Source organism: Pseudomonas sp. LJDD11, assembly GCF_024584215.1.
Classification (GTDB): Bacteria; Pseudomonadota; Gammaproteobacteria; order Pseudomonadales; family Pseudomonadaceae; genus Aquipseudomonas.
The window spans coordinates 110,692-153,318 of record NZ_JANJFL010000005.1; the positions used below are offsets into that span (position 1 = coordinate 110,692).

General features: G+C 61.4%; 45 protein-coding genes and 2 pseudogenes (1 of these 47 only partly in view). 28 read left to right on the top strand and 19 right to left on the bottom strand.

Annotated elements, in window-relative coordinates; translation table 11 throughout:
* On the bottom strand, positions 1 to 224 hold the start of the coding sequence (locus tag NRB16_RS08705) for a PA0069 family radical SAM protein (protein WP_257105976.1). The gene continues 835 nt to the left of window position 1, outside the view; 224 of the gene's 1,059 nt are visible here — the first part of the coding sequence; it begins with the start codon at positions 222 to 224; its stop codon lies beyond the left edge, outside the window.
* A 197-nt stretch (positions 225 to 421) separates the two neighbouring features.
* On the opposite strand from NRB16_RS08705, the gene NRB16_RS08710 reads away from it, so the two are divergent.
* Positions 422 to 682, top strand: coding sequence for a hypothetical protein (locus tag NRB16_RS08710; protein WP_253140988.1), 261 nt, complete (start codon positions 422 to 424; stop codon positions 680 to 682).
* A gap of 49 nt (positions 683 to 731) precedes the next feature.
* Here NRB16_RS08710 and NRB16_RS08715 read toward each other — a convergent pair whose 3' ends face one another.
* Positions 732 to 1,016 carry a YheV family putative zinc ribbon protein gene (locus tag NRB16_RS08715; protein WP_045485205.1) on the bottom strand — a complete coding sequence of 95 codons (285 nt, stop codon included), beginning with the start codon at positions 1,014 to 1,016 and terminating at the stop codon, positions 732 to 734.
* Positions 1,013 to 3,097, bottom strand: coding sequence for an oligopeptidase A (prlC, locus tag NRB16_RS08720; protein ID WP_257105977.1), 2,085 nt, complete (start codon positions 3,095 to 3,097; stop codon positions 1,013 to 1,015). Before prlC ends, NRB16_RS08715 begins: the two co-directional genes overlap by 4 nt.
* Positions 3,098 to 3,173: 76 nt before the next feature.
* Between prlC and NRB16_RS08725 the strand changes: the two genes are divergently transcribed.
* Positions 3,174 to 3,719 carry a gamma carbonic anhydrase family protein gene (locus NRB16_RS08725; protein WP_045485209.1) on the top strand — a complete coding sequence of 182 codons (546 nt, stop codon included), beginning with the start codon at positions 3,174 to 3,176 and terminating at the stop codon, positions 3,717 to 3,719.
* A 30-nt stretch (positions 3,720 to 3,749) separates the two neighbouring features.
* Positions 3,750 to 4,406 (top strand): HAD family hydrolase, encoded by a 657-nt coding sequence (locus tag NRB16_RS08730; protein WP_045485211.1) that lies wholly within the window; start codon positions 3,750 to 3,752, stop codon positions 4,404 to 4,406.
* A 56-nt stretch (positions 4,407 to 4,462) separates the two neighbouring features.
* Here NRB16_RS08730 and NRB16_RS08735 read toward each other — a convergent pair whose 3' ends face one another.
* Positions 4,463 to 5,545 carry an aminopeptidase gene (locus tag NRB16_RS08735; RefSeq protein WP_257105978.1) on the bottom strand — a complete coding sequence of 361 codons (1,083 nt, stop codon included), beginning with the start codon at positions 5,543 to 5,545 and terminating at the stop codon, positions 4,463 to 4,465.
* 89 nt (positions 5,546 to 5,634) lie between these two features.
* Between NRB16_RS08735 and NRB16_RS08740 the strand changes: the two genes are divergently transcribed.
* Positions 5,635 to 6,051: a lipoprotein gene (locus NRB16_RS08740; protein ID WP_045485215.1), complete on the top strand. Its 417-nt coding sequence runs from the start codon at positions 5,635 to 5,637 to the stop codon at positions 6,049 to 6,051.
* On the opposite strand, the gene NRB16_RS08745 is transcribed toward NRB16_RS08740, so the two are convergent.
* The gene (locus NRB16_RS08745) at positions 6,052 to 6,285 is read right to left on the bottom strand and encodes a DUF1161 domain-containing protein (protein ID WP_045485217.1); all 234 of its coding nucleotides are present in this window, start codon (positions 6,283 to 6,285) and stop codon (positions 6,052 to 6,054) included.
* Between the two features lie 113 nt (positions 6,286 to 6,398).
* Entirely contained in the window at positions 6,399 to 6,830 is a 432-nt protein-coding gene (locus NRB16_RS08750) for an OsmC family protein (protein ID WP_045485219.1), read from the bottom strand.
* A 205-nt stretch (positions 6,831 to 7,035) separates the two neighbouring features.
* Here NRB16_RS08750 and NRB16_RS08755 point away from each other — a divergent pair, with 205 nt between their 5' ends.
* The gene (locus NRB16_RS08755; protein ID WP_045485221.1) at positions 7,036 to 8,037 is read left to right on the top strand and encodes an LLM class flavin-dependent oxidoreductase; all 1,002 of its coding nucleotides are present in this window, start codon (positions 7,036 to 7,038) and stop codon (positions 8,035 to 8,037) included.
* Positions 8,038 to 8,135: 98 nt separating this feature from the next.
* Here the strand turns inward: NRB16_RS08755 and NRB16_RS08760 are convergent, their stop codons facing one another.
* Both NRB16_RS08760 and NRB16_RS08765 read right to left on the bottom strand, forming a co-directional pair.
* Positions 8,136 to 8,360 carry a DUF1161 domain-containing protein gene (locus NRB16_RS08760; protein ID WP_253140985.1) on the bottom strand — a complete coding sequence of 75 codons (225 nt, stop codon included), beginning with the start codon at positions 8,358 to 8,360 and terminating at the stop codon, positions 8,136 to 8,138.
* A gap of 123 nt (positions 8,361 to 8,483) precedes the next feature.
* A complete protein-coding gene (locus NRB16_RS08765; protein ID WP_045485225.1) occupies positions 8,484 to 8,699 on the bottom strand; it encodes a dodecin in 216 nt (71 codons plus the stop codon).
* A gap of 175 nt (positions 8,700 to 8,874) precedes the next feature.
* On the opposite strand from NRB16_RS08765, the gene NRB16_RS08770 reads away from it, so the two are divergent.
* Positions 8,875 to 9,201, top strand: coding sequence for a YqjD family protein (locus NRB16_RS08770; RefSeq protein ID WP_045485227.1), 327 nt, complete (start codon positions 8,875 to 8,877; stop codon positions 9,199 to 9,201).
* Here NRB16_RS08770 and NRB16_RS08775 read toward each other — a convergent pair whose 3' ends face one another.
* A complete protein-coding gene (locus tag NRB16_RS08775; protein ID WP_045485230.1) occupies positions 9,202 to 10,143 on the bottom strand; it encodes a LysR family transcriptional regulator in 942 nt (313 codons plus the stop codon). It lies immediately after the preceding gene.
* A gap of 77 nt (positions 10,144 to 10,220) precedes the next feature.
* On the opposite strand from NRB16_RS08775, the gene trpB reads away from it, so the two are divergent.
* From trpB to NRB16_RS08790, 3 genes are all read left to right on the top strand, one after another.
* Positions 10,221 to 11,450 carry a tryptophan synthase subunit beta gene (trpB, locus tag NRB16_RS08780; protein WP_045485233.1) on the top strand — a complete coding sequence of 410 codons (1,230 nt, stop codon included), beginning with the start codon at positions 10,221 to 10,223 and terminating at the stop codon, positions 11,448 to 11,450.
* Positions 11,447 to 12,256 (top strand): tryptophan synthase subunit alpha, encoded by an 810-nt coding sequence (trpA, locus tag NRB16_RS08785; protein WP_253140983.1) that lies wholly within the window; start codon positions 11,447 to 11,449, stop codon positions 12,254 to 12,256. Before trpB ends, trpA begins: the two co-directional genes overlap by 4 nt.
* A gap of 214 nt (positions 12,257 to 12,470) precedes the next feature.
* Positions 12,471 to 12,911 (top strand): anti-virulence regulator CigR family protein, encoded by a 441-nt coding sequence (locus NRB16_RS08790; RefSeq protein ID WP_045485239.1) that lies wholly within the window; start codon positions 12,471 to 12,473, stop codon positions 12,909 to 12,911.
* Between the two features lie 185 nt (positions 12,912 to 13,096).
* Here NRB16_RS08790 and NRB16_RS08795 read toward each other — a convergent pair whose 3' ends face one another.
* Both NRB16_RS08795 and NRB16_RS08800 read right to left on the bottom strand, forming a co-directional pair.
* Positions 13,097 to 13,429 (bottom strand): DOPA 4,5-dioxygenase family protein, encoded by a 333-nt coding sequence (locus tag NRB16_RS08795; protein WP_045485242.1) that lies wholly within the window; start codon positions 13,427 to 13,429, stop codon positions 13,097 to 13,099.
* 54 nt (positions 13,430 to 13,483) lie between these two features.
* Positions 13,484 to 14,431 carry a LysR family transcriptional regulator gene (locus NRB16_RS08800; RefSeq protein WP_045485244.1) on the bottom strand — a complete coding sequence of 316 codons (948 nt, stop codon included), beginning with the start codon at positions 14,429 to 14,431 and terminating at the stop codon, positions 13,484 to 13,486.
* A 111-nt stretch (positions 14,432 to 14,542) separates the two neighbouring features.
* Here NRB16_RS08800 and betC point away from each other — a divergent pair, with 111 nt between their 5' ends.
* From betC to NRB16_RS08815, 3 genes are all read left to right on the top strand, one after another.
* On the top strand, positions 14,543 to 16,048 hold the full coding sequence (gene betC / locus NRB16_RS08805; protein WP_257105979.1) for a choline-sulfatase: 1,506 nt from the start codon (positions 14,543 to 14,545) through the stop codon (positions 16,046 to 16,048).
* 50 nt (positions 16,049 to 16,098) lie between these two features.
* Positions 16,099 to 17,025: a choline ABC transporter substrate-binding protein gene (choX, locus tag NRB16_RS08810; protein WP_253140978.1), complete on the top strand. Its 927-nt coding sequence runs from the start codon at positions 16,099 to 16,101 to the stop codon at positions 17,023 to 17,025.
* 211 nt (positions 17,026 to 17,236) lie between these two features.
* Positions 17,237 to 18,811, top strand: coding sequence for a SulP family inorganic anion transporter (locus NRB16_RS08815; RefSeq protein ID WP_253140977.1), 1,575 nt, complete (start codon positions 17,237 to 17,239; stop codon positions 18,809 to 18,811).
* Between the two features lie 8 nt (positions 18,812 to 18,819).
* On the opposite strand, the gene aroE is transcribed toward NRB16_RS08815, so the two are convergent.
* Positions 18,820 to 19,644 carry a shikimate dehydrogenase gene (aroE, locus tag NRB16_RS08820; protein ID WP_045485256.1) on the bottom strand — a complete coding sequence of 275 codons (825 nt, stop codon included), beginning with the start codon at positions 19,642 to 19,644 and terminating at the stop codon, positions 18,820 to 18,822.
* A gap of 15 nt (positions 19,645 to 19,659) precedes the next feature.
* Complete coding sequence (hemF, locus tag NRB16_RS08825; RefSeq protein ID WP_253113787.1) at positions 19,660 to 20,592, bottom strand: oxygen-dependent coproporphyrinogen oxidase; 933 nt, start codon at positions 20,590 to 20,592, stop codon at positions 19,660 to 19,662.
* 313 nt (positions 20,593 to 20,905) lie between these two features.
* On the opposite strand from hemF, the gene NRB16_RS08830 reads away from it, so the two are divergent.
* On the top strand, positions 20,906 to 21,880 hold the full coding sequence (locus NRB16_RS08830; protein ID WP_045485262.1) for an NADPH:quinone reductase: 975 nt from the start codon (positions 20,906 to 20,908) through the stop codon (positions 21,878 to 21,880).
* Between the two features lie 260 nt (positions 21,881 to 22,140).
* On the opposite strand, the gene NRB16_RS08835 is transcribed toward NRB16_RS08830, so the two are convergent.
* The 3 genes from NRB16_RS08835 to NRB16_RS08845 form a co-directional block, all read right to left on the bottom strand.
* The gene (locus tag NRB16_RS08835) at positions 22,141 to 22,698 is read right to left on the bottom strand and encodes an L-threonylcarbamoyladenylate synthase (protein WP_045485265.1); all 558 of its coding nucleotides are present in this window, start codon (positions 22,696 to 22,698) and stop codon (positions 22,141 to 22,143) included.
* Positions 22,699 to 22,734: 36 nt separating this feature from the next.
* On the bottom strand, positions 22,735 to 23,844 hold the full coding sequence (dprA, locus tag NRB16_RS08840) for a DNA-processing protein DprA (RefSeq protein WP_257105980.1): 1,110 nt from the start codon (positions 23,842 to 23,844) through the stop codon (positions 22,735 to 22,737).
* 113 nt (positions 23,845 to 23,957) lie between these two features.
* Complete coding sequence (locus NRB16_RS08845; protein WP_257105981.1) at positions 23,958 to 24,983, bottom strand: LysM peptidoglycan-binding domain-containing protein; 1,026 nt, start codon at positions 24,981 to 24,983, stop codon at positions 23,958 to 23,960.
* A 171-nt stretch (positions 24,984 to 25,154) separates the two neighbouring features.
* On the opposite strand from NRB16_RS08845, the gene def reads away from it, so the two are divergent.
* The 4 genes from def to trkA all read left to right on the top strand — a co-directional run bounded on the left by def (position 25,155) and on the right by trkA (position 29,439).
* Positions 25,155 to 25,661, top strand: a complete 507-nt coding sequence (def, locus tag NRB16_RS08850) for a peptide deformylase (protein ID WP_045485271.1) — start codon at positions 25,155 to 25,157, stop codon at positions 25,659 to 25,661.
* 64 nt (positions 25,662 to 25,725) lie between these two features.
* Complete coding sequence (gene fmt / locus NRB16_RS08855; protein WP_045485274.1) at positions 25,726 to 26,670, top strand: methionyl-tRNA formyltransferase; 945 nt, start codon at positions 25,726 to 25,728, stop codon at positions 26,668 to 26,670.
* Complete coding sequence (gene rsmB / locus NRB16_RS08860; RefSeq protein WP_045485277.1) at positions 26,667 to 28,004, top strand: 16S rRNA (cytosine(967)-C(5))-methyltransferase RsmB; 1,338 nt, start codon at positions 26,667 to 26,669, stop codon at positions 28,002 to 28,004. Before fmt ends, rsmB begins: the two co-directional genes overlap by 4 nt.
* Positions 28,005 to 28,065: 61 nt before the next feature.
* Entirely contained in the window at positions 28,066 to 29,439 is a 1,374-nt protein-coding gene (trkA, locus tag NRB16_RS08865) for a Trk system potassium transporter TrkA (protein ID WP_045485280.1), read from the top strand.
* A 325-nt stretch (positions 29,440 to 29,764) separates the two neighbouring features.
* Here trkA and NRB16_RS08870 read toward each other — a convergent pair whose 3' ends face one another.
* Both NRB16_RS08870 and NRB16_RS08875 read right to left on the bottom strand, forming a co-directional pair.
* Positions 29,765 to 30,652, bottom strand: coding sequence for a lysophospholipid acyltransferase (locus NRB16_RS08870; RefSeq protein ID WP_257105982.1), 888 nt, complete (start codon positions 30,650 to 30,652; stop codon positions 29,765 to 29,767).
* A 17-nt stretch (positions 30,653 to 30,669) separates the two neighbouring features.
* Complete coding sequence (locus NRB16_RS08875; RefSeq protein WP_253113774.1) at positions 30,670 to 31,233, bottom strand: DNA-3-methyladenine glycosylase I; 564 nt, start codon at positions 31,231 to 31,233, stop codon at positions 30,670 to 30,672.
* Positions 31,234 to 31,313: 80 nt separating this feature from the next.
* Here NRB16_RS08875 and glyQ point away from each other — a divergent pair, with 80 nt between their 5' ends.
* The 11 genes and pseudogenes from glyQ (at position 31,314) to NRB16_RS08925 (ending at position 40,134) form a co-directional block, all read left to right on the top strand.
* Positions 31,314 to 32,261 (top strand): glycine--tRNA ligase subunit alpha, encoded by a 948-nt coding sequence (gene glyQ / locus NRB16_RS08880; protein WP_045485286.1) that lies wholly within the window; start codon positions 31,314 to 31,316, stop codon positions 32,259 to 32,261.
* Positions 32,258 to 34,312 carry a glycine--tRNA ligase subunit beta gene (gene glyS / locus NRB16_RS08885; RefSeq protein WP_045485288.1) on the top strand — a complete coding sequence of 685 codons (2,055 nt, stop codon included), beginning with the start codon at positions 32,258 to 32,260 and terminating at the stop codon, positions 34,310 to 34,312. Before glyQ ends, glyS begins: the two co-directional genes overlap by 4 nt.
* 10 nt (positions 34,313 to 34,322) lie before the next feature.
* Positions 34,323 to 34,865: a D-glycero-beta-D-manno-heptose 1,7-bisphosphate 7-phosphatase gene (gene gmhB / locus NRB16_RS08890; RefSeq protein WP_045485290.1), complete on the top strand. Its 543-nt coding sequence runs from the start codon at positions 34,323 to 34,325 to the stop codon at positions 34,863 to 34,865.
* A 68-nt stretch (positions 34,866 to 34,933) separates the two neighbouring features.
* A complete protein-coding gene (locus NRB16_RS08895) occupies positions 34,934 to 35,704 on the top strand; it encodes a 1-acyl-sn-glycerol-3-phosphate acyltransferase (protein ID WP_045485291.1) in 771 nt (256 codons plus the stop codon).
* A 263-nt stretch (positions 35,705 to 35,967) separates the two neighbouring features.
* Positions 35,968 to 36,462: a sigma-70 family RNA polymerase sigma factor gene (locus NRB16_RS08900; RefSeq protein ID WP_253113768.1), complete on the top strand. Its 495-nt coding sequence runs from the start codon at positions 35,968 to 35,970 to the stop codon at positions 36,460 to 36,462.
* A pseudogene (locus NRB16_RS08905) lies at positions 36,459 to 37,107 on the top strand (DUF4880 domain-containing protein). Before NRB16_RS08900 ends, NRB16_RS08905 begins: the two are co-directional and overlap by 4 nt.
* A 123-nt stretch (positions 37,108 to 37,230) precedes the next feature.
* A complete protein-coding gene (locus NRB16_RS08910) occupies positions 37,231 to 37,461 on the top strand; it encodes a hypothetical protein (RefSeq protein WP_257105983.1) in 231 nt (76 codons plus the stop codon).
* A pseudogene (locus NRB16_RS29615) lies at positions 37,437 to 37,523 on the top strand (hypothetical protein); the annotation flags it as partial. The gene NRB16_RS08910 and the pseudogene NRB16_RS29615, both read left to right, overlap by 25 nt.
* A gap of 3 nt (positions 37,524 to 37,526) precedes the next feature.
* Complete coding sequence (locus NRB16_RS08915; RefSeq protein ID WP_257105984.1) at positions 37,527 to 38,024, top strand: TonB-dependent receptor plug domain-containing protein; 498 nt, start codon at positions 37,527 to 37,529, stop codon at positions 38,022 to 38,024.
* Between the two features lie 285 nt (positions 38,025 to 38,309).
* The gene (locus tag NRB16_RS08920) at positions 38,310 to 38,675 is read left to right on the top strand and encodes a TonB-dependent receptor domain-containing protein (protein WP_257105985.1); all 366 of its coding nucleotides are present in this window, start codon (positions 38,310 to 38,312) and stop codon (positions 38,673 to 38,675) included.
* A 214-nt stretch (positions 38,676 to 38,889) separates the two neighbouring features.
* The gene (locus NRB16_RS08925; protein ID WP_045485300.1) at positions 38,890 to 40,134 is read left to right on the top strand and encodes a sensor histidine kinase; all 1,245 of its coding nucleotides are present in this window, start codon (positions 38,890 to 38,892) and stop codon (positions 40,132 to 40,134) included.
* On the opposite strand, the gene NRB16_RS08930 is transcribed toward NRB16_RS08925, so the two are convergent.
* Entirely contained in the window at positions 40,121 to 42,364 is a 2,244-nt protein-coding gene (locus NRB16_RS08930) for a bifunctional diguanylate cyclase/phosphodiesterase (protein ID WP_257105986.1), read from the bottom strand. The genes NRB16_RS08925 and NRB16_RS08930 overlap by 14 nt on opposite strands.
* Positions 42,365 to 42,627: the final 263 nt, after the last annotated feature.

Here is a 42,627-nt window from a genome sequence, read left to right on the forward strand (position 1 = left end):
TGCTCGCAGCCGCGATAAGGATTGATCGAGCGGTCGAAAGGGATATCCGGCGAGGTATTGCGGGTAATGATGCTCTTGGCGGTTTCATGGATCACCTCAGTGCCCTGAGTCAGCGGCGCCTCCTGATACCAGCCGTCGTCTTCGGCCACCGAACGCTGAGGCGCGAACCGGTTGTGCGGATTACTGGCCGTGCCGCGGCCACGGATTGCCGGTGTCAGAGTCATGCGGGCTGCCCAGATACTGTTTTTATATACAGTACAACAATATCGGCCTGATGCCATAACCGTCGGCAAGAACACTGGCTGCCAGATTCGCTGTCATTTCTGTCAGTAGACCCGGCCTGAAACGAGGGCTACCGTGCTCCGGCAGCTATTGCTCGGTTCCCGAGTCATCGCAATCCTTTATTGATGCGAGGTGGATGATGGCCACTAATTACGAAATACACCTGACTGCCTACACCGTCCAAAGGGGCAGGGCCATTGAAATTCAGATCGAGTTTTTCGAAGACGCCGAGGCAGAACCGGTCAGCGTGGCGCGTGTTTTATCGCCGGACGGCGAGGACGAATTTGAAAAGCCTGCCTGGGATGAAGACTTGAATGGCTCCCAGGATGATTACGACATGCCGCCAGACGAGGTTCTTTACGACCTGGCCAGAGCCTTTCTGAAGTGCAGGGGCTACTGAGGCAACGGTTCCGGAGCCTGGTTGCAGGCTACGGAACCGTTCAGCGATATCAGCCCGGATCAACCGGCTTCTTGAGCTTCGGATTAGGGAAGAACTGCACGCCCTGCACCTTGGGGTTGGCCGGTTTGACTTCGACCCGGTTGACCCGGGTGCCCAGCTCTTTGGGCACCGACAGGCCCTGCTCGTTGAGGGTGTCGCTGTAGCCGCAGTTCACGCACTCACGGTGCGGAACCCCGTCTTCGCTCCACATCTTGAGCTTGTCGGGCTCGCTGCACGCCGGGCACACCGCCCCGGCGATAAAGCGTTTTGGAGTGACCACGGGGCCATCGCTCATGCCGCTTCCTCACTCAGGCCGCAATGGCGCAAGAGTGCGTCAATCGATGGCTCGCGTCCGCGGAAATCGACGAACAGCACCATCGGTGCCTGGGAGCCGCCACGGGCCAGAATCGCCTCGCGGAAAGCCCGGCCGGTCTCGGCATTGAGCACGCCGTCTTCTTCGAATTTCGAGAACGCATCGGCCGACAGCACTTCAGCCCATTTGTAGCTGTAGTAACCAGCCGCGTAGCCGCCGGCAAAGATATGCGCAAAGCCGTTGGCAAAGCGGTTGTAGGCGGGCGGACGCATCACCGAGACTTCGTCACGCACCCCTTCAATAACCTGCAGCACGCTACGGCCGTCGCCATGGGTGGCGTGCAGCTCGAAGTCGAACAACGAGAACTCCAGCTGACGGACCATCATCAGCCCGGACTGGAAATTCTTCGCCGCGAGCATTTTTTCCAGCAGGTCCTGCGGCAGCGGCTCGCCGGTTTCATAGTGACCGGAGATCAGCGCCAGCCCTTCAGGCTCCCAGCACCAGTTCTCCATGAACTGGCTCGGCAGCTCCACCGCGTCCCAGGCCACACCGTTGATGCCCGACACACCGGCATGCTCGATGCGGGTCAGCAGGTGATGCAGGCCGTGACCGAACTCGTGGAACAGCGTGGTGACTTCATCGTGGGTCAGCAGCGCCGGCTTGCCGGGCGAGGCCGGGGTGAAGTTGCACACCAGGTTGGCCACCGGGCTCTGCAACTGGCCGCCAGCGGTGCGCCGACGGTCACGGGCGCCATCCATCCAGGCACCGCCGCGCTTGTTGGCACGGGCGTAGAGGTCGAAGAAGAAGCGCCCGACGTGCTGGCCGTTTTCCTTGATTTCGAACAGGCGCACATCCGGATGCCAAGTGTCGAAGCCGCTCAGCTCGTTGATTTCGATGCCGTACAAGCGCTGCACGATGCTGAACAGGCCGCCCAGCACCTTGTCGATCGGGAACCAGGCGCGCACGGTTTCCTGCGACACGCTGTAGCGCTGCTCACGGAGTTTTTCACCGTAGTAACCGGTGTCCCAGCTTTGCAGGTCCGGGCAACCCTGCTCGGCAGCGAAGGCCTTGAGCTGTTGCAGGTCCTGGGCGGCGAACGGCTTGCTGCGCACCGCCAGGTCACGCAGGAAGCTCAGCACCTGATCGCTGGACTCGGCCATCTTGGTCGCCAGGCTCAGTTCGGCAAAGTTGGCAAACCCCAGCAGCGCGGCCAGTTCCTGGCGCAGATCGAGGATCTGCTCCATCAACGGGCCGTTGTCATTCTGCCCGGCGTTCGGGCCTTGATCCGAGGCGCGAGTGCAGTAGGCGGTGTACAGCTCCTGGCGCAGCGCACGGTCGTTGGCGTAGGTCATCACCGCGTAATAGCTAGGGAATTCCAGAGTGATCAGCCAGCCTTGCAGATCCTTGGCCTGCGCGGCGGCAGCCATCTGCTGCTTGGCCGATTCGGTCAGGCCATCGAGCGCTGCCTCGTCAGTGATCAGTTTGGTCCAGGCCTGGGTCGCGTCGAGCAACTGGTTGGAGAACTGGCTGCCCAGCTCCGACAGCTTGCTCTGCACCTCGGCATAGCGCTTCTGCTGCTCGGGCGGCAGATCGATGCCCGACAAACGGAAGTCGCGCAACGCATGTTCAACAATGGTCTTCTGGGCAACATCGAAACCGGCCGCCGCCGGGCTGGCCGCCAGGGCCTCATAGGCCTGGAACAGCGTACGGTTCTGGCCCATCTCGGTGGAATAGGCGCTCAGCGCGGGCAGGCACGACTCATAGGCTTCACGCAGCTCGGCGCTGTTGCACACTGCATTGAGGTGGCTGACCGGGCTCCAGGCCGCGCCCAGCCGATCATTGACTTCATCCAGCGCCAGGATCAGCCCGGCCCAGTCCGGCTGCTCGCCCTGTTGGGCAAGAATGCTCGCAATGGCCGCGCGGTTGTCGGCCAGAATCTGGTCAATGGCCGGTTTTACGTGCTCGGCACGGATCGCCGAGAAAGGAGGCAGGTCGTACGGTTGCAGAAGAGGGTTGTTCGCGCTCACGGTTTTGCACCTTGGCTGGAAGAAACACTCGGCCATCTTAATTACAATCGACGCCATAAGCAGCCCTGAAACCTTGATTCCCGCTCTATCACGAATAAAGAAGGAGGCTATCGTGGCCATTCGCAAGTTCCAGCAGCACACCCCGGCCCTCGGCGAGCGGGCCTTCGTCGACAGTTCGGCAGTGGTGATCGGCGATGTGCAGATCGGTGCCGACAGTTCGGTGTGGCCGCTGACCGTGGTGCGCGGCGACATGCACCGGATCCGTATCGGCAGCCGCACCAGCGTGCAGGACGGCAGCGTGCTGCACATCACTCACGCCGGCCCCTTCAACCCCGACGGTTTCCCGCTGTTGATCGGTGATGAGGTCACCATCGGCCATAAATGCATGTTGCATGGCTGCCGGATCGGTAATCGAATCCTGATCGGCATGGGCAGCACCCTCATGGATGGCGCGGTGGTCGAGGACCAAGTGATCATCGGCGCCGGCAGCCTGGTGCCGCCAGGCAAGGTGCTGGAAAGCGGTTTTCTGTATGTCGGCAGACCCGTGAAACAGGTACGCCCCTTGACCGAGAAAGAGATCGCGTTCTTTCCCTACAGCGCCAGCAATTATGTGAAGCTCAAGGACCAGCATCTGGCTGAAGGCTTCGATCAGCTTTGAATTTCAGGCCCCATTGACCCGCGAGCATCCATGTACCAACAAAACATCCTGTTCGACCTCGACGGCACCCTGACCGACCCGCGTCTGGGCATCACCCGCTCAATCCAGTTTGCCCTGGGCAAGCTGGGCATCGACGAACCCGACATCACCCGGCTGGAACACTTCATCGGCCCACCGCTGTTGCAGCAGTTCATGCAGTCCTATGCCATGGACGAGGCCAAGGCCTGGGAGGCGGTGAATTTCTACCGTGAGCGCTTCAAGGTCACCGGGCTGTACGAGAACCTGGTGTTCGACGGTATCCCGCAGTTGCTGGAAACCTTGAGCGGTCAGGGTCGCACCTTGTATGTCGCCACCTCCAAACCGTCGGTATTCGCCCGGGAGATCGCCCGGCATTTCGACTTTGCCCGGCACTTCAAAGTGATCTACGGCAGCGAGCTGGACGGCACCCGCACCGACAAGGTCGAACTGATCGCCCACCTGCTGGCCGAAGAGCGACTCGACCCGGCCCAGACCCTGATGATCGGCGACCGCAAACACGACCTGATCGGTGGACGGCGCAACGGCTTGCAGGTCGCGGCAGTGGGTTATGGGTTCGGCAGCGCCGAAGAACTGCTGGCCGAAGCGCCGGAGTATCACTACCCGAGCGTGGCTGAACTGCATCGGGGATTTATGGCGATCCAATCGTAGGAGCCGCCGGGCGGCGATCCGCTTTAGCCGGGAAGCCTTCGCGGCTAAAGCCGCTCCTACGGGGTAATCGGGGTTACCGGGGCGATCGGCATCAGCGCTTGCAATGCGGCCTGGCGCTCGGCTGGCGCCAGCTTGCCCAGTTGTTCAACCCGCATGTAGAACGCCGGCCAGTCGCGGTTGACCTGCGCAAACAACGCGGCAAAAGCCGGCACCCATTGCTCATAAAGGCCAAAGGGCAGCAGTTTGGCGTTGTTCAGCGGCGCATTGATCCAGGCATCGAAGCGCTTGTCGCCCGGCCATTGCTGATCGCGCAGTGCACGATATTCCTGGCGCAGCCGCTCGAACTCGGCGGCCTTGCGCTCACGCATCAGCGCAGGACCCAGCGGCTGGGCATACAAGGCACGCAGGCGCTGGCGGGTATCGAGCACCAACCGGGTCAGCGCCTCGCGCTGACCGGCGCGGCGCTCATGCACAGCCGCTAACCCACGCGCAGCGCGCCACTGGCGGGTGCCTTCCTGCTCGACGAAGCTGGCATATGACTCGTTGAATGCGGTGTCATCTTTGACATAGAAACGCTGATGGGCCAGTTCATGGAAGATCAGCGTTGCCAGACGCTCGTCACCCCAGCCCAGCATGGTGTTAAGGATCGGATCACTGAACCAGCCCAGGGTCGAATAGGCTTCGATACCGGCCACGAACACATCCTTGCCAGCCTGCCGTTGCAGCGCCGCCTCTCCCCGCGCACCGCCCAGGCTGTAATAGCCGCGATAAGCCACACAACCGGCAATCGGGAAGCAGTGGCTCAACGGGTCCAGCGAAAATTCGTCGGTGGCAAACACATTCCAGACCACGAACGGTCGGCCAATGTCGGCATACAGCCGATAGCTGCGGTTATCCGGCAGGTGCAGTGTTTCGCTGGCAAACCGCCGGGCCTGCTGGGCCAGGGCCAGATGCTTGCGCAATGCCGGGTCGCGGCCTGGGTCGGCGATTACATCGGCCACCGGCTCGCGGGCCTGCAATAACTGCCATTGCCCGGTCGCCAACTGGCCGTAGTAGGAAAGACTGGAACAACCGCCGAGCAGCGTTGCCAACAGTATGAGCAGACCACAACGAAGACGCGAAACATCAAGTCCTGGCATACGACGCCCTGAAATACCAATCCTGAAGAGGGTGAGGACAGCGACAGTCGCGGCCACTATCATCGCCACTCGTCTATCTGGAGCCTGTCATGCGTCGCATACTACCTGTTCTGGCCTTCGGCATCCTGAGCGGATGTGCAGGTCCCTTGCCAATCCATGATCCGGCCCTGGCCTGGGTCGATCTCAACACCATGACCGGCAGGCTGGTGATGGCTGATAAGCTCGACGGTGAGAACACCTACGACGGGCGCTATTTCCAGGTGACGCCTGGCCGCCACCAACTGGTGGTGCGCTACGACTATGAGTATCGCTCAGGTGCGGCAATGGGCATGTTCAGTGACGACTACACCGACATCACCTGTTTTATCCATGTCGATTACGATGGTTTCAAGGCCGGGCAGCGTTATCGCCTGCAAGTACGCTCGCTCGCCAATGACATCGAAGCGCGGCTGTATGACGCGCAGCGGCAGGAGGTTGCTCGCGACTCGGACATGCATTGCATCTAATTAGCGGTCGTTATTCTGATAGATGATTTTATGCGTGCCATTGGCGCAACTGCCGACCACCATACTCGGGTCATGAACCTCGTCATTGCTGACGATTTCCAGAGTGTAGGAGGTGACATTATTGGCCTGAATCCGCGCTTCGATTTCATCCTTGAGCTCGTCACAGGATTTCGGCGCGGCCATGGCGCCGGTGGCCAGGAGGGTGCAGGTCAAAGCAGCGAGCAGACGTTTCATGGTCGATCCCTTCGTACAAGGCACACACTGCTGTGCCGATACTGGTTGGACCTGACTACCGCTCATCGAGTTCGCCCACGGCAGTCTGGCGTGATACCAGACTGCCGTATTCATCAATTGACCAGGGTCGCCTGCAGAGTGATCGATGCGTTGAGCACTTTGGAAACCGGGCAACCTTCCTTGGCCTTGGTGGCCAATTCACGGAACTGATCTTCCGTGGCACCGGGGATGTTTGCCTTGAGAATCAGGTTGATTTCAGTGATCGCAAAACCACCTTCCTGCTTCTCCAGTGTCACTTCGGCCTGGGTGTCGATGCTTTTGGCCTTCAGCCCGGCGTCGCCGAGAATCATCGAAAAAGCCATAGAGAAGCAGCCGGCATGCGCAGCGCCGATCAGTTCTTCCGGGTTAGTGCCTTTGCCGCCCTCGAAACGTGCCTTGAAGCCATACGGGGCTTCACGCAACACGCCGGTTTCCGTGGAAATGTGGCCAATCCCTTCTTTCAGGTCGCCTTCCCAATGAGCAGATGCTTTCTTGACGATGGACATGGTCTCTCCTTGTGAACGGGTCATTTTTCGTACAGCAACAAGAGTTCTGAGGCTGGGCCACAGGGGAAGTTCAAAGAGCTAATTCCTACTAACAAGGTAGGAAATTTCATCAGCTGCCATTGAAAACCCATCGCTTGGCCCTCATTGCTTGAGTTATTACGGGCCTTGAGTCCGCTCACGTCACTCAAAGGAGCATGCGCGGCTTATGAAACGCCTGTCCGATATCAAGATTTCCACCCTCGACCTGGTGCCCGTGCGTGAAGACAAAGGCCCGGCCGATGCCTTGCACCGCTCGCTGGACCTGGCCCGACATGTCGAGAAACTCGGTTTCAACCGCTTCTGGGTGGCCGAGCACCACAACATGGACGGCATTGCCAGCTCCGCCACCTCGGTGCTGCTCGGCTATCTGGCCGGCGGTACGTCGACGATTCGCGTGGGGGCCGGTGGGGTGATGCTGCCCAACCATGCACCGCTGGTGATCGCCGAGCAGTTCGGCACCCTGGCCAGCCTGTATCCGGGCCGCATTGATCTGGGGCTGGGCCGGGCGCCGGGCTCGGACCAGATGACCGCGCGTGCGCTGCGTCGGGAGCGCTCGGGCAGTGCCGATGATTTTCCGGATGATGTTGCCGAACTGGTGAAGTATCTGGGGCCGCGTACGCCTGAGCAAAAAGTGATCGCAGTGCCAGGTTATGGCACCGAGGTGCCGATCTGGCTGCTCGGTTCAAGCCTGTTCAGCGCGCAACTGGCCGGAATGCGCGGCCTGCCGTATGCCTTCGCCTCACACTTCGCGCCGCGCTACATGCACGAGGCGATTCGCGTCTATCGCAACCACTTCCAGCCTTCTGAAGTGCTCGATAAACCCTATGTGATGCTGGGTGTGCCACTGGTGGCGGCTGACAGCGATGAGCAGGCCGAGTACCTGGCGACCTCGGTGTACCGGCGCATTCTGGCACTGATGCGCGGCCATAGCCTGGTGCAACGCCCACCGGTACCGGACATGGACGGGTTGTGGCTGCCCCATGAGCGCGAAGCGGTGATGAGCTTTCTGGGCCTGGCCGTGATTGGCGGCCCGGAGAAGATCCGCGCCAAACTGGACGTGCTGCTGGAACAGACCGAGGCCGATGAACTGATCTTCACCTGCGACCTGTTCGAGCACACCGACCGTCTGCGCTCGTTCGAGATCCTGGCGCAGGTGGCCAAGGGCTGATCTGCGGTCCCGTAGGAGCGGCCGGGCGGCGATCCGTTTATCCGCGAAAGCTTCGCTGCTAAAGCAGCTCCTACAAAGCCCGCCTCTGAGCCGGCACCTCAGCCACGCTTGTAGACGATTTCCTTGGTGCCGCCATCGCAGCTGCCGACCACCTGCTGGTCGGCGGCGCTGCCTTTTTCAACCACTTCCAGGCTATAGGACGTAACGCCTTTGGCCTGCAGTTTGGCGTCGATTTCCGACTTCAGTTCTTCACAAGGTTTACCCGCCGCAGCGGCTGTACCTGCCAGAGTCAACAAACCTACCGCCAGCATGAGTCGCTTCATGAGCACATCTCCGTTTTTGACTGCAAAAAGGTGCCCGTGAACGGGCTGAGAAGGTGTCGCGCAAAATAGGGCAGTGAGCCAGTCTGAAGGTTCAGTGGCCGACTCACTCAAATGTGACGTGCTTCAGCTATTGGCAATCCGGAAGCCGACTTTGATGGTGACCTGGAAGTGCGCCACCTTGCCGTTCTCGATATGACCGCGGGTTTCGGTCACTTCGAACCACTCCAGATGGGTCAGGCTTTTGCTGGCTTCGGCCAGGGCGTTGTTGATGGCGTCTTCAATCGAGGTGGTAGACGAGCCGATCAACTCGATCTTCTTGTAGGTGCGATGGTCGCTCATGGCAATTCTCCTTGATGGTCATAACGAGCGTAGCAGGCGTGCCGCTCCCTGTTTCTGTGTGCCCAAGCGCTGCAAAAGTTCAGCCGGTAAAAAGCCGGAGGATTTTCGACTGCACTTTTCAAAAGGGCCGTAGTCGGAATCAACACACGCCACTCATCACTGCAGGAGAAATACCATGGCTAGTTCTTCCCTTCGCAAGGCTTCGCTGCAAAGCGTTGAAGCAGAGATCGAAAGTCTGCTCAAGTCGCTGGAAAGCCTGAAGGCCGATGCATCCGAGGAGTCGCACAAGACCCTCAAGAGCCTCAAGGCCAGTGCCGAACGCGCTCTGGGTCATTCCCGCGGGCTGCTCAGCGATGTCTACGAAGACGTCAAGGTCAAGACCCGGGAAAACGCCATCGCCACCCGCGATTACGCTCAGGACCATCCATGGACCACCGCCGGTGTAGCGGTCGGCGCACTGGGCCTGCTGGCCGCCTACCTGCTGTGCAAACGCGGCGACTGATCAGCGCGCGCTGTTCAACTCCTCGCGTAGCCACTGGGCCAGTTGCCGGGCACGCCCGTCAGCGGCCCGGCGCGGCACCCACAGCGCGAGCTGCGCCGGGGTTTCACTGAACCCCCACGGCGCTGCCAGACGCCCGGCCCGCAGGTCGTCCGCGACCAGCGGCTGTGGCGCAATGGCGACCCCCAGGCCGGCAGCCGCCGCCTCCAGCAAGTAATACAGATGCTCGAAACCTTGCCCGAACCGCAGCGCCTGCGGGTCGATGCCATTGTGTTGCGCCCAGCTTGGCCAGGCCTGTGGCCGTGACGTGGTGTGCAACAACGACTCACTCAGCAACGCCTGGGCCGGCGCCTGGCGCAGTTGCTCAAAACGGGCGAAATGCGGACTGAGTACCGGGCCGATCCGCTCGCGGGCCAGCTCCAGCACCTGCATGTCAGCCGGCCAGGGTGGCTCGGCGAACACCAGCAGGGCATCAAGCCCCGGACGCCGGGGGTCCAGATCGCCTTCACCGGCAGACAAGTGCAAGCGCAGGTCGGGCAACTCGGCATTCAAACGCCCCAGACGCGGAATGAACCAGCGCGCCAACAGGCTGCCGGAACAGCCGAGCACGAACGGTGCGTCGGCGCTGCCCTGGCTCAACTCGGCCGACACGGCACGCAATTTATCGAACACTTCGGCGCTGACATCGCGCAGCCGGATACCGGCATCTGTGAGTTTAAGGCCACGCCCATCCTTGCGCAGCAGGCTGACCCCCCAATGCTCTTCCAGCAGCTTGAGTTGGCGGCTTACCGCGCCATGGGTCACATGCAGCTGTTCAGCGGCCTGGCTGACGCTGCCCAGGCGGGCAACGGCCTCGAAGGCACGCAAGGCATTGAGCGGGGGCAAGTCACGGCTCATAACAGTTGAGTTTTCCTGACAGGTTGCGGCGATCTTATCGGTTTTCAGCGCGCCATGCGCTGGTTAAAGTGTACCCATTGCCCATACGGCTCAACTCATTTGCCCCAGTGCACCCGGAGTAGCTCATGACCCAGACCACTTTGCGTAACGGCCCCGATGCCAACGGCCTGTTCGGCTCGTTCGGCGGCCGCTACGTCGCTGAAACCCTGATGCCGCTGATTCTCGACCTGAACCGCGAGTACGAAGCCGCCAAACAGGATCCGACCTTCGCCGAGCAACTGGCTTACTTTCAGCGCGATTACGTCGGCCGTCCCAACCCGCTGTACTACGCCGAGCGCCTGAGTGATGACTTGGGCGGCGCGAAAATTTTCTTCAAGCGTGAAGAGCTGAACCACACTGGCGCGCACAAGATCAACAACTGCATCGGCCAGGTGTTGCTGGCCAAGCGCATGGGCAAGACCCGCCTGATCGCCGAGACCGGCGCCGGCATGCACGGCGTGGCCACCGCCACTGTTGCAGCACGCTTCGGCATCCCTTGCGTGATCTACATGGGCGCGACCGACATCGAGCGTCAGCAGGCCAACGTGTTCCGCATGAAGCTGCTGGGCGCCGAAATCGTGCCGGTCACCTCCGGCACCGGCACCCTCAAGGATGCGATGAACGAAGCCCTGCGCGACTGGGTGACCAACGTCGACAACACCTTCTACCTGATCGGCACCGTGGCCGGCCCACACCCGTACCCGGCGATGGTTCGTGACTTCCAGTCGGTGATCGGCAAAGAAGCCAAAGAACAGATGCTGGAGAAGCAAGGTCGGCTGCCCGACAGCCTGGTCGCCTGCGTCGGTGGCGGCTCCAACGCCATGGGCCTGTTCCACCCGTTCCTGGATGACAGCGGGGTACAGATCATCGGCGTTGAAGCCGGTGGCCATGGCGTCGACACCGACAAGCACGCGGCCAGCCTCAATGGCGGCGTACCCGGCGTGCTGCACGGCAACCGTACCTATCTGCTGCAGAACGAAGACGGTCAGATCGACGACGCCCACTCGATTTCCGCCGGCCTGGACTATCCGGGTATCGGCCCGGAACACGCCTGGTTGCATGAGATTAAGCGCGTCGAATACGTCAGCATCACCGATAACGAAGCCCTCGACGCCTTCCATAAGTGCTGCCGCCTGGAAGGCATCATTCCGGCGCTGGAAACGTCCCACGCCCTGGCCGAAGCCATTCGCCGGGCGCCGACGCTGCCCAAGGATCACCTGATGGTGGTGTGCTTCTCGGGCCGTGGCGACAAAGACATGCAAACCGTGATGAACCACATGGCTGCGGCCGAACAGAACCAGGAGAAGCAGGCATGAGCCGTCTCGAACACCGTTTTGCCCAGCTCAAGGCCGAAGGCCGCTCCGCCCTGGTGACCTTTATCACCGCAGGCGATCCTGGCTACGACACCTCGCTGAAAATCCTCAAGGGCCTGCCGGCCGCAGGCGCCGACGTGATCGAACTGGGCATGCCGTTCACCGACCCGATGGCCGATGGCGTGGCGATCCAGCTGGCGACCCTGCGCGCTCTGGATGCCGGCCAGACCCTGACAAAAACCCTGCAGATGGTCCGCGAGTTCCGTGCCGACGACGACAGCACACCGATCGTGCTGATGGGTTACTACAACCCGATCCACCGCTTTGGCGTCGAAGCCTTCGTGGCCCAGGCCAAACAAGCCGGGGTCGACGGCCTGATTATCGTTGACCTGCCGCCAGAGCACGACGCCGAGCTGGCGACCCCGGCCCAGGCGTCGGGCATCGACTTCATCCGCCTGACCACTCCGACCACCGACGACGCACGCCTGCCCAAAGTGCTGGAGCGCAGCTCCGGCTTCGTCTACTACGTATCGGTAGCCGGCGTGACCGGCGCCGGTTCTGCGACCACCGACCAGGTGACTGAAGCCATCGAACGTCTGCGCCGCCATACCACGCTGCCCATCAGTGTCGGCTTCGGCATCCGCACCCCGGAACAGGCAGCGGCCATCGCCAGGCTGGCGGACGGAGTGGTGGTCGGTTCGGCACTGGTCGACCAGATCGCCAAGGCTCAATCGCCAGACAAAGCGATCGATGGCGTGTTGAGTCTGTGCGCCGCGCTGGCCGAAGGTGTGCGAAGCGCTCGGACCTAGGTCGAATTCTTCGCGGCTGAAGCCGCTCCTACGTATACGGTCCGTAGGAGCGGCTTTAGCCGCGAAGGACGTGGTAACGGCTTTGTAAGCCTGGGTAAAGTTCCTGATACAGAGGAATTGCGGGGCTTTGCGCCGCTCTACATGGCAAGACTTGAGGGGTTCACGACTCGTGTCGTGAACCCCTTTTTCATTGCCGCATGCAGGAGCGCTACCCATGAAATTGCCAAACCGCATTGTTGCCGGCCTCGGTATCCTGATGATCAGCGCCAGCACCTTGTTGCAGGCCGCGCCGCCGGATGATCGTGGCCATGGTCGCGACGAGCGCGGCGGTCATCAGCAAGGACCGGCAGACAAACCCGGACGCGGCCATGACAACCATGGCGGTAAAGGCCCACCGCAAGACTTCGGCCCGGTGCGCCAGCAGTTCCAGCAGCACCGCGAGTTAATTGGTCGTGGTCAGCCGTTGCCGCCCCATGTGCACATCGTCAAGGGCAAGCCGCTGCCGCCCGGCTATGGCAAGCGCCTCGATGCCAGGGCGCTGCGCGAACTGCCGCATTATCAGGGCTATGAATGGCGCCGTACCGGCACGGATATCGTATTGATCGCGGTCGGCACCGGGATTGTCTATGCGATTCTCGATGGTGTGCTGAATTGAGGTAGTGCCCTTTGGCAGCGCTATGCGCTGCTTTCGCCGGCAGAGCCGCCTCCCACCGGGTTTGCGTCGGATTTATTACTTGAGCAAGACGCAGATCCCGGCGGGGAATCGCCCGGCACAGCTTTATCGCGCAGCTTTAGCGGCGCAGGGCTTCGCGGCTAAAGCCGCTCCTACAGCAAAGCTGTTCAGCGTTCGAACACGTCCAGATTCAGCGGACGTACCGCGCCCATCCAGATCGCATGCGCCGTATGATCGGCCAGTTCGTCGCCGGTCAACGGATGCAGGAACACCACCAGTTGCTTACGGTTCAGCGCCAGCCACAGCACGATGTCGGCAAAGTCCTTGTGGGCGAATGCCAGCTGGCAGCTCCAGTCCGGATGTGGCCCGACCAATTGCTGATGCACCCGGCCCATCTGGATTTCAAATTTCGCCGTGGCAGCCTCGCACAAGGCGCGGGCCTGGTCGATGGTCTGTGCATCGAAATACACGTGGGCGTGATAGCCGTGGATTTGCGGCATTACCGTGCTCCTTCACATTCAATCAAAGATGCCTCGTTATCCCACGCCAGACGCTCAGACTGCAATCGGCGGCAGTGGCTGACCGGCCAATGACGCCTGGCTATCCGACTGCTCGCTGATCAACCAGTCAACGAATTGCTGGATCAGTGGCAGGCGCCGTTTGCGTTGCGGTAGCACCAGGTAATAACCCGACGCGGACATGACGCTGGCACTGATCGGCCGGCACAGCAGCCCTTGCTCAATCAGGTTATCGACCAGATGCCGCCAGCCCAATGCAACGCCTTGCCCGCCAATGGCAGCCTGGATCAACAGGGTGTAATTGTCGAAGCGCAACTGGCCGGGAGTCGGTGCCTGTTCGATGCCGAGGGCACGAAACACGCCCGCCCAATCGAACCACAGGCTGCCTTGGTTGCGCAGGTGCAGCAACGGCAACTCGCGCAAAACTTCCAGCGCCAGAGGCGGCGGGCAACCACCCAGCAAGCGCGGGCTGCATACCGGAAACACTTCTTCGCTGAACAACCAGTGGCTCTGCCCCTGCTGAAAACGCCCATCGCCGAACAGCACCGCCACATCGATATCGGCGCGCAACATGCCGTGGCTGCGCTCACTGGTGACCAGGCTGACATCCACGTCCGGGTTGAGCTGGTGAAAGCGATGCAGGCGCGGCATCAGCCAGTAGGCGGCAAAGGCAAAATCTGTGGCGACCTGCAGCACTTCATGCTGATGCCGCCGGGTAATGGCGGTCAGGCCAGAATCGATGGACTGCAGACCGGCCTGCACGTGGCTGAACAGTTCTTCTCCGGCCTCGGTCAGGGCGATGCCGCGATACACCCGGTCGAACAGCCGGGTCGCCAGCTGTTCTTCCAGGCGCTTGATCTGCTGGCTGATCGCCGGCTGGGTGGTGCCCAGCTCGCTGGCCGCTGCGGTAAAGCTGCGCGAGCGGGCTGCGGCCTCGAATACCCGCAGCAGGTCCAGTGACTGTCCGCCAAGGCTCTCAAACATAAGCTGCACTTATCCTAGTCATTGCGATGCATGGGCTTTACCGGAAAAACCGCCAGCTCCATGCTGGACTACACCACTTTCGCATAAACCCTCGCAATGGGATGCCGCGCAATGAAACGCAACAACATTCTTTTCATCATGGCCGATCAGATGGCCGCGCCCATTCTGCCGATCTATGCGCCGTCGCCGATCAAGTTGCCCAACCTGAGCCGCCTGGCCCGCGAAGCGGTGGTGTTCGAGGCGGCCTACTGCAACAGCCCGCTGTGCGCGCCATCGCGTTTCACGCTGGTCAGCGGCCAGTTGCCGAGCAAGATCGGCGCCTACGACAACGCAGCGGACTTTCCCGCCGACATTCCGACCTACGCGCACTATCTGCGCAGCCTCGGCTACCGCACCGCGCTGTCGGGCAAGATGCACTTCTGCGGCCCGGACCAGTTGCACGGCTATGAAGAGCGGCTGACCAGCGACATCTACCCGGCCGACTACGGCTGGGCGGTGAACTGGGACGAGCCCGACGTGCGCCCGAGCTGGTATCACAATATGTCGTCGGTGTTGCAGGCCGGTCCCTGCGTGCGCACCAACCAGCTGGATTTCGACGAAGAGGTGGTGTTCAAGGCCCAGCAGTATCTATTCGACCATGTGCGCCAGGACGGCGATGCGCCGTTTTGCCTGACCGTGTCGATGACTCACCCGCATGACCCGTACACCATTCCCAGGGCGTTCTGGGACCTGTACAGCGACGACGAAATTCCGATGCCGGTGGCCCACGCCGATCAGAATGCGCTGGACCCACACTCGCAACGGCTGCTCAAGGTCTACGATCTATGGGACAAACCGCTGCCCGAACACAAAATCCGTGACGCCCGGCGTGCCTACTTCGGCGCTTGCAGCTACATCGACCACAACATTGGCAAGCTCTTGCAGACCCTGGAAGACACCGGCCTGGCCGAGGACACCATCATCGTGTTCTCCGGTGACCACGGCGACATGCTCGGCGAGCGCGGCCTCTGGTACAAAATGCACTGGTTCGAAATGGCCGCCCGGGTGCCGCTGCTGATTCATGCACCGGGGCAGTTCGCGGCGCGGCGGGTCAGTGCGGCGGTGTCTACCGCCGACCTGCTGCCGACCCTGGTCGAGCTGGCCGCAGGGCGAGTGGATGACAACCTGCCGCTCGATGGCCGCTCGCTGTTGCCACACCTGCAAGGCAGCGACGGGCATGACGAGGTCTTTGGCGAATACATGGCCGAAGGCACCACCAGCCCGCTGATGATGATCCGCCGCGGCGCCTGGAAGTTCATCTACTCGGAACAGGACCCGTGCCTGTTGTTCGATGTGCACAACGATCCGCAGGAACAACAAGAGCTCAGCCAGTCAGCGGCCCACCGTGCGCTGTTCGAGGCATTTTTGGCCGAGGCACGTGAACGCTGGGACATCCCGGCGATCCACCAACAGGTACTCGCCAGCCAGCGCCGCCGCCGCTTTGTGGCCAAGGCGCTGGCCAGCGGCAAACTCAAGAGCTGGGACCACCAGCCACTGGTCGATGCCAGCCAGCAGTACATGCGCAACCACATCGACCTGGACGACCTGGAGCGCCGCGCACGCTTCCCCACCCCCTGACGCGTTTGATCCGACTTCTGCCAAGACCAATAACTTCAAAGGGCATCTGCATGAAGACGTTATCCGTAGCACTGATGGCAAGCATCCTGACCCTGGGCAGCGCAGCGGCCCAGGCTGACCCGCAAAGCTGCAAGACCGTGAAGATGGCCGATCCGGGCTGGAGCGACATCGCCGCCACCAACGCGGTCGCAGGTCTGTTGCTCGATGGCCTCGGCTACAGCGCCAAGGTCGATACCCTGGCCGTACCGATTGCCTATGGCGGCCTCAAGGACGGCCAGTTGGATGTATTTCTCGGTAACTGGATGCCGGCCCAACAGGGCTTTCATGACAAGTTCATTGCCAGCGGCGAGGTCACGCAACTGAGCAAAAACCTTGAAGGCACCGAATTCACCCTGGCCGTACCGGACTATGTGTGGGAGGCCGGGGTCCGTGATTTTGCCGACCTGGAAAAATTCGCCGACAAATTCGGCAAGAAGATCTACGGCATCGGCGCCGGTGCGCCGGCCAACCTGTCGTTGCAGGAAATCATCAAGAACAACGAATTCAGTCTGGGTAACTGGAAGCTGGTGGAATCGAGCGAGCAAGCGATGCTCGCGGAAGTGAACCGCAATGTGAAGCGCAAGGCGTTCGTGGTGTTCCTCGGCTGGACCCCACACCCAATGAACGTGCAGATCAAAGGCATGCATTACCTCAAGGGCGGCGAGAAATACTTCGGCGCAACCGGCTCGGTCTATACCGTGACCCGCAAGGGCTATGCCCAGGCCTGCCCGAACGCTGCACAGTTGTTCAGCAACCTGAGCTTCACTCTGGACATGGAAAACACCATCATGTCTGAGGTGGTGAGCAACAAAGTCAGCAATCATGACGCCGCCAAAGCCTGGATCAAGGCCAACCCGGCGGTGCTGGAGCAATGGCTCAAAGGGGTGAAAACCCTGGATGGCCAGGATGGATTGGCGGCGGTAAAGTCCGGACTTTGATCAAGCTGGCACCAGCAACCGGGCGGCGATCCGCTTCAGCCGCGAAGACCGCGCCGCTGCAGCGATCCTCATCAAAAAACTGCAAACCATTGAGTTTTAATGGTTATCCCGTAGGAGCGGCTTTAGCCGCGAAGTTTTCCCGGCTGAAGCCGGTCCTACGGCGCGGCGCCGGGGCGGCAGGTGATCTACAGCCATTCACAATGAGGAACCCATGGGTCGGCTCAAGCGCCACAAGTACCTGCCTTTTCTTGCCTGGCTGCCACAGCAGACCCGCCAGAGTGTCAGCCGTGATGCGTTGGTGGGCCTGAGCGGGGCGATCCTCGCCCTGCCACAATCGATCGCCTATGCGCTGATCGCCGGGCTACCCCCGGAGTACGGACTGTACGCGGCCATTGTGCCGGTGCTGATCGCCTGCTTGTGGGGTTCGTCGTGGCACCTGATCTGCGGCCCGACAGCGGCGATTTCCGTGGTGCTGTACGCCAGTGTCAGCCCGCTGGCGGTGCCGGCCAGCCAGGATTACATCGCCCTGATTCTGCTGCTGACCTTCATCGCCGGGGCGTTCCAGATGCTGCTGGGGCTGATGCGGTTCGGCGCGCTGGTCAACTTCGTCTCGCACTCGGTGGTGGTCGGTTTCACCCTCGGCGCGGCAATCGTCATCGCCCTTGGCCAACTGCCCAACCTGATGGGCCTGAGCCTGCCCAGCCAGAGCACCGCACTGAACAGCTTCATGGCGCTGGTGACGCATGCCGGTGAACTGGACCCGGTATCACTGGCGCTGGGCGTACTGACTCTGGCGCTGGGCATGCTGCTCAAAACTCTGGTGCCGCGCTGGCCCACCTTGCTGATTGCCCTGGTTGCCAGCAGCCTGCTGGTCTGGCTGTGGCCGTCGCTGTTCGGTCACGTGCCGCTGGTCAAGGCATTCGTCGGCCACCTGCCGCCGTTCAGCCCGCTCACTGTGGATCTGGAACTGATTATTCGCCTGCTGCCGACCGCCGTCGCCGTGGGCATGCTCGGGCTGGTCAACAGCCTGTCGATTGCCCGCTCGCTGTCGGCGCGCTCGCAGCAGATGATCAACGCCAACCAGGAAGTCCGTGGACAGGGCCTGTCAAACATGGTCGGTGCGCTGTTTTCTGGCTATCTGTCGGCCGGCTCGTTCACCCGCGCCGCGCTCAGTTATGAGGCCGGCGCACACTCGCCGCTGGCTGGGGTGTTCTCGGCGCTGTGGGTGGCGCTGTTCGCGGTGGCAGGCGCCGGGCTGATCGCGCACATTCCGGTTCCGGCCATGGCCGCCTCAATCCTGTTGATCTGCTGGGGGCTGGTGGATCGAAAGAGCATCGCCGCGCTGTTGCGGGTCAACCGTTCAGAGTTCTTCGTCATGCTCCTGACCTGCGTGGCAACACTGCTGCTGGAGCTGCAAACCGCAATTTACGCCGGGGTACTGGCTTCGCTGTTCTTCTACCTCAAGCGCACCTCACAGCCGCAAGTTCAGCAATGGCGCGACGGTGACCAGGAAATCCTGCGCTTTGGCGGCTCGATCTTCTTCGGCGCCAACCACTACCTGCAAAGCCGCCTGCAGCGCACCGAAGGTCAGCATGTGGTGATCGAGGCCCAGCACATCAACTTCATCGACTACTCCGGGGTCGAAATGCTGCACCAGGAAGCCCGGCGGCTGGGCAAACAGAACCGCAGCCTGACCCTGCGCAACGCCCGGCCCCATGTGGTTGAAGAGTTGCAGAAGCTGGAGGGCGTCGAGCAGTGCCCAGTCAGGTTCGAGGCTTCGCGCTGAGCAGCGGATCAGCCCTGGGCCAGTAGCCGGCGCATTTCAGCCAGCACCGGTGCCGAGTCAGGGCGAACCCCGCGCCACAACACAAATGCTTCAGCGGCCTGTTCGACCAGCATGCCCAGGCCGTCCACCACGCGCACGGCGCCGTGTTCGCTGGCCCAGCGGCAGAAGGCGGTCGGCTCTTTGCCGTACATCATGTCGTAGCAGAAGGTCACGCCCGGCTCGATCAGGCTTGGCGCAATCGGCGGCAGCTCGCCGGACAGGCTGGCCGAAGTGGCATTGATGATCACGTCCACCGGCTCTTCAAGCCAGTCAAAGCCGCTGGCCGACAGCGGCCCCAGATCAGCAAATTCGCGGGCCAGTTGCTCGGCCTTTTCCACGGTACGGTTGGCAATCACCAGGACCTCGGGTTGCTCGGCCAGCAATGGCTCCAGCACGCCGCGCACGGCACCACCGGCCCCCAGCAGCAGGATGCGTTTGCCGCGCAGCGCCAGGCCGCAGTTGACGGTCAGGTCACGCACCAGCCCGGCACCGTCAGTGTTGTCACCCAGCAAGGTGCCGTCGGCCTGCCTGGCCAGAGTGTTCACCGCACCGGCGCGGCGGGCGCGCTCGGTCAACTGGTCGGCGAGGGCGAAGGCTTGCTCTTTGAACGGCACAGTGACGTTACCGCCCCGGCCAGTCGCAAAGAAGTCCCGGGCATAGTCGGCAAAACCGTCCAGCGGTGCCAGTGCGGTGTTGTAGTCCAGTTGCTGGCCGGTCTGCTCGGCAAACAGGCGGTGAATCAGCGGCGATTTGCTGTGGCCGATGGGGTTACCGAAGACGACGTAGTGGTCCATTGGGCTTCCTGTTGATCACTGGGTCTGGTCGGGCGCGGCGAGGGCCAGCCAGTCGCGGTCCTGCAAGAAATAGTCGGTCAGGCGTGCTTCTTCGCTGCCCGGTGCGGCTTTCCAGTCGTAGCCCCAGCGTACCTGCGGCGGCAGGGACATGAGGATCGATTCGGTACGCCCGCCCGATTGCAGGCCGAACAGCGTGCCACGGTCGTAGACCAGGTTGAACTCGACATAACGCCCACGGCGGAACTCCTGGAATTCGCGCTGTTGCACGGTCCAGGCAGCGGCCTTGCGGCGGCGCACGATGGGCAGGTAGGCCTCCAGGTACGCATCGCCGATGGCGCGCATGAAGGCGAAGCTGGTGTCGAAGTCCCACTGGTTCAGGTCATCGAAGAACAGCCCGCCAATGCCGCGCGGCTCGTTGCGATGCTTGAGGTGGAAATAGCTGTCGCACCAGGCCTTGTAGCGTGGGTACACGTCGGCACCGAAGGGTGCGCAGGCGCGTTCGGCGACCTGGTGCCAGTGGATGCAGTCTTCCTCGACGCCATAGTAAGGGGTCAGGTCAAAGCCGCCACCGAACCACCAGACCGGTTCTTCGCCTTCTTTTTCGGCGATGAAGAACCGCACGTTGGCATGCGAGGTTGGCACGTACGGGTTGCGCGGGTGGATCACCAGCGACACGCCCAGCGCCTGGAAGCCGCGCCCGGCCAGCTCGGGCCGATGGGCACTGGCCGACGGCGGCAGGCTGCTGCCAAATACATGCGAAAAGTTGACGCCGCCTTTCTCGACCACCGCGCCGTTCTCGATGACCCGGGTACGGCCACCGCCCCCGGCTTCACGGGCCCAGGCATCTTCGATGAAGTGCGCGCCACCGTCTTCATGCTCCAGCGCGGCGCAGATACGGTCTTGCAGGTCGAGCAGATAGGCTTTGACGGCTTCGGTACGGCTATTCATGGCGCTCCCTAAAGGGAGCCTCTAAAAACGTCGGCGAGGCAGCCAGCGCAAGGCAAAAACAGGCGAGGAACAGTCGGAGTCGCGCTCGACTTTACGGGTTGTAAATGAGCATTCCGAGCCTGTTTTTAACGCAGCGATGGCAACGCAGGCAGTTTTTAGAGGCTCCCTAAAAACGTCTGGTGCCCGGACTACAAGGGCTCCAGGCAAAGTGGCGGGTAGCATAACATCGCCTGCAATGGCTTCGCAGTTGACGTGCGTCACATGAAAGGGTCCGATAGGGAAGACAGTGGATCCAACATCATGGAGAGAGCACATGGCAAAGCGTATCCAGTTCAGCAAGACGGGTGGCCCTGAAGTCCTTGAGTACGTCGACTTCGAACCCGCCGAGCCAGGCCCACAGGAGGTGCGAGTACGCAACCGGGCCATCGGCCTGAACTTCATCGATACCTATTACCGCAGCGGGCTGTACCCGGCACAACTGCCCAGCGGTCTGGGCAATGAAGGCGCAGGTGTCGTCGAGGCGGTGGGCAGTGAAGTAAGCCGTTTCAGTGTCGGTGACCGGGTGGCCTATGGCACCGGCCCGCTGGGCGGCTACAGCGAATTTCATGTCTTGCCAGAAGCCAACCTGATCAAGCTGCCCGATGCGATCAGCTTCGAGCAGGCCGCCGCCGTGCTGCTCAAGGGGCTGACCACCCAGTACCTGCTGCGCCAGACCTACCAGATCAAACCCGGTGAAACCTTCCTGTTCCATGCCGCTGCCGGCGGCGTCGGTTCGCTGGCCTGCCAGTGGGCCAAAGCGCTGGGCGCCAACCTGATCGGTACGGTCAGCAGTGCGGAAAAAGCCGCTCACGCCAAGGCCCTGGGCGCCTGGGAGACCATCGACTACAGCCATGAAGACGTGGCCAAGCGGGTGCTGGAATTGACTGACGGCAAGAAGTGCCCGGTGGTCTATGACAGCGTGGGCAAGGACACCTGGCTGACCTCACTCGATTGCGTGGCGCCGCGTGGCCTGCTGGTCAGCTTCGGCAATGCCTCGGGCGCGGTGACCGGCGTCCACCTGGGGCTGCTGGCCCAGAAAGGTTCGCTGTACGTCACCCGACCAACCCTGGGCAGTTACGCCAACACCCCGCAAAGCCTGCAGAGCATGGCCGATGAGCTGTTCGACATGCTGGCCTGCGGCAAGATCAAGGTCAACGACATCCAGCAGTACGCCCTGCAGGATGCAGCCCAGGCACAGACCGAACTGGCGGCGCGCCGCACCACCGGTTCGACCATTCTGATTCCTTGATCGGCCTGGTGGGAGACTCTATGGCTCTGTGCAAGTCTTTCGGTTTGTCTGTGGACATGCCATAGCATCCGTGGGCTGAGCCGACTCCCACCGGGTTTGTGCCTGGCCCAAGTGCTCGGCACAACGCCGACCCAGTGGGAGCTAGCCTGCTTGCGAAGACGGCGGTGCATTCGCCACAAATACTGTGATTTTACTGGTCTCGTCGCGAGCAGAGCTCGCTCCCACAAAGATTTGTGGTGCTTAATCGAGCAGTATTGACTCTAGCCGGGACGAACCACCTGCCCGGTCGCCAGATCACGGATCACGCTTGGATTACGGCGCCCGCCCAGGCTGCCGCCGAGCACGTGGTCGATCTGGCCGCGGAAGTATTGCTCGACCCGCAACCGTGAACGCGCAGCGGGGCGGCCCGCCGGGTTGGCGGAGGTGGAAATCAGCGGCCCGACCAGTGCGCACAGCTCGCGCACCTGCGGGTGGCTGGTGACCCGCAGGGCTACGGTGTCGTGTTGGCCGGTGACCCATTCGGGCAGCAGGTTCTGGTGTGGCACCAGCCAGGTATTCGGGCCGGGCCAGGTACTGGCCATGCGATCAATCCAAAGCTCGGGGAAGTCCTCGAACAAAAAGTCGAACTGGCGAATATTGTCCGCGACCAGAATCAGGCCCTTATCCACCGGCCGTGATTTGATTGCCAGCAGCCGCCAGACCGCCTCTTCATCCCAAGGATCACAGCCCAACCCCCAAACCGCTTCGGTTGGATAGGCAATCACCGCCCCGGCTCTGACTTCACGAGCGGCTTGTTGCACACGCCAACTGTTGACCATTGCTGTCTCTCCAATAGATTGGGCGGCAGTGTACCCTTAGTCACCGGCAGCGAACCATCGCCCGCCCTCACAACTGATCCGGCCTTCAAGCTCCAGCTCGGTCAGCGCGGCCAGCACTCTGGATAATGCCCAGCCACTGCTGAGCATCAGACCCTCGCTGGTCTGCGGCGCGGCATGCAACAGGGCCAGCAGCGGATGGGCGGCTGGTGCCGGAAGTGCAGGCTCGACCACCGTGCTTGCCACCTGCCAGTGACGCAGACCTTCAAGGATGTGTTCGACGCTTTCCACCAATGTTGCGCCATCGCGAATCAATTGGTGACAACCCCGTGCACCGGGATGATGAATCGACCCCGGTATCGCATACACCTCACGGCCTTGCTCGGCGGCCATCCGGGCGGTGATCAGCGAGCCGCTGCGCATGCTGGCCTCAACCACCAGCACCCCCAACGACAGACCGCTGATGATCCGGTTGCGGCGCGGAAAGTTGGCTGCTTGCGGACCTGCATCAAGGGGAAACTCGGAAATGACTGCACCACGCTGCTCGATCATGCGTCTGGCCAGGGCGTGATTGCGCTGTGGATAAAAATTTTCCAGCCCCGTGCCCAACACCCCGATGGTAGAGCCACCCACGTCCAGCGCAGCCTGATGCACAGCCCCATCCACCCCCAGCGCCAGACCGCTGGTGATCACCAATCCGCCAGCCGCCAGACTGCGGGCAAAGGCACTGGCGGTGTCCAGCCCCGGCTTTGAGGCACGGCGGCTGCCGACCATTGCCAGTTGCGGGCGCTCGAGCAAAGCAGGGTCGCCCGCGATGAACAACAGCGGTGGCGGGTCGGCGATTTCAGCCAGCAGGGCAGGGTAGGCAGGGTCGTCCCACATCAGTAAATGCTGGCCCGCACGCTCGATCCAGGCCAGCGCAGCGCTGGCCCCATCGCGCACCAAAGGGGCACGCCGGGCTTCGCTGCTGGCCTGGGGCAGACGCAAGGAACGCCAGGCACTGGCCGGTGCCGCCAGCGCCGCACTGGCACTGCCGAAGGCTTCGATGAGTCGGGTAAAGCGAGCCGGGCCGATATCAGGTAACCGGTGCAAGCGCAGCCGGGCTTCAAGTTCAGCCGGTGAAACTGAGTGATTTTCAAACAATGGCATACGATCATCCCTGATCCGCAGCGCACCGATACACGTGCGCAACCTGTGGATAACTCTGTGAACAACGCTGTAAAAGTGAACGCTCCCTGTTCACCCATACAGGCTGTGCAGAATCAGGGATTACGTACCTTGTCCATGATGCTCAACGACCGGTTGGCGTGCAGGACCAAGGCGTAACTGAGCTTGTCATAGGTGCGGAACACCATCAGCAACCCGGACCGCTCGTCCGGAATTTTCACCTGCCCGCCGGTGATCCGGTCGCGCACGTGTTCGCCGGTTTTGTAGATCGCCAGCACATTGCCTTCTGCCAGGCCATCCAGACGGCCCTTGTCGAGGGTCACCACGTCGTTGACGCCGATCTGCGTCACGCCGCGAGGCACATCGATGATCAGCCCGTCGATGGTCGAGGCGGGCGCAGTGGGCATGAAGGTCGAGTTGATCGGCCGCTCTTCGCTGGCGAACAGCCGGTCACCAAGGCGCACTTCCTGGGTCGAGCGCTGCATGACCAGGGTTGAGATGTCGCCTTCGCTGGCGACCACTTCGCCAGTGCCGATATCGTCGGCATTGATGCCGAGAATTTCCTTGGTCTCAGGGTCGGTATAGACCTTGCCCTGGCGAAAGATGCCGTAGATGGTGTGGGTATTGTCCAGCTCGCCACGAGCGTAGATCCGGTCGCCCTGACCGCTGAGCACCCGCTCGGCATTACCGGCGACGATGTACGGCGCCTGGCGGAACTGATCAGCGCTGTTGACGATCCGGTTGCTGAGCAGAAAAGCGTTGATCGCACCCAACGGGATGCTGGGGATGGCCTCGACAGTCGGTGAGCTGCGCACCCGTGGCGAAAGCTTGACCGTGCCACGCGATTCGCCGCGCCCCAGCACCACCTGCGGCTTGCCGTCGACATAAGTAAGGCTCAGGGTGTCGCCGGGGTAGATCAGGTCAGGATCCTGAATACCGGGGTTGGCGCGCCAGATCTCTTTCCAGCGCCATGGCTCACGCAGAAACTTACCGGAAATGTCCCACAGCGTGTCACCGGCTGTAACGGTGTAACTCTGTGGATGGCCATCCCTGAGTTGCACTTGCGCCTGCACCAGACCAGTGGCTGTCAACAGCAGCAGGGCGAGTAGTGTTTTCCTCATGCGGTGAATCCCTTTATCATGTGGCATCGCTTGACTGGAAGACGACCTGAACCCGCCTCCTGGCGCACGCCCACAGCCGTGTTCTGATTCGTGTCAGGCGCAGTGGAGAAAAGGCGTTCCGCGCCTGGCAGCCAGTCCTGACTTTACCCTATCAGTGCAGCACTTACGTATATGGCCATCCTAAACATTCTCGAATTCCCCGATGCGCGCCTGCGCACCATCGCCAAGCCGGTGACGGTCGTGGACGACGCCATCCGCCAGTTGATCGACGACATGTTTGAAACCATGTACGAAGCACCTGGCATCGGTCTGGCAGCCACCCAGATCAACGTCCACAAGCGCATAGTGGTCATGGACCTGAGCGAAGACCGCAGCGAGCCGCAGGTCTTCATCAACCCGGAGCTTGAAACCCTCAGCGAAGACATGGGCCAGTATCAGGAAGGCTGCCTGTCGGTGCCCGGCTTCTACGAAAACGTCGACCGCCCGCTGCGGGTCCGGGTCAAGGCCCTTGACCGTGACGGCCAGCCTTATGAGCTGATCGCCGAAGGCCTGCTGGCGGTGTGCATCCAGCACGAGTGCGACCACCTCAACGGCAAGCTGTTCGTGGACTACCTGTCGACCCTCAAGCGTGACCGGATCAAGAAGAAGCTGGAAAAACAGCACAAGCAGAAAGCCTGATCCGTTGTCACTCACCAAAAGGCCTGTCACGGGCCTTTTGCTTTTTTTATGGAACGAGAAGCCCATGACTGAGCCACTGCGCATCGTCTTCGCCGGCACCCCGGAATTTGCCGCCGAACACCTCAAGGCCCTGCTCGACAGCCCTTATCAGATCGTGGCGGTCTATACCCAGCCCGACCGCCCGGCCGGCCGTGGGCAAAAGCTCATGCCCAGCCCGGTCAAGCAGTTGGCCCAGCAGCACAACGTGCCCGTGCTGCAGCCACCGACGCTGCGTGATGCCCAGGCCCAGGCCGAACTGGCCGCGCTGCAGCCCGACCTGATGGTGGTGGTCGCCTATGGCCTGATCCTGCCGCAAGTGGTGCTGGATATCCCGCGTCTGGGCTGCATCAACAGCCACGCCTCGCTGCTGCCGCGTTGGCGCGGTGCGGCGCCGATCCAGCGCGCCGTGCAGGCCGGTGACGCCGAAAGCGGGGTCACGGTGATGCGCATGGAGGCAGGCCTTGATACCGGTCCCATGCTGCTCAAGAGCGTCACCCCGATCAGCGCCGACGACACCGGCGGCAGCCTGCATGACCGTCTGGCCGAACTCGGCCCACCTGCCGTGCTGCAAGCGATTGCCGGCCTGGCAGACGGCTCGCTGACCGGCGAAGTCCAGGACGACAGCCTGGCCACCTATGCCCACAAACTGAACAAGGATGAAGCACGCCTGGACTGGAGCCGCCCGGCCATTGAGCTGGAGCGTCTGATCCGTGCGTTCAATCCCTGGCCGATCTGCCACAGCACCCTAGCTGGCGAAGCCCTCAAGGTGCTGGCTGCCAGCCTGGCCGATGGCAGCGGCGTGCCGGGCACCATCCTCGACGCCAGCAAGGACGGCCTGTTGGTTGCCTGTGGTGAGCAGGCGCTGCGCCTGACCCGCCTGCAACTGCCGGGCGGCAAAGCGCTGAACTTCGCTGACCTGTTCAACAGCCGCCGCGAGAAATTCGCCACCGGTACGGTACTGGGCCAATGAACCCGCGTCTGGCTGCCGCCAAAGCCCTTGCCGCCGTGATCAGTGGCAAGGCATCGCTGAACAGTTCGCTGCCCGCGCAATTGGACAAGGTCGAGCCGCGTGACCGTGGCCTGACCCAGGACCTGGCCTTCGGCACCGCCCGCTGGCAACCGCGCCTGTCGGCACTGGCCGCCAAATTGCTGCAAAAGCCCTTCAAGGCCGCCGATGCCGATGTCGAGGCATTGCTGCTGATCGGTCTGTACCAGCTGTTCTACAGCCGGATCCCGGCACATGCCGCCATCGGTGAGACCGTGGGCTGCGCCGACAAGCTGAAAAAATCCTGGGCCAAGGGCCTGATCAACGCGGTATTGCGCCGTGCCCAGCGCGAAGGTCAGGCGCTGCTGGCTGAACTGGAACACGACCCGGTGGTGCGTACCGCCCACCCGCGCTGGCTGCAAAAAGCCCTGAAAGCCGCCTGGCCAGAACAATGGGAAGCCATCAGCGCGGCGAACAATGCCCACCCGCCGATGATCCTGCGGGTCAACCGCCGCCATCACGACCGGGCCGGGTATCTGGAGCTGCTCAAGGCCGCCGCGATCGAGGCGCAGCCCTGCCAGTTCAGCCAGGACGGTATCGTGCTTGCCGAGGCCACCGACGTGCGCAATCTGCCGGGCTTTGCCGAGGGCTGGATCAGCGTGCAGGATGAAGCCGCCCAATTGGCCGCCGACCTGCTGCAACTGGCGCCGGGGCAACGGGTACTGGACGCCTGCTGCGCACCGGGCGGCAAGACCTGCCACCTGCTGGAAGTCCAGGCAGATCTGGCTGGTGTGGTCGCCGTCGATCTGGAAGCCAAGCGGCTGGTACGGGTGCGCGAGAACCTTGACCGCCTGGGCCTCGATGCCGAGCTGATCGCCGCCGACGGCCGCGACACTGCGCAATGGTGGGACGGCAAACCGTTCCAGCGCATCCTGCTCGACGCCCCGTGCTCGGCCACCGGCGTGATCCGCCGTCACCCGGACATCAAACTGACCCGCCAGGCCGACGATATCCCGGCCCTGGCTACGCTGCAGGGCGAACTGCTCGATGCGCTGTGGCCGACCCTGGAAGTGGGCGGCATCCTGCTGTACGCGACCTGTTCGACCCTGCCGACCGAAAACACCGACGTCATCGGCGCGTTTCTGGCCCGCACAGCGGGTGCCCGCGAACTGGACATCGCCGGCCAGCAAGGCCAGCCAGCGGCAGGCATCAAGCAACCGCATGGTCGCCAGTTGCTGGCTCAAGAGGGTGGGCATGATGGTTTCTATTACGCAAAACTGATCAAGATCGCAGCTGAACGGACGACACCTCATATATAGGAGTGGCGCCTTCGCATCTGAAGCCGCTCCTACACAGATCCAGACTCTCAGGAGTTAAAGGTTGAAAATCATCATCCTCGGTGCAGGGCAGGTTGGCGGCACGCTGGCCGAACACCTGGCCAGCGAAGCCAACGATATCACTGTGGTCGACACCGACGGCGACCGCCTGCGCAATCTGGGCGACCGCCTGGATATCCGCACCGTGCAGGGTAAGGGCTCGTTTCCGACCGTGCTGCGCCAAGCCGGCGCCGACGATGCCGACATGCTGGTGGCGGTCACCAACAGCGATGAGTGCAACATGGTTGCCTGCCAGGTGGCCTACACCCTGTTTCATACCCCGACCAAGATTGCCCGGGTCCGCGAGTCAGCCTACCTGACCCGCGGCGAGCTGTTCGACAACGACGCCATTCCGGTGGACGTGCTGATCAGCCCCGAGCAGGTGGTGACTCATTACATCAAGCGTCTGATCGAACAGCCCGGCGCCTTGCAGGTGATCGACTTCGGTGAAGGCAAGGCGCAACTGGTAGCGACCAAGGCCTACTACGGCGGGCCGCTGGTCGGCCAGCAACTGCGTCAGCTCAAGGCGCACATGCCCAACGTCGAAACCCGCGTGGCAGCGATCTTCCGCCGTGACCGGCCGATCCTGCCCAAGGGCGACACGGTGATCGAAGCCGACGATGAGGTGTTTTTCATCGCCGCCAAGGCCGACATTCGCGCGGTGATGGGCGAGATGCGCCGGCTCGACGAGAACTACAAACGCATCGTCATCGCCGGCGGCGGCAACATCGGCGAACGCCTGGCCGAAGCCATTGAAAGCCGCTATCAGGTCAAGATCATCGAGATGAGCGCGGCGCGCTGCCGCTACCTTTCGGAAAACCTCAACAGCACCGTGGTGTTGCAAGGCAGCTCGTCAGACCGCGACCTGTTGATGGAAGAGAACATCGGCGACACCGACCTGTTCCTGGCCCTGACCAACGATGACGAAGCCAACATCATGTCGTCGCTGCTGGCCAAACGCATGGGCGCGCGCACCGTCATCACCCTGATCAACAACCCGGCCTATGTCGACCTGGTGCAAGGCGGCGAAATCGACATCGCGGTCAGCCCGCAGCTCGCCACCATCGGCACCCTGCTGGCCCACGTGCGCCGTGGCGATATCGTCAGCGTGCATTCATTGCGCCGCGGCGCAGCAGAAGCCATTGAACTGGTGGCCCACGGTGATGCCAAGTCGAGCAAGGTGATTGGCCGCGCCATCAAGGACATCAACCTGCCCAACGGCACCACCATCGGCGCGATCATTCGCGACGAAGAAGTACTCATCGCCCACGACAGCACCGTGATCGAATCGGGCGACCACGTGATCATGTTCCTGGTGGACAAGAAATACATCCGCGATGCCGAGCGGCTGTTTCAGGTGGGATTGAGTTTTTTCTGATAGCCAGGAAATTTCATACGCAAGAACCAGAGACGTCCTGTAGATGCAGTTTGGTAGGGTACACGCCAATTCCCTAACCTTTTCAAGGCCGGTACTGCCACGAGATCAAGTTTCAAAACCGTGCGTCTGGTTCTCTCTCTGGAGCATTGTTGGGCGTAGCGGCAGCCAATGCTTTTCTGGGCGTCGATCTTTCCGGGGAGATCGTCGCTGGTGTTGTCGGGACAGGGGGTGCGTTGGCCTTTTTGAAAACCGTAGGAGCGGCTTCAGCCGCGAAGCCCTCTCGCTGCTAAAGCAGCTCCTACGGGGCAAATCTGTCACTGGTTCATCAATACCAGCGTGCCTCGCCAGGCGGGCGTTTCTTGAAGCGTTTCATGCTCCACATGTACTGGCTCGGGTAGGCGCGTACGTACTTTTCCACCACCTGGCTCATCGCCGCCGCAGCGGTTTCGGTGTCGGTGCTGTACATCGCCTCAGGGGCGGCTTCGAGCACCACCTTGTAGCCTGAGCCATCCGGCAGGCGCATGGCGTGCAGGAATACGCCGACCGCTTTACCGCCGGCGAGCATGTTGGGCACGAACTTGCTGGTCAGGGCTACAGTGCCGCAAAACGGCACGAAGATACCCGCCGATTCAGCCGGCTCCGGGTCGGCGGGAATGCCCACCTGGCCGCCCTTGCGCACTTCCTTGATGACGCTGAGGATGCCTTCCTTGGTCGACGGCGCAACCCGGTTGCCCAGCTGTACACGTTGCTTGCGCAGTAGTTCATCCACCGCCTTGAGCTTGGGCGGCCGGTAGAAAATGATCGGTTTGCACTGGCTGCAATAGAAGTGATTGAGCACTTCCCAGTTGCCCAGATGGCTGGTGATACCCACAACGCCCTTGCCTGAAGCCAAGGCATCCTTGAGGACATCCAGACCTTCGACCTCGCGCACCAGATCAATGGATTTTTGCGCCGGCCAGATCCACGCACAGGCGCTTTCGGTCAGGGTCTTGCCGATGTCCATCAGGCTGCGACCGACCAGCTTCTCGCGCTCGACGTCGTTCAGCTCTGGGAAACACTTGGTCAGGTTGATGCGCACCACGTCACGCGAGCGGTTGGGCAGCTTCCACATCAGCCAGCCAATCGTCGAGCCTACCGCTTGTACGGCACGCCAGGGCAGCAGGGCAAACAGGCGCAACGCCCCGACCATCAGGGCGCCTTTGAATTTTTCCACGAGTCACTCTCCTGATTTCAGCCGGCCATTGTACCCGTCAGCGCCCGATAGCGATCACAATCGGTCGTATGATCCATGACCATGCCGCTGGCCTGCATGTAGGCGTAGCAGATGGTCGGGCCGACAAAGGTGAAGCCGGCTTTCTTCAGCGCCTTGCTCATCGCTTCGGCCTCGGCGGTAATCGCCGGCACCTCGCTGCGATCCTTGAAGTGATTGACCTTGGGCACGCCACCGACGAATGACCAGAGCAAGGTGACCGGATCGTCCAGTTGCAACCAGGCGCGGGCGTTGCGCCGGGCGGCGTTAAGCTTGAGGCGGTTGCGAATGATGCCCGGCTCCTGCATCAACTGCTCGATGTACTCATCGCTCATGTCGGCCAGTTGCTGCACATCGAAACCGAACATCACCTCGCGGTAACGGGCGCGTTTTTTCAGGACCGTGATCCATGACAATCCGGCCTGGAACCCTTCGAGCAACAGCAGTTCGAACAACTTCTGCGCATCGCGCAGTGGCACGCCCCATTCGTGATCGTGATAAGCGATATACAGCGGGTCTTCATTGCACCAAAAGCAGCGTGTCATAAACCTCCCACAGGCCGATCCACGAACGAATCGGGTATACTCCCGCCCTTTCGAATCGCAGCCCAGCACAGGTGAATTTTGTGAGCCAGCCTACGCCAGCCGTGCGTACCTTCCAAGACTTGATCCTCGCCCTCCAGCAATACTGGGCCGATCAAGGTTGTGTGGTGCTTCAGCCCTACGATATGGAAGTGGGCGCCGGTACTTTCCACACCGCCACGTTTCTGCGCGCCGTAGGCCCGGAGACCTGGAACGCCGCCTACGTTCAGCCGAGCCGCCGCCCTACCGACGGCCGTTATGGTGAAAACCCCAACCGCCTGCAGCACTACTACCAGTTCCAGGTGGTGCTCAAGCCCAACCCCGACAACTTCCAGGAACTGTACCTGGGCTCGCTCAAGCACATCGGCCTCGATCCGCTGGTGCATGACGTGCGGTTCGTCGAGGACAACTGGGAGTCGCCGACGCTGGGCGCCTGGGGGCTGGGCTGGGAAATCTGGCTCAACGGCATGGAAGTTTCGCAATTCACCTACTTCCAGCAGGTCGGCGGTATCGAGTGCTACCCGGTAACCGGCGAGATCACCTACGGTCTGGAGCGTCTGGCCATGTACCAGCAGGGCGTGGACTCGGTCTACGATCTGGTCTGGGCCGACGGTCCGTTCGGCAAGGTCACCTATGGCGATGTGTTCCACCAGAACGAAGTGGAGCAATCGACCTACAACTTCGAACACGCCAGCGTCGACAAGCTGTTCGAGCTGTTCGATTTCTATGAAGGTGAAGCCCAGCGCCTGATCGGTCTGGAGCTGCCGCTGCCGAGCTATGAAATGGTGCTCAAGGCTTCGCACACCTTCAACCTGCTCGACGCCCGCCGGGCAATCTCGGTGACGGCACGTCAGCAGTACATTCTGCGCGTGCGTACCCTGGCCCGCGCCGTGGCCCAGGCTTACCTGCAATCGCGGGCCAAGCTGGGCTTCCCGATGGCGGCACCTGATCTGCGCGACGAAGTATTGGCCAAGCTGGAGGCTGCACAATGAGTGCTCAAGATTTTCTGGTTGAACTGGGCACCGAAGAACTGCCACCCAAGACTCTGGGCAGCCTGGCCGATGCATTTCTGGCCGGCATCGAAAAGGGCCTGCAGGCCGCTGGCCTGACCTACAGTGCCAGCCAGGTCTACGCCGCACCACGCCGCCTGGCGGTACTGGTCACCGGTCTTGCCAGCCAGCAACCGGACCGCAGCGTGAATCTGGACGGCCCGCCGCGCCAGGCTGCGTTCGACGCCGAAGGTAACCCGACCCAGGCCGCACTTGGCTTTGCCAAGAAGTGCGGGGTGGATCTGGCCGAGATCGACCAGAGCGGCGCCAAGCTGCGCTTTGTGCAGAACATCGCGGGCAAGCCGACCACTTCGCTGCTGCCAACCATCGTCGAAGATTCGCTCAACGACCTGCCGATCGCCAAGCGCATGCGCTGGGCCGCGCGCAAGGAAGAGTTCGTGCGTCCGACCCAGTGGCTGGTGATGCTGTTTGGTGACCAGGTCGTCGATTGCACGATTCTGGCCCAGACCGCTGGCCGTCTGTCCCGTGGCCACCGCTTCCATCACCCGGAAGATGTGCGTATCAGCTCGCCGGCCGGCTACCTGACCGACCTGCGTGCCGCATACGTACTGGCTGACGCCAACGAGCGTCGGCAGATCATCAGCAAGCGTGTTGAAGAACTGGCTGCCCAGCAGCAAGGCACCGCCATCGTGCCGCCAGCCCTGCTCGACGAAGTGACCGGCCTGGTCGAATGGCCGGTGCCGCTGGTCTGCTCCTTCGAAGAGCGCTTCCTGGAAGTGCCTCAGGAAGCGCTGATCACCACCATGCAGGACAACCAGAAGTACTTCTGCCTGCTGGACGCCGAAGGCAAGCTGCTGCCGCGCTTCATCACCGTGGCCAACATCGAAAGCAAAGACCCGTCGCAGATCGTCCACGGTAACGAGAAGGTCGTGCGTCCACGCCTGACCGACGCCGAGTTCTTCTTCAAGCAGGACAAGAAGCAGAAGCTCGAAAGCTTCAACGAGCGCCTGAAAAACGTGGTGTTCCAGGCCCAACTGGGCAGCGTCTACGACAAGGCCGAGCGGGTTTCGAAACTGGCTGCCTACATCGCCCCGCGCATCGGCGGCGATGCTCAGCGTGCGGCACGTGCCGGTATCCTGTCCAAGTGCGACCTGTCCACCGAGATGGTCGGCGAGTTCCCGGAAATGCAGGGCATTGCCGGTTACTACTACGCCAAACACGACGGTGAGCCGCACGATGTGGCCCTGGCGCTGAACGAGCAGTACATGCCACGTGGCGCCGGCGCTGAACTGCCGTCGACCCTGACCGGCGCGGCAGTGGCCATCGCCGACAAGCTCGACACCCTGGTCGGCATCTTCGGTATCGGCATGCTGCCGACCGGTAGCAAAGACCCTTATGCGCTGCGTCGTGCGGCCTTGGGCATCCTGCGCATCCTGATCGAGAAACAACTCGACCTGGACCTGATCGACACCGTGAAATACGCCGTCGGCCAGTTCGGCGCCAAGGTCAAGGCCGCAGGCCTCGCCGATCAGGTTCTGGAGTTCATCTTCGACCGGCTGCGGGCGCGTTATGAAGACGAAGGCATCGAAGTGGCGGTGTACCTCTCGGTACGTGCCCTGCAACCGGGTTCGGCACTCGACTTCGACCAGCGTGTACAAGCCGTTCAGGCGTTCCGCAAACTGCCGCAGGCTGCCGCGCTGGCAGCGGTGAACAAGCGGGTATCGAACCTGCTGAGCAAGGCCGAGGGCAAGGTTGCCTCGACCATCGAGCCGAAGTACTTCGACAACGCCAACGAGTTCTCCCTGTACTCGGCCATTCAACAAGCCGATCACGCCGTGCAGCCAATGGCCGCCGAGCGTAAGTACAACGAAGCGCTGACCCGTCTGGCCAACCTGCGCGAGCCGGTCGATGCGTTCTTCGAAGCGGTGATGGTCAATGCCGAAGACGCCAACGTGCGGGCCAACCGCTACGCGCTGCTGGCGCGTCTGCGCGGCCTGTTCCTGGGCGTGGCTGATATCTCGCTGCTGGGCTGAGGAGTAAAGAGTGAAACTGCTGATTCTCGATCGTGACGGGGTGATCAATCAGGACTCCGACGCCTACATCAAGTCGGTGCAGGAGTGGATCCCCATTCCCGGCTCGATCGAGGCCATCGCAGAACTGAGCAAGGCCGGCTGGACGGTGGCGGTTGCCACCAACCAGTCCGGTATTGCCCGAGGTTATTACGACTTGGCCACCCTGGACGCCATGCACGCGCAATTGCGCAAGCGGGTGGCCGAGCAGGGCGGCGAGGTTGGCTTGATCGTCTATTGTCCACATGGCCCGGATGCCGGTTGCGATTGTCGCAAGCCACTGCCGGGCATGCTGCACACCATTTCCCGGCACTATGGCGCAGACCTCAAAGGCCTGTGGTTCGTGGGCGACAGCAAGGGTGACCTGCAGGCGGCGCTGGCCGTCGAAGCTCAACCGGTGCTGGTATTGACCGGCAAGGGGCAAAGAACGATAGACGGCCAGCTCCCGGCCGGCACGCTGGTTTTCGATGACCTGGCGGCGGTTGCCAGGCAACTTATCCACACCCGTGCTGGCTGAGACCTGCCTCCGGCATTCTTCATCACACGCGCAATGAACGGGCCGCTGCCCGCTAGGTAAACGTCAGCATGTCGATCATTCAGACCATCAGGATCTTTATCTTTTACCTGTGCCTCGGCGGCAGTGCCTTGCTGTGGTGTTCGCTGAGCTTTTTCGTTGCGCCGTTCCTGCCGTTCAAACAGCGCTACCGCTTCATCAACGTGTATTGGTGCCGCTTCGCCCTGCTGCTGGTGCGCAGCATCCTGGGCATCAAGGTCAAGGTCTCCGGCCAGGAGCATGTGCCTGAAACGCCCTGCGTGATCATCTCCAACCACCAGAGCACTTGGGAAACCTTTTTCCTGTCGGCGTACTTCTCGCCACTGAGCCAGGTACTCAAGCGCGAACTGCTTTACGTGCCGTTCTTCGGCTGGGCGATGGCCATGCTGCGCCCGATCGCCATTGACCGCGACAACCCCAAGGCGGCGCTCAAGCACATCGCCAAGAAGGGTGACGAACTGCTCAAGGACAAGGTCTGGGTACTGATCTTCCCGGAAGGCACTCGCGTGCCCTACGGCAAGGTTGGCAAGTTCACTCGTGGCGGAGCCTCGCTGGCAGTGAATGCCGGCCTGCCGGTCCTGCCGATTGCCCACAACGCCGGCAAGTTCTGGCCTCGTGATGGCTGGGGCAAAACGCCGGGCACCATCGAGCTGGTGATCGGTGCCCCGATGCAGGCTGAAGGTACGGGCCCACGCGCCATTGCCGAGCTCAATGAGCGGGTTCAGGCCTGGAACGAGGCCACCCAGCGTGCTCTGGGCTCCCCCGCCACACCGCTGACAGGCGAAGAAAAAGTGCCTGCCTGAAATTGTGGATAACCTGTGTGCGAATTTTCTGAAACTCGCGAATATTTTCAATAACTCACTGATTTACATGCTTATTTCTATAAGTCATCAGTGAGCTGAAAACGTGCATAAGTTTTTTCCTGATTGAACCGGCGCCTCTCAAGGCGCCGGTTTTTTTATGCGTCTCATCCGGGTCATTTCCATCACGATTGATCTATTCAGCATCAGCGCAATTGAATTGCGATCAATTCTTAAATGCATCCAGAATGGACAGGCCGGTGCGTATGGAAACCTCGCCACTCGACACCCTATATCGCGATCATCATGGCTGGCTGCAAAGCTGGCTGCGTCAGCGCCTGGGTGACCGTGAACAGGCGGCCGATATCGCTCAGGATACGTTCCTGCGCCTGCTGGTCACCCGGCGGATGCCCGGAATGGGGGAGGGGCGCATGTATCTGGCGCAGATCGCCCGCAATCTGGTGATCGACCAGTGGCGCCGCCAACGTATCGAGCAGGCCTACCTGCAAAGCATCGCCGGGCTGGCGGAACCGGAGTCGCCGAGCCTGGAAACCCGGGCCATGATCATCGAAACCCTGATACAGATCGACCAGATGCTCGACAGCATGCCAGGCAAGGTTCGCGAGGCATTTGTGCTGTCGCGCTTCGAGGGGCTGGATTATGCGCAGATTGCCGAACGCCTGCAGGTCAGCGTCAGCTCCGTACAGAAGTACATGCTGCGCGCCATCAATGCCTGTTATCAGGTGCTGTACGCCGAATGAGCCACGGCCAGGAAGCGCCGATTGCCCCGGCCATCGTCGAGCAGGCCAGCCACTGGCTGATGCTGCACTGGAATGGCGAACTCGATGCAGAGCAGCACCAGCGCTTCATCGAATGGCAGGCCGCCGACGCCGAACACCGCCGCGCCTGGCAACGGTTTGAACGCTTGCAAGGCACCTTGGCTGGAGTACCGGCCATTGATAGTGGAAACCGTCGTCGGCGAGATCCAGGCGCTGGGCACGCGCTTCTCTGTGTATGAAGTGGCTGGCGGCAGCCGTGTCGAACTGTTCGAAGGCGAACTGGAGCTGCGTCCCCGACACGCCCCGGCCGCTCGTCTACAGGCAGGACAACAGCGCTGGTTCAACGCCGAACAAATGGGACCGCTCGATCGCACGGATCCCAATGCCATTGCCTGGACTCAGGGCCGCCTTGTTGCCGAGCGTGTGCCCCTCGGCCAGTTTCTTCACGAGCTGTCGCGCCACCGTCCCGGCGTGCTGCGTTGCGACCCGGCGGTCGCTGCACTGCCACTGACCGGCGTGTTCCCCTTGGACGATACCGACCGGGTGCTGCTGGCGCTGCAGCAATCGCTGCCGGTCAAGGTCCAGCGCCTGACAGCCTATTGGGTAACCGTAGGACCGCGATACTGACCGAACACCCCGTGCGCTGCGCAGCTTATAAAATTATCGATCCCGGCTTGTCGGTTTTCCCGCCTCGCTCGGGATACCTCTTGAAACCAATAACCAAGCATTCTCAAGGGGGAAATAATCAGAATGCCGTACCTGCCCGCTACGCCGCGCTCCAGACTCAGCCTTTCGATCCGTCACGCCCTGGTTGCCAGCCTGGTGGCCGGTGTACCGGCGCTACCTGCGTGGGCCGCCAGCACAGCCCCGGCGCAACAGCAGCAGAGCCGTACCTATGCAATTGCGGCCGGCAGCCTGGATCAGGTGCTTAATCGCTTTGCCAGCGAGTCGGGGATATTGCTTTCCGTTACGGGACGTTAACGGCAGGCAAGCGCAGTCCGGGGCTCAATGGCAGCTATGGGGTAAGGGAAGGGCTGGCAGAGCTGTTGGCAGATACCGGATTGCAAGCGATCAATAGCGGCGGCAATTACACGCTGCAAAAGGTGATAGAGGCGGGCGATGCGGTTGTCTTTGGCGCGACCGATATCAACGCTCGAGGGCTGGGGGCGACCACCGAGAACACGGGGTCCTACACCACCGGCTCAATGCAAACCGCTACGAAACTGGCGTTAACAATGCGTGAGACACCTCAATCGGTGAGTGTCGTGACGCGCCAGCAGATGGATGACGCCAGCCTGACCACTGTGCAGGAGGCTATCAGCAAGACTCCAGGGCTGACGATGCAGAAGATCGGCCCGGAGCGCTACACCTTTTACGCGCGTGGCTTTCAGATCAACAGCCTATTGTATGACGGACTGCCGACCTTACTGGGGACTGCGGCAGACGCTATCACACCTGCCAACCTGGCGATGTACGACCGGGTGGAAGTTACCAGGGGAGCCACGGGACTGGTGCAGGGTTCGGCCCCGTTGGTGTACTTGTGAATGTCGAACGCCGACAGAAAACGACCGTGCTCACGAATCGAGCGACAGCTCAACTCGTTTACGTAGTTCCACACAAAATTCACAGCACGAGAAGCTTCACTCAGCTGCGCTGCGTGCTTGTCTCGCACTCGAATCTTGAGGGTTTTGGTCGCTTTCATTTCAGTAATGAAATACAGAATAGGGGCGGTTTTGTGGATTTAAACCCCTATGACCGCTTCGCGGTGGCGCTTTCATCCCCCACCTGAAGGAAGGGGCTTTTCGCGCCAGCTCGGTAAAGATTCGGGAGTGTTCGAGCGAGGTGATCTATTCGACACCGACGTGCCACGCCACCAGTTCAAGCTCAGCACCATGTATAAGCTCCCCAATCAGTGGGAACGCTGGCGCGTAGACGGCAGCCTGTATGCTCAAAGCTCGATTTTTAACAAAGGCACTACGGCAGGGGTGGGCTATGAAATCGAGCAGGCTGCCTACTACATTGTCGATCTCAATGCCGGCTACAAAGCTTCCGAGCACCTGGATCTGCGTTTTGGTTTGAACAATGTCTTCGACAAGAAGTACTACCAGACGATCTCCCAGAACACCTCCAGCTGGCCAACTGCATTCTACGGCGACCCGCGCAATATCCAGGTGACCGCCAGTTACAGATTCTAAACCGGTTTCAGCCTCCACCCTGTTCAGATATAGGACCCTGACAGCCGCCTGCTGCCGGGGTTCTTCGTCTGCCTGCTGCACCCAGTGTTTCACGTGGAACATTCCGTGCTCTGGACAGAGCAGGACAACATCTCGGGCTTTGCTAGGCTAGACTCCCGCCATCATCCTGCCCACCACCTGGCCGTCCCCCTTGGTCCAGTGAGGAAGTCGCACCATGAATGATCTCTTCAACATGCTGACCGATGACCGGTTCATGCCCCACGGTCACTGCTATTTCTGGCGGCCCGACTTGCTGTGGGCCAACGTGTTGTCCGACAGCCTGATCACCCTGAGTTACATCAGTATTCCGTTTGCCTTGCTGTACTTCATCCGTAAGCGCAAGGACATTCCCTTCGACTGGATATTCGTCTGTTTCGGTGTGTTCATCCTGGCCTGCGGCGCGACCCATGTGATGGAGATCATCACCATCTGGTATCCGTATTACTGGATCTCCGCTTTCATCAAGGTCATCACTGCGACGGCATCGCTGCTTACGGCCATTATGCTGATCAAGCTGATACCGCTGGCGTTGAAGATTCCCAGCCCGTCACAACTGGCCAAGGTCAATGAAGAGCTGCGCGCAACCCAGGCCGAACTGATTGCCACTGCACGCCAGGCGGGCATGGCGGAGATCGCCACCAACGTCCTGCACAACGTCGGCAATGTGCTTAACAGCGTGAATGTCTCAGCGCAGGTGCTGCGAGAAAAGATTCGTGGCTCGAAAGGCCAGGGCGTCTCGAAGGTGGTGCAACTGCTCAATGAGCATACTCATGACCTGGGCGACTTCATGAGCCACGACCCGAAAGGGCAGATGCTGCCGGGCTATCTGAACAAGCTGGCCGAAGCCATGGAAGCCGAACAACAGAGCCTGCTCGATGAACTTGCGCTGCTGACCAAAAGCATCGACCACATCAAGGATATCGTCGCCACCCAGCAGTCTTACGCGGGCAGTTCCAGCTTCATGGAACCGGTGCAGTTGCGCGACCTGATCGAGGACGTGGTGCGCATCTGTGATGTGTCACTGGCCCGCCACACCATCACCTTGGTCAAGGACTTCCGCGACGTTCCAGAGATCAATCTCGACAAGCACAAGGTCCTGCAGATTCTCGTCAACCTCATCAATAATGCCAAGCAAGCCCTCGAACCGGTCAAGGATCACCCCAGCCAAATCGTTTTGCGGATGGAGGCCGATGAGGCCGAGATCAAGATCGAGGTAGCAGATAACGGTGAAGGCATTCGCGAGGAGAACCTTGCCCGAGTCTTCGAACATGGCTTCACCACTCGGGCGTCGGGCCACGGGTTTGGCCTGCACAGTTGCGTCCTCGCCGCCAGGGACATGGGCGGCAGCCTGACCGCTCGCAGCGAGGGGCAGGGCAAAGGGGCATCCTTCACCCTGGCACTGCCCATCACTCAAGGTTGATATGGCCCTCGGCCAATAGCTCACCGGCATGCTCGCTGTTCACGGCCTCACTGAAGTAATAGCCGTGAGCGGCGACGGTCGAGCCGGTGGAGATCAACGCGTTTCTCTGTTCCAGCGTCTCCACGCCTTCAGCGATCACTCCGATGCCGACTTCGTTGGCAAAGTTGATGATGGTCCGCAGAGTGATCGCGCTGTGAAAATCATCCCGTGCATGGGTCACAAAGATCGGTGCAAGTTTGAGCCGGTTGACCCGAAAGGTCTTCAGATAATCGAAAGACGAGTAATCAGTACCAAAGTCATCAATAGCGATCTTGATACCCAACTCGCGCAGTTTCGGGAGCACGTCGTTATGGGTCCACTTGGTGTGCGCCAGAGTGGCCTCGGTGACATCCAGCTCAAGATCCGATGGCTGTAGCTGCCAACGATTGATGGTCTGGATCACTTCACCGACGAACTCGCTACCACGCTTGAGCTGGGTCAGCGACAGGTTGATGGATATTACCGGTGGCGCGATCTGCCGCTGCTGCCATTCGCGCATCTGCTTGCAGGCCTGGTTAAGTACCCATTGCCCGACCGCCACGATGGTGCCGGCCTTTTCCGCTGCCGATACAAACTCGCCGGCATCGAGTAAACCGCGAACCGGATGGTGCCAGCGCAGCAAGGCTTCCATCCCCAGGATGGCGCCGGTCTGCAGGTCGATCTCCGGCAAGTAGTACAGCTCAAGTTCTTCGCGGATCAGCGCCTGCTTGAGCTCGGCAATCAAGGTAATCCGGCTGCTGACCTCCTCGTTGATGTCTTCCGAGTGGAAGTGATACCGATTACGGCCGGTTTCCTTGGAGCGGTACAACGCCATATCAGCCTGGCTCAGCAGGCTCTCGGCGCTGGCACAGCCTGGCGCATAGGTGCTGATGCCGATGCTGGACGACACATACAGGTCATGGCCATCCAGGTGATAAGGCTGCATCAGGCGACTGTTGAGCTTCATGGCCAACGCCGCCGCGTTGGCTGGATCGCCCATCTCCAGTTGCAGGATGGCAAACTCATCGCCGCCCAGACGCGCCACCAGATCGCTCTCACGGGTGCATTCGCTTAGACGTCGAGCCGTTTCCCGTAACAGCAAATCACCCACCGCGTGTCCGAGGGTGTCGTTGATGCGTTTGAAGTGATCGAGATCCAGATAGAACACCGCGAACGACATCGCACCGCGCTCAGCAGCAGCAAACGCATAGCGCAGACGCTCCATCAGAGTCGCCCGGTTGGCGATGCCGGTCAGGCCATCGATACGCGCCAGTTGCGAGATCTTTTCTTCGGCCTGCTTGCGCTCGGTGATATCAATAATGATGCCTTCGATCTCCAGCAGCCTGCCGCTGTTGTCACGCACCGGCACATAGCGATTCTCGACCCAGCGATAGTCATCGGAGCCGGTCCGCAGCCGGAACTCAATGGACGCCCCTTGGGCACCTTTATCAAGAACCCAGCCCATGGCCTCATTGACCTTGTCCTGGTCCTCGGGATGAATCAGGGTCTGTGTCCAGTCGGCTGAGGCCAGCAATGCAGCGCGCTGGTGACCGAACTTGGTGATGTTGTGCGAGATGTACATCAGCGGAAATGACGGCTGGCCACGTAGCCGGTAGAGGATGGTCGGGCTGTTCTGCACGATGATATTGGCATCGGACAAGTCCCGCGTTCGCTCCTGCACCGCTTGCTCCAGCAGGTTCATCTTGCGCTGCGCCTCTTCGGTCATCTGCCACTTGACCGTCATGGCCCTGGCCATCTGCACGATTTCGATAGGATCGAAAGGCTTCTTGAGGATCAGCAGCCGGTCGCCCATGTCGACCCGACCGGTCATCTCTTCCAGAGAGTAGTCCGAGTAGGCTGTGCACAGCACCACCTGTAAACGTGAGTCGACCTGCCATAGATGCTCAAGGGTCTGCAGACCATCCCAACCGGGCGGCATGCGCATATCGATGAAGGCCAGGGCATAAGGACGCCCCGCAGCTAGCGCCTGCTCCACCAGAGCGAGGGCCTCCTGGCCCTGATAAGCGCTGTCGAGTTCAAACTCCGATGCACGCTCGGAAGTATTGGGGCTGCCAAACAGAAGCGCTTCGGCTTGGGCCAGATCATCTGCGGCCTCGTTGCGAGGGCAGAGGATCTTGCGAAAATCACCGTGAATCGAAGGTGTATCGTCGATGATCAGGATACGCCGGTTAAGACTGGAAGCCGGGGTCATCGCACACGCTCCAACATCCGAATAGCAGAGGAACAGTCAGTCATGCATCTTTCATCCTTGAACACATGCGGCGCCGGGCAAGCCGGGGAGGCGTGGTGCATGACCTGCCGAGCTGACACAAGACCAGCTAAAGACAGAGGGTAGCACGGCCTAGCCTGGGTGCCCGTCGGTGTCCCGAGAGGCGCGAGAGCATGATGCCTGCGCTCCAGCAGCAAAAAGACCTCAATCAGGTGATGTGGGCCGGGGTGGCGCGAGAGGGGCTA

Excerpts from the sequence above, each read along its gene's own strand:
- NRB16_RS08925 (WP_045485300.1), top strand. The coding sequence starts at position 38,890 with ATGAATGATCTCTTCAACATGCTGACCGATGACCGGTTCATGCCCCAC.
- aroE (WP_045485256.1), bottom strand. The coding sequence starts at position 19,644 with ATGGACCACTACGTCGTCTTCGGTAACCCCATCGGCCACAGCAAATCG.
- NRB16_RS08930 (WP_257105986.1), bottom strand. The coding sequence starts at position 42,364 with ATGACCCCGGCTTCCAGTCTTAACCGGCGTATCCTGATCATCGACGAT.
- NRB16_RS08800 (WP_045485244.1), bottom strand. The coding sequence starts at position 14,431 with ATGTTTGAGAGCCTTGGCGGACAGTCACTGGACCTGCTGCGGGTATTC.
- NRB16_RS08765 (WP_045485225.1), bottom strand. The coding sequence starts at position 8,699 with ATGAGCGACCATCGCACCTACAAGAAGATCGAGTTGATCGGCTCGTCT.
- dprA (WP_257105980.1), bottom strand. The coding sequence starts at position 23,844 with ATGCCATTGTTTGAAAATCACTCAGTTTCACCGGCTGAACTTGAAGCC.
- NRB16_RS08875 (WP_253113774.1), bottom strand. The coding sequence starts at position 31,233 with ATGACACGCTGCTTTTGGTGCAATGAAGACCCGCTGTATATCGCTTAT.
- NRB16_RS08900 (WP_253113768.1), top strand. The coding sequence starts at position 35,968 with ATGGAAACCTCGCCACTCGACACCCTATATCGCGATCATCATGGCTGG.
- fmt (WP_045485274.1), top strand. The coding sequence starts at position 25,726 with ATGACTGAGCCACTGCGCATCGTCTTCGCCGGCACCCCGGAATTTGCC.
- NRB16_RS08735 (WP_257105978.1), bottom strand. The coding sequence starts at position 5,545 with ATGCCAGGACTTGATGTTTCGCGTCTTCGTTGTGGTCTGCTCATACTG.
- NRB16_RS08790 (WP_045485239.1), top strand. The coding sequence starts at position 12,471 with ATGAAATTGCCAAACCGCATTGTTGCCGGCCTCGGTATCCTGATGATC.
- NRB16_RS08770 (WP_045485227.1), top strand. The coding sequence starts at position 8,875 with ATGGCTAGTTCTTCCCTTCGCAAGGCTTCGCTGCAAAGCGTTGAAGCA.
- NRB16_RS08845 (WP_257105981.1), bottom strand. The coding sequence starts at position 24,983 with ATGAGGAAAACACTACTCGCCCTGCTGCTGTTGACAGCCACTGGTCTG.
- NRB16_RS08755 (WP_045485221.1), top strand. The coding sequence starts at position 7,036 with ATGAAACGCCTGTCCGATATCAAGATTTCCACCCTCGACCTGGTGCCC.
- NRB16_RS08835 (WP_045485265.1), bottom strand. The coding sequence starts at position 22,698 with ATGGTCAACAGTTGGCGTGTGCAACAAGCCGCTCGTGAAGTCAGAGCC.
- def (WP_045485271.1), top strand. The coding sequence starts at position 25,155 with ATGGCCATCCTAAACATTCTCGAATTCCCCGATGCGCGCCTGCGCACC.
- NRB16_RS08830 (WP_045485262.1), top strand. The coding sequence starts at position 20,906 with ATGGCAAAGCGTATCCAGTTCAGCAAGACGGGTGGCCCTGAAGTCCTT.
- NRB16_RS08895 (WP_045485291.1), top strand. The coding sequence starts at position 34,934 with ATGTCGATCATTCAGACCATCAGGATCTTTATCTTTTACCTGTGCCTC.
- NRB16_RS08710 (WP_253140988.1), top strand. The coding sequence starts at position 422 with ATGGCCACTAATTACGAAATACACCTGACTGCCTACACCGTCCAAAGG.
- NRB16_RS08715 (WP_045485205.1), bottom strand. The coding sequence starts at position 1,016 with ATGAGCGATGGCCCCGTGGTCACTCCAAAACGCTTTATCGCCGGGGCG.
- NRB16_RS08740 (WP_045485215.1), top strand. The coding sequence starts at position 5,635 with ATGCGTCGCATACTACCTGTTCTGGCCTTCGGCATCCTGAGCGGATGT.
- hemF (WP_253113787.1), bottom strand. The coding sequence starts at position 20,592 with ATGAATAGCCGTACCGAAGCCGTCAAAGCCTATCTGCTCGACCTGCAA.
- glyS (WP_045485288.1), top strand. The coding sequence starts at position 32,258 with ATGAGTGCTCAAGATTTTCTGGTTGAACTGGGCACCGAAGAACTGCCA.
- betC (WP_257105979.1), top strand. The coding sequence starts at position 14,543 with ATGAAACGCAACAACATTCTTTTCATCATGGCCGATCAGATGGCCGCG.
- NRB16_RS08760 (WP_253140985.1), bottom strand. The coding sequence starts at position 8,360 with ATGAAGCGACTCATGCTGGCGGTAGGTTTGTTGACTCTGGCAGGTACA.
- NRB16_RS08750 (WP_045485219.1), bottom strand. The coding sequence starts at position 6,830 with ATGTCCATCGTCAAGAAAGCATCTGCTCATTGGGAAGGCGACCTGAAA.
- NRB16_RS08815 (WP_253140977.1), top strand. The coding sequence starts at position 17,237 with ATGGGTCGGCTCAAGCGCCACAAGTACCTGCCTTTTCTTGCCTGGCTG.
- trpB (WP_045485233.1), top strand. The coding sequence starts at position 10,221 with ATGACCCAGACCACTTTGCGTAACGGCCCCGATGCCAACGGCCTGTTC.
- NRB16_RS08745 (WP_045485217.1), bottom strand. The coding sequence starts at position 6,285 with ATGAAACGTCTGCTCGCTGCTTTGACCTGCACCCTCCTGGCCACCGGC.
- prlC (WP_257105977.1), bottom strand. The coding sequence starts at position 3,097 with ATGGCCGAGTGTTTCTTCCAGCCAAGGTGCAAAACCGTGAGCGCGAAC.
- choX (WP_253140978.1), top strand. The coding sequence starts at position 16,099 with ATGAAGACGTTATCCGTAGCACTGATGGCAAGCATCCTGACCCTGGGC.
- trpA (WP_253140983.1), top strand. The coding sequence starts at position 11,447 with ATGAGCCGTCTCGAACACCGTTTTGCCCAGCTCAAGGCCGAAGGCCGC.
- rsmB (WP_045485277.1), top strand. The coding sequence starts at position 26,667 with ATGAACCCGCGTCTGGCTGCCGCCAAAGCCCTTGCCGCCGTGATCAGT.
- NRB16_RS08795 (WP_045485242.1), bottom strand. The coding sequence starts at position 13,429 with ATGCCGCAAATCCACGGCTATCACGCCCACGTGTATTTCGATGCACAG.
- NRB16_RS08730 (WP_045485211.1), top strand. The coding sequence starts at position 3,750 with ATGTACCAACAAAACATCCTGTTCGACCTCGACGGCACCCTGACCGAC.
- NRB16_RS08910 (WP_257105983.1), top strand. The coding sequence starts at position 37,231 with ATGCCGTACCTGCCCGCTACGCCGCGCTCCAGACTCAGCCTTTCGATC.